The organism is Paenibacillus jiangxiensis (genome assembly GCF_046098255.1).
GTDB classification, from domain to species: Bacteria; Bacillota; Bacilli; order Paenibacillales; family Paenibacillaceae; genus Paenibacillus; species Paenibacillus jiagnxiensis.
This window is the reverse complement of the sequence record NZ_JBJURI010000001.1, coordinates 345460-403130: the sequence shown is the minus strand read 5'-3', so window position 1 is coordinate 403130 and position 57671 is coordinate 345460. Positions and strand designations below refer to the sequence as shown.

The following is a 57671-nucleotide window of genomic DNA, read 5'->3' as shown; positions in this document are numbered from 1 at the left end:
TGAAAAGGGGTTGATATTAAAAATAGTGACACAGGTCAGTTCATGACCTATAATTTACAGGTACGAAGTCGATGTAACAGATTTATAAATAAGTAATACAGTGTGCCGGCTTGTCGGAAGGAGGAGAGGCTTATCGTCTCACTGGAGCATGTCAGCAAAACCTACCGCTTGCCGAAAGGTCAGTTGGAAGCGGTGCAGGACGTTACTCTTCATATTCCGAAGGGAACAATTCACGGCATCATCGGCACCAGTGGAGCGGGCAAATCCACGCTGCTGCGGATGGTCAATCTTCTGGAGCGCCCGGATCGGGGCAAGGTCTTTGTCGGGGACCAGGAGCTGACGGCTCTATCTGTCCGGCAGTTGAGGGAGGTCCGGCGCTCGATCGGCATGATTTTTCAGCAGTATAACCTTGTGCTGAACCGCACCGTCAGCCGGAACATTTCCATGGCCATGGAGCTTGCCGGGGTGCCGAAGCGGGAGCGGCTTGCACGCATTGAGGAATGTCTGAAATTCGTAGGGCTGGAGGATAAGGCAGAGCAATATCCCTCCCGGCTGAGCGGCGGACAGAAGCAGCGGGTAGCGATTGCCAGAGCGCTGGCCAACGCTCCGAAGGTGCTGCTGTGCGACGAGCCGACTTCTGCGCTCGACCCGCAGACGACCGCGGACATTCTGGAGGTGCTGCGTCATATAAACCATACCTACGGTGTGACCATTCTCATCGTGACCCATGATATGAGCGTTGTGAAGAAGATATGCAGCCGGGTGTCTATCATGGAGCAGGGGCAAATTGTGCGGACGGTTTCGGTGGATGAACTGGAGGGAATGGGTGATGCTTGATCAGATGATGGCGGATGTCATCAAATATCAGTCCGAGATCTGGCAGGCCATCGGCGAAACCTTCGTCATGGTCGGCATTTCCATACTGGCTGCGCTGCTCGCCGGTCTTCCGCTGGGGACGGTTTTATTTTTGAGCAGAAAGGGACAACCCTACGCGAATCGCCTGCTGTTCACGGTTCTGGACACCTTCGTAAACATTGTCCGCTCGTTTCCGTTCCTGCTGCTGGTCGTGTTTTTGATTCCATTTACGCGCCTGATCGTCGGAACTGCGTTGGGCACACTGGCTGCGGCCGTTCCTTTGGCGGTTGTGGCGATTGCCTACTACGCGAGACTGGTGGAGCAATCCCTGCTGGACGTGTCGCGCGGGGTGATGGAAGCCGCCTCTTCCATGGGCGCGTCGACGATCCAGATGATCGTGAAATTCCTGTATGTGGAGGCGCGCTCCGGGCTCGTTCTGGGACTGACCACGGCGACGATCAGCTTTATCTCCTATTCCACGGTTATGGGGGTTGTCGGCGGAGGAGGCGTGGGGGACTTTGCCATCCGTTACGGCTATCAGCGCTTTGAGACAGAAATTATGGTATTTACGATTATTATCATGATTATTTTGGTGCAGTTCATCCAGTTTGCCGGCAGCGCGCTGTCCAGGCTATTGGATAAACGGTAACCGGGAGGCTTTTGCCTGAATAATAAAAAGATCAACAGACGGGGGTTATTTCATGCGAAATATGAAAAATACAATGCTGCTGATGCTGCTTGCGGCCATGATGCTGATTGCAGCAGGCTGCGGACAGCAGTCCGGCCAATCGGGGACTGCAGGGGAGAAGGCCGATCAGGCCGCGGGAGCCAAGGAAGAAACGACGCTGAAGGTAGCAACGCTGATTCCGCCGATGACTGATGTGCTTGAACTGGTGAAGCCGCTGCTCAAAGAGGACGGCATTAATCTGGAGATTGTAGTTCTGTCCGATAATGTACAGCCGAATACGGCGCTGGCCAGCGGTGAAGTGGACGCTAACTTCTTCCAGCACGTCCCTTACATGGAACAATATAATGAAGCAAACGATTCACATCTGGTAGGGATACAGCCGATCTATCACGCGATTTACGGCGGATATTCCAAGCGTTACAAGAAAGTCGAGGACCTGCCGGAAGGCGCGACCATTGCTATGGCAAATGACCCGTCCAACATCGGACGTTCGCTGGTCATGTTTGAGAAGAATGGTCTGATTAAACTGAAGGAAGGCGCAGGCATCAACGCCACCCAGGCGGATATCGTGGAGAATCCGAAGCACTTCAAGTTCAAGGAAGTCGATCTGCTGATGCTGGCCCGCACGCTGGATGACGTCGATCTGGTGGCCATGACTCCCGCTTATGCCGCACCGCTTGGCCTGACGCCGAAAAAGGATGCGCTGATCAAGGAGGACGTGGACTCCAAGTTTGCGATCACGCTGGTTGCCCGCGAGGATAACAAGGATTCTGAGGCAATCCGCAAGCTGGCGGAGCGCATGAGCGGTCCGGAAGTGAAGAAATTTTTTGAGGATAACTACCCTGATATTGCAATTCCGGCATTTTAAATTTATAGCGTGCATAACGTCCGTCGCGAAAGCTGAACCTGGCTTTCGCGGCGGATTTTTTTAGATGATGAAATGAATAACCCAACTTACACATACAATACAGTAAAATTAAGGGAAACCGGGACCAGGTACAAAAGCTCATTTTTAACCTGTTCACCGTAAAAGATACAAAGTTGTTACCTTTTCTTAAACATTTTGTTACAAGAATGTAAAGCGATTTCATTCTGGTCCTAATATCTTTTGTCACCCTCACTTTCCAGTATGTGGCTAGTGCATTCGGTTTCTTTATCGGCTAGTGTGTTAAGGGGTTCAGCCGGCCTGCCTTTTTGAGAGGGGGGCAGGCTGGCTGCTGCCAGGCAGCATATCCTTGCTCGGGTGTGCAAATACATATTGGGAAGGTGAACAACGAGTGAGAGTGAAACCGCTGGTATTTCGTTTGACTGTTATGGCAGTCATGATCGCCATGGTGATGGCACCGTTCAACACGATCTCTGCGGAAGGGGACGCCGCCGACAAGCCGTGGATGAATACGTCTCTGTCCGCGAAGGAGCGTACGGCCTTGCTGGTCAAAGCCATGACGCTGGAAGAGAAAATAGACTTCGTAACCGGTGATGTGAATGATAATTACGGTTTTTATAACAAAGCCATAGAGAGATTGGGCATCCCGGCCCTGAAAATGGCTGACGGGCCGGCTGGTATACGCGTTGCCAATCCGGACGTCCAGGATAAGCAGGCGACGGCTCTTCCTGCACCGATTGCTTTGGCCGCCTCATGGGATACGGAAGCAGCTTTACAATACGGTGACCTGCTCGGGAAAGAGGCCTATAATACAACCCATAATGTATTTTTGGGCCCTGGACTTGATATCGCGCGTCTGCCGTGGGGTTCGCGCAACTTTGAATCGCTTGGCGAGGATCCGCTGCTGCAGTCCAAGCTGGGGGCGGCTTATGTGAAGGGGGTTCAGAGCAATCCGGTTATTGCTACGGCCAAGCATTACCTGCTGAACAACCAGGAAACCGAGCGTTTTACGACCAATGTTAAAGCGGATGAACGCACAATTCAGGAGGTTTATCTGCGGCCGTTCGAATCGGCGGTACAAGCGGGTTTGGGTGCTGCCATGTGCTCGTTCAATAAAATCAATGGCGTGGCAGCCTGTGACAATGACGAGATGCTGAATGGTGTCCTGAAAGGACAAAAAGGCTTTGACGGTTTTATCATGAGCGATTACGGCGCCAACGTGAGTACCGCCACTTCCGCCAATGCGGGACTCGACTTGGAAACACCGGGTGTTCCGTATAATAAGTGGGGGGATAAGCTGTTGGCCGCTGTTAAGAAAGGTGAAGTCAGCGAGGAACGTGTTGACGACATGGTGAGCCGCATTTTGCTGCAAATGTTTGAAAAAGGTTTGTTCGATCACCCGGCCAAAAACAACCTGATTGATACTAAAGCGGACGGCGCGTTAGCTCGCAAAATTGCCGAAGACAGCATGGTGCTGCTCCAGAACAACAATGACATGCTGCCGCTGTCTGCGGACAAGCTGAAATCGATTGCCGTCATTGGTCCGGACGCTGATAATGGTTCGGCTGCCGGAGGCGGCAGTTCCAAAGTCAATCCAACATATTCGGTCAGTCCGCTCAAAGGCATTCGCGAGCGGGCAGGTAATGATGTGGATGTGAAATACGCGCCAGGCAGCGATCCGATCACGGCTGGTGATATCATTCCCGGACCGTCCGCAGTGCCTTCTTCTCTGCTCCATCCTGCTGTTCCTGCGAAGGAGGGCGCAAGTGTCGGATACGCCACTTACAATGAAGAGGAAAACGGCCTGCGCGGGGAATATTGGGACAACGCCGCGATGGAAGGAAGCCCTGGCTTTGTGCATACAGATAAACAGGTGAATATGAATCTGGGCTTTTATAATTTCGATTTCAATGCCAGGTCCCCAAAAGTGGACCCTGTTCCGACAAAGTTCAACTCCATGATGTCGGCACGCTGGACGGGGGTCATCGCCGCCTCTGAAACAGGGGAATACAAGCTGTCGATCTCAAGCATGGGTTCAGGCAAGCTGTACCTTGACGGAGAACTGTTCATTGACAACAAAGGAACCAAACTGGAAACCACGGAAAAGAGCATTACCCTGAAGAAAGGTGAACAGCATAGCGTACGTATTGAGTACCGCACCGATTCGCCGAGCTTCAATGACAGTGATTACGGCGGCATGATCCGCTTCGGCTGGGAGCCGCCGGCCAACATGCAGGACAAGCTCATTAAAGATGCTGTTGAACTGGCCCGCAAGTCCGATGTTGCGGTCATTGTAACCCGTACGTATGACAGTGAAGGTTATGTGGACCGCTCCGACCTGGAGCTCCCGAACAATCAGGACCGGCTGATTAAAGCCGTTGCTGCTGTGAATCCGAAGACCATTGTAGTTCAGATGAGCGGCAGGGCGGTCGAAATGGACGGCTGGCAGAACGACGTACCGGCCATTATCCAGGCATGGTATGCCGGCCAGGAACAGGGCAGCGCTCTTGCCCGCATCCTGTTCGGTGATGTGAATCCGTCAGGCAAGCTTCCTGTTACTTTCCCTGTCAATGAAAAAGCGACACCTGTGTCCAGCGAAGCCCAGTTCCCTGGCATTAATGGCAACGGGGATTACTCTGAAGGCATTGATGTCGGTTACCGCGGCTATGAGAAGGAAGGCATCAAGCCTGCTTTCGCCTTCGGTTACGGATTGTCTTATACAACGTTTAACTACAGCAATTTGAAAACCAAAGCGAATAAGGGCGGGAAAAAGGAAAGCACCGTGGAGGTGTCCCTGAACCTGCGCAATACCGGTAAAGTATCCGGCTCCGAGGTGGTACAGGTGTATACGGGCAAGCTGCCCGCACCGGTGGATACACCGTCCAAGCAGCTCGCGGGCTTCGCGAAGATCAAGCTTGACCCGGGCAAGCAGCAGCGTGTAACCATACAGCTGGATAACAAAGCTTTGTCGTACTGGGATGAAAAATCCGATCAATGGGTCATGCCGTCCGGCGAAGTGCCGATTTACGTAGGGAGCTCCTCCTCGGATATCCGTCTTGAAGGAAAGGTAACGATTCCGGAAGCCAAGAATGCCGGGAAGGGCAATAAGGATACGAAGTCCAAACAGGCAAAATAAGATCAACGGATAAAGGAATCTTTTATCAATCATACGGGTATAAAAATGAAGTCGGGGCGTCTGCCCCGGCTCTTTTTTCATAAGGAAAGGAGGCGGGGAGCATGCGGGATAACAGAGCGAAGATTTTCAAGCTTATGGTCAGAATCCTTCTTCCGCTGTTGGCGGTCATCGTCTGCGGTGTGCTCCTGTTTTGGGGAGTCGGTGGTTTTTACGGGGACCAGGACCAGCAGCCGTTGCCCATGGAAGAAGATGCAAGCGTATGGCTGACTACGCCGGATCGTGCGAATCTGCTGACACCGCAGACAGCGCAGCATTTTTCGGAGCATGGAGACAGCGGCAGCGATGTGCTGACGATCGATGTAAATCCGCAGATTGCCTATCAAACGATCGAGGGCTTTGGGGCGGCAATAACGGGCTCATCAGCTTATTTGATCAATCATAGGATGTCTGATGCGCAAAGGGATGCGCTTTTAAATGATCTGTTTACTTCCCAGGGGATTAATATCAATTATATCCGGCATACCATTGGAGCTTCCGATTACTCGGTGGATGCGAACGGGCAGCCTGCGAGCTATACCTATGATGATACGGATTCAGGCGAGCCGGATTATGACCTGAACCATTTTTCCGTCGCCAAGGATACCGATGTCATGGGGCTGCTGCAGAATATAATGAAGAAAAAGGAAGGTATCAAGTTGATCGGGACTCCCTGGACCGCTCCGGCCTGGATGAAGTATGGCGAAAAAACGCTGAACGGCTGGTATCTGAATTATACCGACCCGCACGTGTATTCTGCATATGCGGAGTATTTTGTCCGCTATATAAAAGCTTATGAACAGGCGGGAATCCCTGTCGAGGCAGTGACGATGCAGAATGAGCCCGAGTTCACGACCCCTGATTATCCAAGCATGAGCATGAGTGCGCCGGAGCAGGCAAAATTTATCCGGGAATACCTCGGGCCTGCCTTTAAAGCAAACGGGCTGAATACCAAAATTATAGGCTTTGATCATAATTGGGATATTGGCGAGAATTACGCGGGTACCTTGCTTTCCGATGAGGGGGCCAACAGCTATATTGACGGCACCGCCTACCACTGCTACGCGGGATCGCCTGATGTAATGTCGCGAATGCATGACGCTTACCCTGATAAGCATATTTATTTGACGGAATGCAGCGGAGGGGCCTGGAGCACGGATTTCGGAAGCAATTTGAGCTGGCAATTGTCCAATTTGATTATCGGGGGCACTCGCAACTGGGCGCAAAATGTACTGCTCTGGAATATGGCGCTTGACCCCGATGGCGGACCGACTAATGGCGGGTGCACGAACTGCCGCGGAGTCGTAACCATCGATCCGGCCACCGGAGCCGTGACAAAAAATGAAGAGTATTATGCCATTGGGCATGCGAGCAAATTTGTTCATCCGGGCGCGGTGCGCATTGATTCAACGCAGCAGGCTGGCAGCATCGAAAACGTCGCCTTTCGCAATCCGGATGGAACAGTAGTGCTGATTGCCGTCAACGTAACGGCGGACAAACGGGAATTTACCGTAAGGCAGGGCACAAAATCCTTTGCCTACACGCTGCCTTCACATGCGGCCGTTACATTCACCTGGCAGCCGCAGGTCTGAGCAGGGTCTGTTCCTTAAGTAGCTTTGAAATGCCAACAGACAGGCTCGAATGACGAAAATCACTATGGTAACGCACAGATGTGAGGGACAAATGGTCGAGAAAGGGGATGCACTGCAGCTCCTGTTCTCGACTTTTTTTATTATTCAACTTTCGCAGAGCCCAAATCCACTTAAACCTTTGTAGCTACTGGATTCTGAGGAATTCGAATCCCTTTGTATAACCAGTGCTTGACAGCCGATCGTGCAAGGAATGTGAACTCGCTGTCCGGGGGCTTTGCACGATTATCCCATTTGATCAGGTAAAGAAAAACAGAAAACCGAGGACCGAAAATATACTTTAGGCACGTTAAAGAAAATAACAAATCAATCAAATGAGGCACGAAAATGCCTGTTGTTACGCTATTCAGGACAATCGAATGGGTCTATTATTTTTTTGATCGTGCCTTATGAAGAAGCAGATCGGTTCGAGGTAATGAGACGATCTTAGGAGAAAGCAGAGCGTTTAGGTGATGTGAAACCGACCGAGAGAGAAGGAAGGAGCGGAGCAAGGCACCGAAAAAATAAAAAGCCCCTCGTCCTCGTTGCAGCTTGAACTCGAATGTTTCCGATTTCCTCGTTCATACTAACCTTTCCTCGTTCAAGCACTGCGATCAGGACGCAGCCGCAAGAAGCTGCACCGGTTGGCGCGCGACCAGCCGACGATAGGTAATCGCCGGAATCGCCACACTCATGTACAGTAACTTCTGTCGCATCGTTTCGCCTGCTCCAGACAGGTACAAGCGGCGGCGTCCGGTGTACTCGTTGAGGTACGCCTGCAGATGCTTTGTTCCTAAGGCTGCATACGTACTCTTCAGCGATTTCCACGCCTCTCTCACCACGTTCCGTAAGGGTCTATACAGCCGACAGGCTTGAGAAAACGACTGTACCGCCGATGCCCGGACATCTACCTGTTCGTTGATGAACGCAGCGAGTTCGAGACGATTCGCTCCATTCCCCTCTCCCCTCATCTGGGGGACCAGACGGATTTTGACCTGCTCCGGCTCGCCCGACTCCATGATCGTGCATCCGGCTACGATTGCCGAAGCATGCGGATGCGGAAACTGAGGGCGGGCCGGATTACGCCCATAGAGGTCGCTGTTTACCTTCACGTCTCCGCAGAGCAGCTCCCGGGCATCGAACTCTCCGATGGCATGGCGGATTTTTTGGAGCATGAGCCAGGCGGTTTTGTAGGTGACCTGGATCACCTGGCTCAGCCGCATCGCCGAGATGCCGTCGGGGAGCAGGAACAATTCCAGCGCCTGGAACCACTTGGTCAGGGGGAGATGAGTTCGTTCAAAAATCGTGCCAACCAAAGCCGACGTTTGATGTGCGCACTTTGCGCACTCGAACATGGGGATGCGCCGGGAAGTCAGACGACTGCAGCGGGTGTGAGCGCAACGCGGACAGACGAAGCCGTTCGGCCACTTCATCGCGATCAATGCCTCCATGCAGTCCCGCTCGTTGTGATAACGACTGCTAAAGGATTGAAGTTCTGTTTCCGCTTGGACTTCCATGTCTGCTAACCCCCGAATCAATAATATACGAACATAAGTTCTTTTTTATTATATCAAACATATGTTCCCGTTTCAAGCCGAACATCCCACATGAGCTGCCTCTTTTTTTCTTATCTGTTTTCTCGTTTCTCATTATTCCTTCCCCTGGCCCCCCCCAACACTCAACCCCCGCATTCTGATCAAAAGGGATAATCGTGCAAAGCTGTGTGGAGAAGCACCAGGCAACGGACACCAGACATCAGACACCACACACCACACCCTATAGACACCCAGTTCACTCTGGCTACCAGACTCCGAGGGCCAAATCCCCTTCTTGCAAGAGAGCTAGCAAAAGGCTGTCTTCTTTGATTCAGCGTCAACCCCAGCAGTAGATCTCCGTTTTCCCCCGTTATATCAAGACCTGTTTGCCGATTTCATGCTGCAAAATATACAGAATAATCCATTGAAATTTGGTGCCAGCAGCGGGTGATGGAAGGAATGCTTCGTTCGCGGAGCGCTTCATAACAGAATTTATTTCCCAAAAAATATATTGATTGCGTTTACTTGAAGGAGGGGCGAAAAAAATGTCGAAATTTAAGATTAAAACCTGTTCAAATTCCTTGAAAATTTCAATTAATCCCGATAGAATTAGTTGAAAATTAAACATCATAATATAATAGTTTGCATATATAAGGGGGAGGACGATTTGGGAGATTCATGGAGGCTCGGCATCGATATCGGAGGAACCTTTACCGATCTAACGATTATCAACAATGAAACCGGCCAGCTGACCAATATTAAAACACCTACCGTTCCCGCAGATCCTGCCCAGGGAATTGCGAACGGATTGGCATTGCTTCGTGAGAAGGGAATCGATCCGCAGGATATCGATTACTTCGTTCACGGCACAACCATAGGTCTTAACACCTTATTACAGCGTCGCGGTGAAACGGTAGCCCTTTTGGTTACTGAAGGATTCAGAGATTTGCTCAACCTGCAGCGCTTGCGCTTGCCGATCCCCTACGACTTCCGTTCCCGGCTGCCCGAACCGCTCATTCCGCGTGAACGCGTGTTCACCGTAAAAGAAAGAATGCGCCATGACGGTTCGGTGCACACGCCGCTGGATGTGGACAGCCTGGATGAGGCGATCAGGGGAGTGCTGGCCTCCGGAGCCAGGGGTGTAGTCGTGTGTTTCCTGCACAGCTATAAAAATCCGGTTCATGAACAGCAGGCGGTGGCCCGTATTGCGGAGCTTGCTCCCGAACTGGGTGTGAACGCATCCTCCGTGTTGTGGCCGCAGATGCGGGAATATGAACGGGCGGCCATGACCTCTGTGAACATGTATATTCAGCCGAACGTTCAGAAATATTTCGAAACCCTGCAGGAGCGCCTGAACGGAGAAGGAGTACGGACCCGGCCGTTTATTACGCAATCCAACGGAGGCATCATGGATATCGGCACGGCGGCTGAAGCGCCGGTAAGAACCCTGTTCTCCGGTCCGGCCGCCGGTGTAATCGGCGCCGTACAAGCTGCTCGTTCGGCAGGCATCGGCAATGTGATCACCTTCGATATGGGTGGCACGAGCGCCGACATTTCCATTATCGAAGGCGGGGAGCCGACATTCACGCAGACGAACCAGCTGGCCGGCATGCCGATCATGCTGCCGTCCGTATCGATGTATTCGGTTGGCGCCGGCGGAGGCTCTTACGCCTGGATCGATAACGGCGGGCTGCTGAAGGTCGGCCCCGAATCCGTCGGCTCTGCCCCGGGCCCGGCATGTTACGGGCGCGGCGATAAAGCGGCGCTGACGGATGCGTTCCTGCTGTGCGGTTATCTGAATCCGGAACGATTCGCGGCTGGCAATGTGCAGCTTTATCCGGAGCGGTCAGCACAGGCCATTCAGCCGATTGCGCAGCATCTCGGCCTGAATGAACGTGAAGCGGCGGACCGTATGATCCAGGTTGCGGCAGCGAACATGTATGCGGAGCTCAGTGCGGTCATGGAACAGCATGGCTTCGATCCGCGCGAATTCAGCCTGCTGGCCTTCGGCGGGGGCGGACCGGTGACGGCCAACTTCCTGGCGGAGGAAATCCAGGCGCAGAGTGTGCTGGTGCCGCCTAGTCCAGGCACATTATGCGCCCTGGGTGCGCTGACGGCCGATTTCGCCTACGACGCTGTACTTTCCCTGCAGCAGCGGTTCGATGATTATCCTTTCGAGCAGCTTGTTCGGGAATACGACCGTCTGGCGGATCAGGCGCGTACATGGCTGGAGCAGCAGCAGGTATCAGGGCTGAAAGGCAGCACGCTGTACTACTCTATAGATGCCCGCTATGCGGGACAAGCCTTTGAAATCGAGCTGCCTTTGGACCGCTCTATGCTGGAGGCGGGCAACGGAGAGCGGATTGTGGCAGCCTTCCATGATCTTCATCGCCGTCAGTACGGACACAGCGATGAAGCGGCGGTGCTTGAGCTGATCAACCTGCGTGTCCGGCTCGTCGGCCATACGCAAAAGCCGGGCGCGGTGTCCCTGCCTCAAGCTGACGGGGAATTCAAGCCTGTTGGACAGCGGACGATCGTGTACGGCGGCAAGGAATATGAAGCGGGAATTTACTCACGTTCGGCCATGAAGGCAGGCCATCTGGTCGAAGGTCCGGCAGTCGTTGAGCAGGACGATACGACGGTGCTCATCCTCAAGGGTTGGTACGGGGAAGCTGACGGGTCCGGCAATCTGATTTTGAAACGGAAAGAGGTGCTGGCATGAGGACAGATCCGGCTACACTGGAAATTATGCGCAGTTATTTTAATGCGATAGCCGCCGGCATGGGACATGTCATTGAGCGGACCTCGTTTACGACATTTGTTAAAGAATCGGCTGATTTTGCTACTGCCCTGGCGACGCCGGACGGAGAATTTTTTGTCTATCCGAAGACGGTTGGTGTAACGATTTTTCTCGGTTTGAGCGTGCAGCGAGCCGCGGAAGCCTGCGCGCCGCTGGAGCCGGGAGATATCATCATTACGAACGAGCCTTATTCCACGGACGGATTGGCTACACATTTGCCTGACGTGCATGTGTTCAAGCCGATTTTTGTAGATGGCGAGCTCATTTCATACGCTTGGGCTTTCGTGCACTGCAGCGATGTAGGGGGGCTTGTGCCTTCCAGCATTTCGCCAGAAGCGACGGATATCCATCAGGAGGGGCTGCGTATTCCGCCTGTCAAGCTGTATAAACGCGGTGAACCGAATACGGAGGTGCATACCTTCCTGAACGCCAACAGCCGCACACCACATCTGAATCTGGGCGATTTCAACGCCATGGTGGCGGCCGTCAATACGGCGGAGCAGCGTTTGCATGCCATGGTGAAGAAGTTCGGCGTGCAGGCGGTGAAGGACAGCATGCAGGACCTGATGGAGCAGGGGGACCTGCGCGCGCGCAAGGTGATCGATCAGATTCCGGACGGGACTTACAGCTTCGCGGATTATCTGGATGACGACATGGTTTCGGATACGCCCATTCGTCTGGCGGTTGACGTTACCGTCAAGGGCGGGGATATCACGCTTGATTTCTCGAACTCCGACCCGCAGGTGCGTACGGCGTTTAACCTGGTGACGAACGGGAAAAAGCACTCCTTCCTATTCCAGGGTCTGATCAACTATATCATCAGCTCCGATCCGTTCATTCCCGTAAACGGCGGCATTACGCGGCCGATTCATGTGATCGCGCCGCGCGGTACGTTGGTGAATCCGGTGTATCCGGCCGCGGTGGGCATACGCCACACCATTACAATGCGGCTGTATAACGCAGTGCTGGGCGCGCTGGCCCAGGCGATTCCGGAGCTGGTCCCGGCCGCCGGAGCTGGACAATCCGCGATTGTGGTGCTGTCCACGCCGGACGTATTGAGCGGAACACGCAATATGGCGGTTGTACAGCCTATGGGCGGCGGTGGCGGCGGTCAGAGCGATATGGACGGAGCGGACGGAATCGACCATTCCTCAGGTTTCCTCCGCAATACGCCGATCGAGAGTCTGGAGCAGCATATCGAGGTGCTGGTGCACCGCTATGAGCTGCTGGAGAATACGGCCGGCGCCGGACTGCACCGCGGCGGGCACGCCATCAGGCTGGACTTTGAAGTTCTGGAAGAAGGCTCGATCGTTACGGCGCGCGGCATGGAACGCCTGCGCTTCCATCCATGGGGCCTGGCTGGAGGCCAGGCAGGCTCGCTCGGACAGGTGCTGCTGAATCCGGACACACCGCAGGAGCGCAAGCTGCCGAAGATCAGCGTGCTTCACCCGCAGGTGGGCGATATCGTCAGCATCCTCTCGCCAGGCGGGGGAGGCTGGGGCGATCCGTTCCTGCGTGCTCCTGAAGAAGTGTGCGCGGAGGCGAACAGCGGACTGATCGGCGCGAAGCAGGCGGAGCGCCTGTACGGCGTGGCGCTCGAACGGGTGAACGGACGCTGGTCCGTTGACGAAGCGCGGACTGTCAGCCTGAGAGCAGGGCACGAGCCTGCGGCCAAGGAAGCCTGGGACTTTGGCTCCGCCCGTACCGCCTATGAGTCCGTATGGACTCCAGAGGCGAGCAATGCGCTGGCCCGGCTGCTTCAGCAGCTGCCGCCGATGCAAAGAGCGGCCCGCAAGCAGATAGTGCATGAGCAGGCAGCGTCGTTATATCCCGACAAGCGGCTCACTGCCGAAGAGGTCGGCCATATTTGGTCTGTTTTACAGCAAGTCCAACAATAATGACAAAAGGATGATTGCAACCATGAAAAAAACGAAGAAGTTTACAATTAGCGCATTATTGATAAGCCTTGCCCTTGTTGTATCGGCGTGCGGCGGCGGCAGCCAGCAGACCGGCAGCGGTGCCGAAAACGGCGGCGAGCTGCCGCAGACGAAAAAAGTCGTGATCGGCGTCTCCGGCGGTGACTGGGAAAAGAATATCCGTAAGGCAGCCTTGGACAAGTTCCAGCAGGAGACTGGCATTGAGGTGCAGGTGGTTACAGGCACGGACGCGGAATGGTTCCCGAAGCTGAAGGCCGGCAATGGCAAAAATTCGGCTTATGACGTGCTCGTTCTGCAGCCGGACACCATTCAGCGCGCCATGGCTTCGAATCTGCTCGAACCCCTGGACACCAAGCATGTGCCTAATGTAGCGGATCTGTATCCGTCTGTGCAGGAACGTTTTACCAAGGACGGACAAGCTTATGCAGCCGGCTTCAGCATGGGGCAGCTTGGCCTCGTTTATCGTAAAGATCTGGTTTCAACGCCTCCAACCAAATGGACGGATCTGTGGAATGCTGAATACAAAGGCAAGGTAGCGGTATCTTCGCCTTCCTACTCGGCAGGCCTGCAGTTCTTCTCTGGTCTTGTCCATGCGCCGGGCGGCAAAGAAAGCAATCCGGCGGATGTAGACAAGGCGTTTACGAAGCTCGCCGAGCTGAAGCAGAATACGGTGGCATTCCCGGACAACTCCGGCTCCATTCAGACACTGCTTGAACGCGGCGACGCGGCGGTTGTGCCATTCTGGGACGGACGCGCGTTTGCCATGCAAGATGCCGGACTTGATGTCGGATTTGTATATCCTGAAGACGGACCGGTAGCCGCTGTAGCAAGCTGGGTTATTCCGAAGGGCGGCCCGAACCTGGCCAATGCTTACAAGCTGGTGGATTACCTGTCCAGCCCAGACGCGCAAAAGTCGTTCTCCGATCTTTCCCTGTACGGAATGACCAACAAAAATGTGCAGTACAGCGATGCTTTGAAGGACAGAGTTCAAGTGGGCGAAGAAGCTTATAAAAAGCTGACCTGGGTAGATTACGACACGGCTACACCGAACCTGGCCGACTGGACCAACCGCTGGACGCAGGCATTGGGTGGGGCCAAGTGAGCAGGATTCATATCGATGACGTAAGCCGCCGGTTCGGCGATTTTACAGCATTGGAGCAGGTGCAGCTGACGATTGAGGAGGGAGAATTTTTCTCCCTCCTCGGGCCGAGCGGCTGCGGCAAAACAACACTGCTGAATATGATCGCCGGTTTTCTCGATCCGACCACCGGCCGTATTCTGATCGGTGATCAGGATGTCACGGGGCTGCCGCCATACCGGCGCGGCCTCGGCATTGTTTTTCAGGATTACGCGTTGTTCCCGCATTTAACCGTATTTGAAAATGTCGCATACGGGCTGCAGATCCGCAAGCAATCCAAACAGCAAATCAAGCGCCGTGTCGAAGAGACGCTCGCTTTGGTGCAGCTGTCCTCCATGGCGGACCGCAGGCCGCATCAGCTGAGCGGCGGGCAGCGCCAGCGTGTCGCCATTGCAAGAGCGCTGGCGATTGAGCCGGCCGTGCTGCTGCTGGACGAGCCGTTGAGCAATCTGGATGCAAAGCTGCGCAAGGACATGCAGACCGAGCTGAGATCGATCCAGCGCCGTGCTGGCGTGACGACCGTTATGGTCACGCATGACCAGGAGGAGGCCTTGAGCCTGTCCGACCGGATCGGCATTCTCGGTCAAGGACGATTGCAGCAGGTCGGTTCACCGCTTGAGGTATACCGTCAGCCTGCCAACCGTTTTGTGGCCGACTTTATCGGACAGGTTAACTTGTTCCGGACATCCGCCGAACCGGATGCGGTGGGCGGTACGGGCCGTCAGCGGTATATGACGGAGGATTACGAGACGTCCGCCGGCGTGCCGCTTGTGCTCGAAACGGCCTCGTCCGCTGCGGGCGGAACGGGAACGTTTATGCTGCGACCGGAACGGGTCCGGATTACGATGACGGCAGGTGCCGAAGGGCAGCCGAACCGTACGCCGGGGACGATCCGGACGATCAGCTATGCCGGTGACCACGTCCGGCTGCAAGTCAGTCTGCCCGGCAAGGGCGAACTGATCGTGCTTGCGCCGGACCCTGTCTTTCCCGTGCTGCCATCGCAGGGAGATGCCTGTGAGCTGTACTGGGAAGCAGAGGATGTCATTCCTCTGCCTGCGGAAGGGAGCTGACCTATGGCACGGACATCGGCTGTACGCCGCACGAACTCATTTTATTGGCTGCTGCTGACTCCTTCTCTGCTCTTTTTGACGGCATTTTTGGTCGTCCCGTTTATCATGCTGATCGTCCTCAGCTTCCGTGATGTGGACAGCCTGATGAACACGCTGCCCACGTACACCCTCTCGCATTATGTGGAGGTATTCACGTCGGGAGCGTATCTTGATGTAATCGCCAAAACGCTTGGCATAGCGCTGCTGACCACGGTCATTTGCATATTATTGGCTTATCCGGCCGCTTACCTGCTGGTAAGAACACAAAAGCCTGGTCTGCGCACGCTGTTTTATATTTTGCTGATCTCCCCGCTGCTGACCAGTGTGGTGATTCGGACATTTGCCTGGATCGTCATTCTGTCGCAGAACGGGCTGCTTAACGAAGTGCTGCTCTGGATGCATGTGATTGATAAGCCGATCACTGTGCTGTGGACCATGAATGCGGTCATAATCGCATATGTTCAGGTCATGCTGCCCTTTGCCGTGCTGCCCATCGCGACTTCAATGGGCGAGATTCAACCGAAGCTCCGGGACGCTTCCATGAGCCTGGGGGCGGGACGGGTACGTACCTTCTTCCGTGTTACCTTGCCCCTGACACTGCCGGGCATGCTGTCCGGCGCGGGGATCGTTTTTGCGCTTGCTGCGGGCAGCTACATTACGCCGCTGCTGGTCGGCGGACGGCTGCAGCCGCTGCTCTCCTTGTCCATTTATCAGCAGGCGGTACAGGTGTTCAATATGCCGTTTGCGGCTGCGCTGTCCGTCACGCTGCTGCTGCTGGTCGGCATCGTGGTGGCATTGATCGGCTGGATTTCGAAGAGATGGGAGGCGAGACTTCATGACTGACGTTACCGGACGTTCGGCAACGAATCCGCCTGCTGCACGCCCGCGCAGGCAGCGCAAGTGGTCGGCTTTGACCGTGCTGGTATGGACTGCCGGCATTCTGGTCTATCTCTTTCTGATCGCGCCAATTCTGGTCATTTTCCTGTCTGCGTTCAGCCCGACGGAATACCCGCAGTTTCCGCCAAGCTCGCTGTCGGTCCGCTGGTTCGCGGAGCTGTTCTCGAACAGCGACTGGGCTGACGCGCTGCGGGTCAGCCTCACCCTGTTGGTATTCGTGACCCCGCTGACGGTTATACTCGGCACGGCAGCGGCCTATGCGCTTGGCCGCCTGCAGTTCCGCGGACGTGAAGCCATTCAGTCCTTTATGCTGTCTCCGCTGATGATTCCGCAGGTGGTGCTGGGCATTGCGCTGCTTTACGAATTCACGGCACTTGGCTGGATGAATGAATTGAAGGCGCTGGTCATCGGCCATATGATCGTCGCGTTTCCGTATGTTGTGCGCACGGTCAGCGTCAGCGTCTCCAGCTTGGATCCGAAGCTGGAATCGGCTTCGATGAGCCTGGGGGCCGGAAGACTGAAAACGTTCTGGCGTGTGACGCTCCCGCTGATCAAGCCGGGCATTATCGCGGGTACGGTGTTCTCCATTGTGGAATCCTTTGGCGAGGTGTCGATCAGCCTGTTCGTATCCTCACCGGGAAATACAACCGTGCCTGTGCGTATTTTCAGCTATATCGATCAGACCTTTGATCCGTCCGTCAATGCCATTTCGGTTATTTTTATCGCAGTGGCGGTCATTGCCATGATCGTTATCGACCGCACGGTTGGATTGACCAAAGTAATGTAAATAAACATGCATCAGGGTGCCGTCCATAAGGAGGCACCTTGGTCTTATTCAGAAGGAGGAAAAATGATGGTACAGGAAGCATGGCTGGCTCAAGCGGATGCACTGAGAGAGCAGGTTGTGGAATGGCGCAGACATTTTCACCGCAATCCCGAGCTGTCCTTTCAAGAAGTGAACACATCCAATTATATTGCGCAGCAGCTTGCCGAGTTTAGCAATCTGGAGATTTCCCGCCCGACGCCGACCAGCGTCATGGCCCGGCTAATTGGGCCCCGTCCCGGACGCACGCTGGCGCTGCGGGCCGATATCGATGCGCTGCCGATTCATGAGGAGAATACATTTGAATTTGCTTCCACGGTGGAAGGAGTCATGCATGCCTGCGGTCATGACAGTCATGCGGCGATGCTGCTTGGTGCGGCATACATTCTGTCACAGCACCGGGAGGAGATTCATGGCGAGGTGCGGTTTATTTTCCAGCATGCCGAGGAACAGATTCCCGGCGGGGCGCAGGAGCTTGTGGATGCCGGAGTCATGGAAGGGGTCGACGCCATCTACGGGCTGCACCTGATTTCCTGGCTGGATACCGGCAAGATCGGTCTGCTGTCCGGGCCTGTGATGGCAGGGCACGACGGCTTTGTTATCACGGTAAACGGCTCCGGCGGCCATGCGGCATATCCCCACCAGGTTGTGGACGCGATTGCTGTCGCGGGACAGCTGATCGGCCATCTCCAGCATGTGGTTGCGAGACATACCGATCCGCTGAAAAATGCTGTCCTATCGATTACGCATATCCATGGCGGTGCAGGCTACAATTCTTTTCCGGAGCAGGTTAAAATGGGCGGCACCTACCGTTCGTTCGATCAGGCGGAGCGGGAGAAGATGCCGGGGCTGATTCGCCGTATTATTGACGGCGTGGCCGCCGCGCACGGTGCGACCTGTGAGCTGGATTACCGTTTCGGCTACCGGCCACTGTTCAATGATCCGCAATTGGTGGAGCTGGCACGTGCGGCTGCCGCGGAGCATTTTGGCCCCGAGGTAAACGAAGAGATGCTGCCAACGATGGGTGCGGAGGATTTCTCGGCATATCTGCAAAAAGCGCCGGGCGCGTTTATCTACATCGGCTCGCGAAACGTGGAGAAAGAAAGCCATTTTCCGCATCATAATCCCCGTTTTACGGTGGACGAGGATGGAATGGATACCGGCTTGAAGCTGCTTTTGCTGCTTGTAGGGAAGTGGCAGGAGCAGTAATAAACAAGCTTTAAATTATTGGTCGGCTTATGCCGGCCTTTTTGCTTCCCGAGTAACTCTAGCACAATTATATTTTAGTAGGATAGAGAGCTGGTTTATTGGGTATTTTAGGAATAGGCTGTACAATAGTGTAGAATGTAGACTACAAAGTGACATGCAGTTTGAACAAACAGGTTATAGAGGTAGTTCAAAAAGTCAGCTTTTGATCACGAAGGAAGTCAGGAAGCGGACTCGACATCGAATCTTGAATTCAGCCGGGCCTTCCGGTGCTCACGTACCCCACGTACGCTCCGCTCCTCAGTCCCTAGCTTCATCCAACCTTCTCGGTGCTGAAAACCTGACTTTTTGAACACGCACTTATAGATAAGGGGTATGTCCAATGCCTAATGTTTTTTTTCAGCCTGAGAAGTATCCGTTTATGTATAAGGAAGAGGTTATTGGCAGCTTTATGATCGATTGTGATCATGAAGGGCAATATATTTATTCATTAGATATGAACCGGGAAGACCACATTCCTTGGGCTTTTAAGGACAGGAACGGGAGGTTTATCCCGCCAGACGCCGGGCGCTTACATCATGCGGTCATAAAAACCTGGTTGGAAGAGAGAATATTTCCGCCTGAAAGACAAAATGCAGAAGACTTGTTAAAAGAGCTCGGTTTACCGGAATATGACACTGTAGCTGTGTTGAAAAAGACGCGTGGCGCCGTACCGGGAAACCCATACTGGATTAAATTTCATCCGGAGGACACGTACAGATCCGTTGTGCTGGATAAATGGGGGACTGGCTGATGCTCTATGTGGAGGATTTAATTGAGTTGAGCAGTTCGACTTCAAGCGCGGGAGTTTTAACAAAGTGGATGGATCCCAGGAATAATACGTATATAAAAACATCCGCTTTTAATAACGAGACTAAGACGTATCATGTTGAGGCTGTGATGGAGTGCCTTACCAGTGACATCGGCAGATTAATAGGTGTGTCTGTAGTTGATTACTGGCTGGATGAGTTGAAAATAGCGGATGCGAAGGTTTTGGTTTGTGTAAGCGAGGATTACAAAATAAAAACTCCTTACAGAGATAAAATCTCTGTAACCTCCTTTTTGGTAAGCAGAGGGATGGAGGGAGCAGTTCGCTCGGACCGATACAGAAATCTTGTAGCAGAGTTTCCCGAAATCAGGGAAAGCCTGGACAGATTAATAGTGTTTGATTACTTGATCGACAACTATGATCGGCATATGAGAAATGTTGAGCTTCTCAGTTTGGAAGATGGATCGGTACGTCTCGCCCCATTGTTTGACAATGGATCATCTTTGCTGGCTGATTGGGTGACCCAGCAGGATCTGGCCGATTTGGAGGAATCCGAAGAGTTGTTTGAGGAACATATTATCAATGCAGAAACTCAATCCAAGTGCTTTGCCCATGATTCCAGAGCAGAACTGATGTTAGTGGATAAGTCCGTTTTCAGGAGTATTAATCTTTCGATAACTGATGAAGAATGGGAGAAAGTTACGCGAAAATATGCCCAGTACCTAAGCCCTTTAAGGCTTAAAATGATATACAGGCTTTTAACAACCCGATATTCTAATCTATTACATTTTGCTTCAATATCATATAAGTAGAAAAATAGACCGCTGACTCCAACTCAGGAGAGAGCGGTCTATTCACATTATAGGGCTGACGGGACTCCTCAGGCTTAGCCTTGCTCCCGTTCCTTCAGAGCATCGGCTGCCAGCATCTGCAGCACCGTATTGTCCATCGGCGGGTTATGCAGTCCTGCCCGCACATCGCGGTAATAGCGCTCCAGCGGCAGTTTTTTGGACAAGCTGGTGCCCCCCACAATCCGCATTGCCAGGTCAACGACCTTCAACGCGCTGTGCGTCACGGTGTATTTGGCTAGGCCGAGTTCAGGGCGCATTTCTGGGCGCAGCGCCACATGACGGTCCCAGCGGTCTGCCGTTGCATAAAGGAGACAACGTGCCGTCCGCAATTCGGCTTCCATTTGCCCAATGGACTGCTGTACGAGCGGAAGTCCGGCAATCGGCCCCTGAATGGAGTTCGGCTTATAATTTGCGGCGAAATCCACCGCAAAATCACGCGCCGCCAAAGCAATGCCCATATAGCAGGCTGGGATATGCAGGAGCCAACCGGAGCCTTCATCCATTCCTTTGCCGGGAATGCGGGCATCGTCTGCCGCAAAAGCCTGGTCAAGCACGACATCATGGCTGCCGGTACCGCGCATGCCGAGCGTATCCCAGGTTTCTTCAATTTTTATACGGTCGCTGGCATGCACCAGAAATTCGCTCACGGAATCCTCTTCCGGGAGGTAGGCAGTCACAACAAACCGGTTGAGTATAGGGGAGAGCGTACTGAACGTTTTGCGGCCGGTGATCAGCCACCCGCCATCGGTGCGGACAGCGGTTGTCTCCGGTCTGCCGCCCCGGCTCGGACTGCCGGATGAAGCTTCACTGGCGAATACGTTCAGCATGGCACCCTCTTCTACAACAGCGCGGCAGAAGTCGGCAAACAGCGCCTCCGGCCATTTGCCCGACGTTCTCAGATACAGCATCTGCCCAAGATGCCAGCCTACGCCAAGCGCTGTGGAACCGTCTCCGTAGGCCAGTCTTTCCTGGACCTGCACCATCTCATACAGGGAGATTTCATCCCCTCCAAAAGCCTTCGGCACGGTAAGCATCAAATACCCGGCTTCCCGCAAATTGGCAAAATTTTCAAACGGGAAAGACCCCTCACGGTCATGATGGGCAGCTCGCTCGGCGAACAAGGCGGTCAGCTCATCGATTTTTGCCACCCTCTGCTGTTCGGTCTCGTTTCGTATATATTGATCAATATATCGGCTCATATTTGTGGCCCACTCCTTCAATGTGTCTGTGGAGGTATCCTGCAGCAACCTCTTATACTACGATTTTACCACAGCAGAGGGCTATTCCCTACAGTAAATCAAACTATTCCAGTCCAAGAAGACGGTTTTATACTGCTCGTTCATTGTTGGTCACGATTTTTTCCGGTATAATCAGCTGTATAGGTCATGAAGAACATGCCGCTTTCATACAGCATATCCCGGGCTGAAGTTCGGGGAAATGCTGTATGGGAGCGGTTTTTGTTTGTAAAGATTCGAAAAGGAGGAGCGGGGCGTGGCACGATTTGAGCAATACTATGAGGCCTGGTTAAGTAGCCAGCTTGAAATGGAGGTTAGCCTAGACGGAAGGAACGGCTTACTCAAGGTTTGGGACACGGAACGGTGGAGTTTCTGCGGAAAGTTTGGTTCCCTGCTGTAGGAAGCCTGGACCATTTATTCCCGGAATGGGAGGTCAGAGATTTTAGTAACGGATACCGGTATTTGGACTTGGCATATATGCCCGGGGATGCCAAAGGAGGAATTGAAATCCAGGGATACGGGCCGCATGCCAGGGACCTTGATGTCAGGAGGTTCAAGGACTTATGCCGTCGGCATTGCCTGCTTGCATTGGATGGTTGGACTTTTCTTCCGATTGCCTATCCTTCGATTGTGGAAGAAACGAAGCAGTGCCAGCAGTTGGTGCTCGCCTTTATTGGCAGGTTTGTCGCGACGGATGTACCTTCCTCTTTAACGTGGCTGGAGGCGGAAACTCTTCGATATGCCAGACGTCATCTTCGACCATTCACTCCTGGAGAGTTGACTGCGCATTTGAAAGTAACCAATCGGCATGCCAGGCGGATTTTACAGGGGCTAGTGGAAAAGAGACTGCTTGATAAGGCCAGTGGTTTGCAGCGTATTCGCACCTATCAGCTCCATCTGTAGCAAGGCTAAACGAATCCGGACCGGAAAGACTCTATTTAGTGAAAATGAGGCTAGTTTCCTAGCAATGCGGACTGAGATGCAGCTATTTGATCAAAATAGTACTCTAGGGCAGCAATTTGTGGAGAATAAAGGCTATACGGTCCGCAATAGTGGCGTTTTGGGGTGAAGGGCTGCAAATAGGGGCGCTCCAGTCCGTTATGCTCACGGCCAGCAGCGCCCCTTAGTTTCGCTTCTCTCAAGGATCGGTGCCACCAGCCGCTTCAAAAGTCTGCCGGGCATGTCTCTCACTAACTTCGAAAGCTACTCGCCCGGACGTCATCTTACCATCCGCCATGGATACCGGTCCGGCTCCTACCGAAGTACCGCTGCACATCTCTTACCGCCACTTATGCTAAAATAGACAAAACAAGTTTTTTCCCGAAAGGATTCAATGGATATGAGTTTTCAGTTGACCAAAAGGGTCATCAAGCAGCTGTGCGGCCGCTTCTCTTATGAGCGTGGAGAGGCTTATCAAAGCGCAGGCAAGGTGCGCTTCACAGCAAATCATTCAGATAGATCCTTCTATGAAGCTGATGTGCGTGGAACAAGCTTGTACCAGGTAACCGTGAATATGGAGCATGGCGCTGTGCTTGCGGTGTGTACTTGTCCCGCTTTTGAGTCATATGACAATTATTGCAAACATATCGCCGCTGTGCTGCTGGAAATTCATGACCATGAGCACGGCAGTAGCCCACCGATTCGTTCCTATGAGTCCGCGTTATTTCCAGAGAACCGGCAGGATCAGCCAGGCCGGATGCCAGAGCGTTACCCGAGCCGTGAAGCGAGACGCGGCAGCCCTTCGCTGGATAAACGGCTTACAGACAGCGTTCTGAATCTGTTCTCGGACAAGCCGCAGCCTCCAACGGGGATGCGCCCTCTGTTCGAAACGCGGGAACCGCTGCAGGCGGAGTTTATCTGCAGGCCGTTTCCTTACGCATACCGCAAGTACATGTTCGGCATCGAAATGAAGGTCGGCCCGAAACGGACGTACGTCGTACAGAGAATCAGGGAGTTTCTGCACGCTGTCGGCCGTCGGCAAAGCTACGTGTTCTCCAAACACTTTACGTACGATCCGAAACGGCACAGCTTCCCGGATGAGTATGATGCCGTCATCCGGCAGCTGCTGGACATTTATCAGCATGAGCAGTTGTACCGCGAGACAGCAAGCACTTATACCGGAAGTGCCAAAAGCGTCAGCGGTGACCGCATGCTGCTCGTGCCGCCTTCCGTCTGGCCGTCCATGCAGCAAGCGCTGTCGCGCATCCCTGACGTGCAATTCGAGCATGACGGAACGATGTATCAAGGGATTGAGATTTCCCTTGAGCCGCTGCCGCTTCAATTTGATTTCGACCAGTCGAACGAAGAGGGCTATCTGATGAATGTAGATGGCCTGAGCGATCTGCTGGTTATGGAGGATTACGGTCTTGCCGTTTACGAGGGCAGGCTCATACCGATGAAGCCGGAGCATGCGAGACGGCTGGCGGAGCTGAAGCGGATGCTGGAAACCCGCAGCAGGCATCACATCAGCATTGCGCCCGAGCAGATGGAGGCCTTTATGGATAAAGTGGTTCCCGGCCTCATGAAGCTTGGCACTGTCCATATTGCCGAGACCGTGACGGAGCAGGTGGTGCAGGAGCCGCTGAAAGCCAAGCTGTACCTGGACCGCGTCCGGGGCAAGCTGCTGGCCAGTCTTGAATTCTGCTACGGCGAAGTCGTCATCAATCCGCTGGAAACGGACAGCCGCAGATTGAACCCGGGCCGCATCCTGATGCGGGATACCGAGCAGGAGCGCCGGATTCTGGAGCTGATGGACAGCAGCTCTTTTGCCACGACAGACAGCGGTTATGTCATGGAGGATGAAGATGCGGAATTCGATTTCCTGCACCATACCGTGTTGCAGCTGGAGCGGCTGGTAGAGGTTTATGCAACGACCGCCGTCAAAGTCAGAATCGCTCCCAAGCCTGTAGCACCTAAAATTCGTGTTGATGTGGACGAGCGGACGAACTGGCTGGAATTCAAATTCGATATGGACGGTATCCCTGAATCGGAGATCCGCTCTGTTTTTCAGTCGCTGGAGGAGAAGCGGCGATATTACCGTTTGCCGAACGGCGCGCTGCTGCCGCTGGATGGGGAGGAGCTGCAGGGGATCGTCCGCTTCATGAATGAAGTGGGTATCCGCAGGAATGACCTGGAGGATAATGATATTCGTGTCCCGCTCCTGCGCGGACTGCATCTTATGGAGCAAAAAGACATCACAGCCCAGTTCCAACTCGGCAGCACACTGCGGCGGCTGCTGGAGGATATCCGCAATCCTGACAGGCTGGAGTTTCCCGTGCCGGAAAACCTCGCCGGGGTGCTGCGGGACTACCAGCGTGTCGGATACCGCTGGCTGAAGACGCTCGCCCACTATCGCTTTGGCGGGGTGCTGGCCGACGATATGGGGCTTGGCAAGACATTGCAGAGCATCACGTATATCGTCTCGGTCCTGCCGGAAATTCGGGAGCAGAAGCTTCCGGCCCTGGTCGTTGCCCCCGCTTCGCTCATCTACAACTGGGCAAGCGAGCTGCGGAAGTTCGCGCCGGATATACGGGCCGTGATCGCGGACGGCAGCCGTACGGCCCGCAGCAGCCTGGTGCGCGACGCCTACCGGGCGGATGTGATCATCACCTCCTATCCGCTGCTGCGTATGGATGTGGACCTGTATGCGGAACAGCCGTTCCATTCGCTCATTCTGGATGAAGCGCAATCGTTCAAGAACCATTCCACCCAGACAGCACATGCGGTGAAGGCTGTACAGGCAAGCCATCGTTTTGCCCTGACAGGCACACCGGTGGAGAACCATCTGGAAGAGCTGTGGTCGATTTATAACGTCGTGTTCCCCGAGCTTTTCCAAAGCCGCAAGGATTTCAATGATCTCACTCGCGAACAGATAGCGAAGCGGGTGCGGCCATTTCTGCTGCGCCGCCTGAAGACCGACGTATTAACAGAGCTGCCTGAGAAGATTGAAACGATGCAAACTTCCAGCCTGCTGCCGGATCAGAAGAAGCTGTACACGGCCTATCTGGCGAGGCTGCAGCAGGAGACGCTCAAGCATTTGAACGAAGAGGGCTTCCAGAAGAGCCGTATCAAGATCCTTGCCGGTCTTACGCGGCTGCGCCAGATCTGCTGCCACCCGGCGCTCTTCGTGGAAGATTACCGGGGAAGATCGGCCAAGTTTGAGCAGCTGCTGGACATCATTGAGGAGTGCCGCAGCGCGGGCAAACGGGCGCTGATCTTTTCCCAGTTCACTCAAATGCTCGGCTTGATCAGCAGGGAGCTTGGTTATCAAGGGGTATCCCATTTTTATCTGGATGGCCAGACACCAGCCGCTGAACGTGTCGAGCTGTGCAACAGGTTTAACGCGGGGGAACGCGATATGTTTCTGATCTCGCTGAAGGCGGGAGGTACCGGGTTGAATCTGACGGGCGCGGATACGGTTATTCTGTATGACCTGTGGTGGAATCCGGCTGTAGAACAGCAGGCCGCTGACCGCGCCCACCGGATGGGACAGAAAAACATCGTGCAGGTGATTCGCCTGGTCACACGGGGGACAGTGGAGGACAAGATGTATGAGCTGCAGCAGAGAAAGAAAAACCTGATCGAAGAAGTGATTCGTCCCGGCCAGGAGGAGCTGTCTTCAATGTCTGAGAAAGAAATCCGGGAAATTCTCATGATATAAATATGAAGGCGGGTGAGAAGCGATATGATTAAAAACCTGCTGGTATCGGGATACAGGGCCCATGAGCTGAACATTTACAGCCAGAAGCATGAAGGCATTGCCTATATCCAAAAAGCGCTGACCTCCAAGCTGATTCCGCTGGCCGAGGAAGGGCTGGAATGGGTGATTACACCTGGACAGTACGGCGTGGATTTGTGGGCATGCGAAGCGGTCATTGCATTGAAGGAGCAGTACCCTGATCTCAAATGCTCGATTTTAGCCGCACATGCCAATATGGATGAAAAGTGGAAGGATGACCGCAAGGAATATTTTCAGCGCATTCTGCGGGGCATCGATTATTTCGGGCTGGTCAGCAAGCTGCCGTATCAGGGCATCTGGCAGTTCAAGGCCAGGGATGCGCTGCTGTTTCGCAAGACTGACGGCATCCTGCTGATGTATGACGAAGACGCCGGTCAGGGCAGCCCCCGTTTTATGAAGGAAGAGGCCTTGAAGAAGCAGCAGGAGGAAGGCTATGTCTATATGAGCATCAGTTCAGAGGATATTCAAAGCATAGCTGATGAGGAGCGTTTATACATGGAATGAGGTGCGAATAGCAGCCTGATTTTAAATAATGCAAGAGAGACCTGTTTGAATTTTGGTGACAAAATCCGGACAGGTCTCTTTTTTTAGCGGGCAGCACTATTTCTATAATCGCAAGAGAACGTCATTCCCGGTACAACGATCAGCCAACTACTTACTGTCATCCTTCGTAACCAGCTTGATGGGCACCGGAATATTGCTTTCAACCTTCTTGCCCTGCAGAATCTCGGCGGCCGTTTGGACAGCCTTTTGGCCGATCAGGTCAAATTGTTGCGCGATGGTGGCGGACAGCTTGCCGTCCTTAACTGCTTGCAGCGCGTCCGCGCTGCCGTCAAAGCCGACCACGAGGATATCCCTGCCCGTAGCCGCGATCGCTTCCACGGCTCCCAGGGCCATCTCGTCGTTCTGGGCAAAAACGGCTTGAATATCCGGATTGCCCTGCAGCAAATTTTCCATCACGTTCAGGCCCTTCGTCCGGTCGAAATCCGCTGCCTGCTTGGCAACGACCTTCAATTTTGTATCCGCAACGGAGTGGAAGCCCTGGCCGCGTTCCCGCGCGGCGGACGTGCCCGGAATGCCTTCGAGCTCCGCAACGACCGCGCCTTCGCCAAGCTGATCCACCATGTATTCCGCGGCCATTTTGCCCCCGCCGACATTATCGGAAGCAATGAGGGAGGCAACCTCGCCTTTATCCGCGGCCCGATCGATGGTAATGACGGGTATGCCGACGCCGTTAGCGGTTTGTACAGCCGCCGAAATGGCCGATGAATCTGTAGGATTGATGAGCAGAGCATTGACCCCTTGCTGAATCAAATCCTCCACGTCATTGTTTTGCTTGGCCGGATCATTTTGCGCATCCACCACGATGACCTCAAAGCCCTGTCTGTCGGCTTCCTTCACAACCATATCTTTGAGGTAAACGAAAAACGGGTTGTTGAGCGTGGACATGGATAAGCCGATCTTGACATTGCTAAGATCACCTGATGCTTTCGCTTTTGCCCAGGTAGGGGGTTCAAGCGAGCATCCGGCCAGCAGGAACAGACTTAGCGCGAGCAGCAGAAAAATACTGTATTTTCTCATGTTATCCCCCTTAAGCGGCTTTTTTGCGGTCCATCAGGACGGCAATGACGATCACGATGCCTTTGACGACGAGCTGATAGAATGAAGAGACGCCAAGCAGATTCAGACCGTTGTTCAGCGCGCCGATAATGAGCGCTCCGATCAAGGTGCCAACAATCCGGCCCCGTCCTCCGGAAAGGCTGGTGCCGCCAAGCACAACGGCTGCAATGGCATCAAGCTCATATGAGGTCCCGGCAGTTGGCTGGGCGGAATCGAGTCTTGAGGTCAGAATGGCGCCGGCCAGACCGGCGAGCAGGCCTGCCAGTGAATACACCATGATCTTGACGCGGTGTACCTTGATTCCCGATATGATGGAAGCCCTTTCATTTCCGCCGATGGCATAAGTTTTGCGTCCGAAGGAGGTTTTATGCAGGACGACCCACAGCAGGGCAAAGGTGATCGCCATGGTGATCGCCGGCACGGGAATTCCAACGAAGTAACCGCGTCCGAACAACTGGAACATCAGACTGTCGCTGAGTCCCGTGATCGGGTTGCCTTCCGTGAAGACCATGGTCAGTCCGCGGAAAATGGTCATCGTGGCTAATGTGGCGATAAAAGGAGCCATTTTTCCTTTGGTGACCATCAGTCCGTTGACGGCTCCAAGGATAGCTCCGATAACACACCCGGCAACAATGGCGAGCAGGGGATGGAAGCCGGATACCAGCAAACTTGCCATCAGTGCGCTGGATAGTGCAAGTGTGGAGCCCACCGACAGATCGATGCCTCCGGTCAGAATCACAAAGGTCATACCGAATGCAATTAATGCGTTAATGGCCACCTGCCGCAGCAGATTCAAAATATTAAGCGGTTCCAAAAATGCGGGATTTAGTGCGGATACAACGATAATCAAAATAAGCAGACCGAGAAGGGGACCCGCCTTTTGCAGCATGGAGCCCACGCGGTTTTGGCGGCCGCCGACTTTAACCTCACCTGTAGATACCTGCATATTTATTGACCTCCCGTGGCATACGTCATAATTTTTTCCTGGGTTGCCTCATGTCCGGACACCTCTCCGGCAATCCGTCCTTCATGCACGACGAGAATCCGGTCGCTCATCCCGATGACCTCCGGCAGCTCCGAGGAAACCATAATGATAGCAACACCCTTCTCGGTAAGCTCGTTCATGAGCTGATAAATTTCCCGCTTCGCTCCTACGTCCACACCACGGGTAGGCTCGTCGAGAATCAGCACCTTCGGGCCGATGCCCACCCATTTGGCGATAACCACCTTTTGCTGATTGCCCCCCGACAGATTGCGCACCGGTGTCTCGGGGGACTCCGTTTTTACGGTCAGCCGCGAAATCAGCAGATCAACGTATTCCTTTTCCTTGCGCTCATTGATCAGGCCTTTGTCCTCAAAGCTGAACAGGCTGGGCAGCACCATATTCTCACGCACTGAAAAGTCGAGCACCAGTCCTTCATCCTTGCGGTCCTCGGTAATAAAACCGATGCCCAGTTTAACCGCTTCATATGGATGCTTAATGGCAACCTTCTTACCGTTCAGACGTATCTCTCCTTCTTCCAGGGGATCAAGGCCGTAAATGGCCCGCATCATTTCCGTGCGCCCGGAGCCCATTAGACCGGAAATGCCCAGGATCTCACCTGCCCGTACAGAGAAGCTGACCCGGTTAAAGACTCCACTTCCGGAAGCGTTCTTGACCTCGAACACAACTTCCCCGGGAGTGGTGTGCCGCTGCGGAAAACGGTCGGTCAGCTCGCGGCCCACCATCTTTTTAACAACATCATCAAAATGGGTAAGCGAAACTTCCCGGGTATCGACGGTGATACCGTCACGCATAATGGTGATCCGGTCGCAAATCTCAAATATTTCCTCCATGCGGTGAGAAATGTATACGATGGAAACGCCGGCTTTTTTAAGAGAGGCAATGACTTCGAACAGCTTGCGGATTTCCCGATCCGTAAGGGCGGCCGTCGGTTCGTCCATAATGATCACTTTGGCGTCAGTCATCAGCGCTTTGGCGATTTCAATCATTTGCTGCTGGCCGACGGAGCACGCTCCGGCAGGCTGATCAAGTGGAAGAGAAAGAGACAGCCTGCGCATCTGTTCATTTGCTAGCGCTTTCATCTCGCGGTTGTTTAAAAATCCCCAGCCTGTAGTAATCTCTTTCCCCAGGAACAGATTTTCCAGCACACTCAAGTCGGGCCAAATATTCAGCTCCTGATGAATAAATGCAATGCCGTACTGCTCCGCTGCGGAGGGACTGGAGAAATTCACTTCTTTGCCGTCAATGAAAATGATGCCTTCATCCTTGCTGTGCAGACCGGTAAGAATGTTCATCAATGTGGATTTGCCCGCCCCGTTTTCGCCCATCAGGGCGTGGACTTCTCCTTCAAGGAGTTCAAAGTCCACGCCCGACAGCACGCGGTTTGTTCCAAAGGTTTTGTGAATCCCCTTCATCCTGATATTCAAGCATGTTCCCCCTTATCTGTAATGGTCATTTACAGAAAAACGCGTCAACGCTTCGAAAAAAGATCAGATAAGCTGCGAATGGAATTGGGATGGCTGGGTGCCTGACTGTACCACAGAGTGTACGGCCCGCTGCCAGCCCTCATAGTTGCGGTCTCTCAGGGCTGAGTCCATGGTGGGGCTGTAGGAATCATACATGGTGAGATTGGAAGCAAGCCGGGACGGGTCGGACCAGAAGCCTGTGCCAATCCCCCCCAGATATACCGAGCCCATAGCCGACAGTTCGGCACAGGTGGAACGGGTCACAGGCGTTCCGAGGATATCCGCCTGGAACTGCATCAGCCATGAGTTGGCCGATGCACCACCGTCCGTGCGCAGCCCCCGGAGTGGGATACCGGATTGCTCCTGCATGAATTCGACCGCGTCGCGCACCTGGTAGACGGTGCTTTCCAAGGCAGCACGGATGATGTGGCCTTTGCCGGTCCCGCGGTTCATGCCGGTGATGGCTGCTCGCGCGTAAGGGTCCCAATAAGGAGCGCCCATGCCAACAAAGGCAGGGACCAGATAAACACCTTCATTATCCGGCGTCGCATCGACCAGCTGCTGCATTTCTTCAAAGGTGGAGAACAGTCCCAGATTGTCGCGCGTCCATTTGAGCGAGTCGCCTGTTGAGCGAATGACGGCTTCCAGCGCGTAGGTCACGGTACCGCCCGCTCCCCAGGCGATGGCCGTAACAAGCCCTTCGCCCCCGTCAACCGGCTGCTGTCCCACATTCATCAGCACTGAGGTGCCCGTGCCGTAAGTGGCTTTAGCTGTCCCGGTTTCAAAGCAGAGATGTCCATACAGGGCTCCCTGGGAATCGCCGATGATTCCGGAGACAGGCACCTGCTCCTTGAACAGGTCCGTATCCTCTGTGTATCCATACATATCATCCGAGGATTTGACTTGCGGCAGCAGAGAAGCAGGTACGCCGAACAGGCGGGCAAGCTCCTCATCCCATGACAGTGTATGGATGTTGAAGAGAGAAGTACGGCTGGCATTCGTATAATCCGTTGCGTGTGTCTTGCCGCCCGTGAGCTTCCAGACAAGCCAGCTGTCCATGGTGCCTGCCAGCAGCCTTCCTTCGGCAAGCAGATCAGCTGCTCCTTCCGCATGGTCCAGAATCCACCTGAACTTGGCGGCGGAGAAATAAGGGTCCAGCATGAGTCCGGTCTTCGCCCGGACCATCGGCTCATGCCCTTCCCTCTTCAAGCGGGAGCATGTTTCGGCCGTTCGCTGGCATTGCCATACGATGGCGTTATATATTGGCCGCCCTGTGGAGCGGTCCCAGATCAGTGCCGTTTCGCGCTGATTCGTAATCGTCAGCGCTGCCAGCGAAGCCGGTTCAACACCGGCCTGCTCAAGAACGGCCTGCGCCGTCTTTTTGACATTGTCATAGATTTCAAGAGGATCATGCTCGACCCAGCCGGGGCGCGGATAATACTGGCGGTGCTCCATGGAGCTGCGGGCCAGAACGGCACCATCATGATTGACAAGCAGAGCTTTCGTACCGGAAGTGCTCTGATCAATTGCCAATATAAACTTCGCATTGTCTTTCATTCCGACCCGCCCTTTACTTGTTGATCAGCTCAAGTGCGATCTGCTTGATATTCTCGCCGGTGATTCCATAATGCTGGAATACCTCGGCTGATTTGCCCGCAATGGCCGGCTCGTCCGGGATACCCAGCACCTTCATGGGCACAGGCTGGTTCTGCACGACAACCTCAGCGACGGCTGCACCCAGACCGCCGAATATGCTGTGCTCCTCGACAGTAATGATATGTCCGGTTTCACGCGCTGCAGCTATAATTGCAGTCTCATCCAGGGGCTTAATCGTATGCATGTTGAGCACACGGCAGGAGACCCCTTCCGAGGCTAACGCTTCGGCGGCATCCAGGGCGACCCGAACCGTTTCTCCGGCAGCGATGATGGTCAGGTCGGTGCCTTCCTTCATGGTGACGGCTTTGCCGATTTCGAACGGATAATCATCCGATTCGTACACGTCTTCCACCGGGTTGCGGCCAATCCGGACATATACGCCTCCGTTATAGTTCACGAGCGCTTCGGTCATTTTCTTGGTCTCATGACGGTCGGCGGGAAGTATAACGGCCAGCCCTGGAATTGCTCTGGCAACGGCGATGTCCTGTACGGAATGATGGGACATGCCCAGCGCTCCGTAGCTGACACCACCGCTGATCCCGATCAGCTTCACATTTGTTCCGGAGTAGGCGACATCCACCTTGATCTGCTCAATACTGCGCATGCTGAGGAAGCAGGCGGGAGAGGTGACAAACGGTTTTTTGCCGCTGTGCGCCAGTCCTGCCGACATGCCTACGATATTCTGCTCGGCAATTCCCACCTCGACGAACTGCTCGGGGAAAGTGTTGGCAAAAGGGGCCATCATGGCGGAGCCGCGCGAATCGCTGGCCAGCACCATAATGTCGCGGTCGTCTTTGGCCAGTTCAAGCAATGTCTCGCAGATCACCTGCCGGTTCGGAATTTTATTCATGATCTGTGCACCTGCCCTTCTTGACTTAATTGCTCTATAGTTGCGCTTAATTCCGCAAGGGCAAGCTCCAGCTGTTCATCATTGGGAACATGGTGATGCCAGGCCGGCACATTTTCAGCGAAGGATACCCCTTTGCCTTTGACGGTGTTGGCTACGATGAGTGTCGGTTTGCCCTCAACCTCAGGTACAGAGCGGAACGTGCGGACGAGCTGTTCCATGTCGTTGCCGTCAATGGAGATGACGTTCCAGCCAAAGGCGGCCCATTTGTCCTCCAGCGGCTCCAGCCCCATGACATCTTCCGTTGAACCGCTGATTTGCAGCCCGTTGCGGTCGATGATGCCGACGAGATTATCCAGCTTGTAGTGGGCTCCGGCCATGGCCGCTTCCCAGTTGGAGCCTTCCGCCTGCTCGCCGTCACCCATCAGGCAGAATACGCGGTAGGAGCGGCCGTCGCGTTTGGCCGCAAGAGCCATGCCTACGGAAATCGGGAGGCCGTGGCCGAGCGCGCCGGTATTCATTTCGATGCCGGGAACCTTGTTGTTCGGATGTCCGATCAAACGGGTTCCGAACTGGCTGTAAGTCTCAAGTTCCTCTTTCGGAAAGAAGCCCAGGTCGGCGAGAATGCACCATAGCGATTCTACGGAATGGCCTTTGCTGGCGATAAAACGGTCGCGGTCGGCCAATTTCGGGTTGGACGGGTCAATATTCATGACTTCGTAGTATAAGGCGGTCAAAATGTCCGTGTTGCTGAGCGACCCGCCGGTATGTCCCGTTTTGGCGCGGTGAATGATGGTCAGCAAATCCATGCGGATTTGGGCGGCTTTGATTTTCAATGCTTGAATATCCATAGTGTCCTCCTTGCAGTTTGTATGGCTGTCTGACTGCTATTGCCAGGCAGGATATGTTAGATGGAGCGTTCAGCAGCTTTTTTGCCAGTCAGGTCAGAGCCTCGCAACCAGCGCTGGATTTCCTGTTCCGTCGGGTCGACAGGGTCGGGAGTCAGCCCCGGAATATAATTGCAGGCTTCATAAAGAGCAGGAATAACGTTGGCATGAATGCCTACGGAATGGTGAACGTAAGGGCCTTTGACAAGCTTCTCTTCCCAAAGCGGCCAGTCATTGACTTCAACCCACACGTAGGAGCCACGGGTATATGGGCCTTCGATTCCCTTTGCGCGTCCAAGGAACATGGAGTATTCGCCATGGTCGCCGTCAAAACGGGCAATGGTCATACCGCCGCCTTTGATTTGGCCTTCATGCGTTCCCGGTGAATGGTCATCAAACAGGAAGTGCTTGCGCAGCTTCGGTTTTTGCTCGACGGAAAGAGAGACCGGAAAGTTCCCGCAGTGGAAGAGGAGCTCGCCATTTTCGTTTTCAGGATGGCGCACCGTAATATCTGCGAAAAAGGTCGGTGCTTCGTTCATGGCCGCAGCCTGCACCATGATGGATGTAATGGCGCCGTGAATGTCCGTTTCGCAGGTAACAGGGATCTGTTCATCGGTCAGAATTGCATTGGCAAGACAAGGCATGATGGACATGGCGTCCTGCAAGGAGGACCAGCATTGAATGGCGATGGCGGTACTGCCGGTTTCGCGGGCAAAGGACTTCATGGCCACCTTTAATGCGGCAATTCTTCTTACATCGTCTTCCGTAACTTCGCTGTAATCCAGCTTTTCTTTAATGTAGTCGATCGTTTCGAGCAGCTCGGGGCTGTTGCCGGAAGCGATCTTCTTGGATCTGAGCTGAATATCCACAAGAGTGATCGGATGAATCTCGATTCCGAATCTTTCGAGCAGTTCGCCTTCGTTGCAGATCATCGTCCAGAAAGAGGCGGGACGGGGACCAATCTGCAGAATGCGCAGGCTTTTAAATTGGCGTACAACGTTGGCCGCTGCGACAAAATTGGTAAAGCCTCTTTCAAACACCGCATCCTCGACCCGGCTGTTCGTCACATAAGTGAAAGGAACATTGAACCGGCGCAGCACCTTGCCCGTCGCGAACAGTCCGCACTGCGTGTCGCGCAGGCGCATGCCGTCTGCAAGCGGAGCTTCATCGCGCGGTCCCCACAGCAGCACAGGCTTGCCGAGCGCCTTGCCCACACGGGCCACAGTATCCTCCGTGCCAAAGTTGCAGTGCGGGAAAAAGACGGCGTCCACTTCTTCATCTTTGAAGCGTTTAATAATCAAGTCTGCATTGATGTGATCATCATAGAGCAGCCCTTCCTGGTTGAGGCCTTCCAGATCGACGATGTCGATGTCCATGCCAAAGCTTTCAATTTGCTGGCGGATGGCGACTTTGTACTTGAAAGCATCTTCGGCGCTGAATGTAAAACGGCGTGTCGGAGCATAACCCAATTTCAATTTTTTCATAAATCATGTCTCCTCTTGGATGAATAAAGTGAGATGACTAAACATGAAATGATTTGGTTTAGTTATTTTAACTAAACAAATGACTAGTTTATTATTTACGACGTCATCGTAACATCGATATAAAGCGGTGTCAATAACAAGTTTAGCTGATAAATCACGAAATTAACTAAATATAAACTAAATTAAATTTATTAATTTTTATAAACATTGCATTGGTATTAAGCGCGATGTAAACTTCATATATCCCATGACAAGGGATGGGAAACTAACTGATTTTCTAAAATAAAGTAATGCAACCAAAATCCAAGGGTTCAGAAGGTGGTCAGCATGAATACCCGTATGATTTCAATTCTGCAGCATTTGCTTGCTGCGGATGCGCCCGTCAAGAGTGAGCATCTGGCTAAATTAATACAGGTTACTTCACGGACCGTCCGCAATGATATCAGGGAGCTGGACGAATTTCTGGCCGGACGGGGAGCAACGATTGAGCCTGTAAGGTCCAGAGGATACGAATTGAAAATTCATGATGATCGTGCGTTCAAGGAGCTGCTGCAGCAGCTGTTTTCGTACCACGAGCCTGATGATCCGGGCTTGCCGGAATACCGCCAGCTTTATTTGATCAGACGGCTGCTGCTGGCAGGCGGTTATTTGAAGCTTGAAGATTTGGCGGATGAATTGTATGTCAGCAGGTCTACGGTGCAAAACGATTTTCGGGAGGTCAAAAAAACGCTGCAAGCTTACGGGGTACGTATCGATGCGCGTCCGAATTACGGCGTCCGTCTGGAAGGGAGCGAGGTACGGCTTCGTTTTTGCATGTCCGAATTTGTTGTCAACCGTTCAGGGGGCGGGCCCGGCAGTCGTGAGAGCGGGTTTGCATCCATCGTTACCCCGCAAGAAATGACTGTGATCCAGAGCATTATTTTGGAGCAGACGCAAAAGTTCAATGTTGTGTTATCCGATATCGCTTTCAGCAATTTGGTTACTCATATCGCCATCGCCTGCAGGCGCATCAGGGAAGGAAACCAGTTATGCAGTTTTTCGGATGAATTGCAGCATTTTCGCGGGATGGAAGAATACGAGGTTTCCCGGCGGATTGTGAGGCTTATTGAAAAAGAGCTCAAGCTTCCTTTTCCGGAAGCAGAGATTGCTTATATTGCCATGCATCTGGGCGGCACCAGGTGGTTTAACGAAATTTCCGCAGTCGGCAAGGAAGAAGCGGATGCGGCGAAGCTTATTGACCGGGAAATATATAAGCTGGGAAAAGAGATTATTGAAGAAATTGAGAAAGACTTGAAGCTTAATATAAAAGAGGATCAAGAGCTGTTGATAGGAATTTGTCTGCATCTGAAGCCTGCCCTCAATCGTCTCAAATACGGGATGAGTATCCGCAATCCGCTGCTGGATCAGGTGAAGGCCAATTATCCGCTGGCTTTTCAGGCGGGAGTCATTGCTGCCAAACTCATTGAGAGCAAAATGAACATGAGCATCCCCGAAGCCGAGATGGGGTATTTGGCGATTCACATCGGGGCAGCGATGGAGAGATCCCCCAGCATACAGCGGCCTAAACGCTGTCTGGTGGTTTGCACCTCGGGTGTAGGGAGCGCCCGCCTTCTCTATTACAAGCTGAAAAGCAAATTCGGTTCACAGCTGGAGATCGCCGGTACGACCGAGTACTACAAGCTTAAGCAGCTTTCTCTGGAAAATATCGATTTTCTGGTAAGCACGATCCCGATCAAAGAGCCGCTGCCTGTTCCCGTTGTGGTCGTTGAAACGCTTCTCGGCGGCGGTGATCTGCACAAGATCAGGAATCTGCTGACAGAAGAAGGGGATGTTACCCTCCGTTATGTGATGGAGGAGCTTGTGTTTTTAAAACAGAGCTTCAAATCCCGCGAAGAGGTCATTTCCTTTCTTGGCGCCAAAATTCATGATTTGGGACTGGTCCAATCGGCCGGGGGATTTGTGGGATTGGTACTGGAAAGGGAGCAAGCCGCCCCGACTTCATACGGGAATCTGGTTGCCATCCCGCATCCCATTACTCCGCAGAGCAGCCGTACCGTGTGGGCGATTTGCACGCTTGCCCAGCCTATCGACTGGGCGGGAAAGCCGGTGCAATTCGTTTGTCTGCTCAGCATCAGCAGAAACGGCACCGACTCTCCCACGGAGATGTATGATCAGTTAATCAGGATCGCGGACAGCCCGGATATGATCCGGCAGCTGCTGGAATGCGAGAATTTCAGCGATTTTTCCCGCATTATTGTAAGGCACAAGCTTCATTGATAGAAGGCATTTCCGCTTGCAGCGGAAAAGGAATGAATATATACCTTCGCATGGATGCGGTACACTGAGTCCGTAAATCGAAACAAACGAGGTGGCAGCATGGATGAATATCAGGAAATCATAATGGGCCTTATAACAAACTCTGGCTTCGCGAAAAGCAAGGCCATGGAAGCGATCGGCCATGCGCAAAAGGGACATGCGGAACAGGCTGCAGCTTGTTTGGAGGAAAGCAAAAACGAACTTGTGAAAGCGCATAAGCTGCAGACTCGTCTTATTCAACAGGAGGCGGGCGGATTGGAGCACAAGGTGACGCTTTTGATGGTTCACGCCCAGGATCATTTGATGTCGGCCATTACAATCAAGGACTTGGCGGCACATATGATAGAGCTTTACAGCAGAATCGGCCAATACGAACACCAAGACCAACAGACTGTCAATATCGGGGAGGAATCATGATGAAGCGAATTACACTGGTGTGTGCAGCGGGAATGTCTACGAGCATGCTGGTTCAGAAAATGCAAAAGGCCGCTCAAAAAGACAGCATGGATGTGGAAATCAGAGCGATGTCGGAAAGCAATTTTCCTGAATACGCCGACAAAACCGACATTCTGCTGATCGGTCCGCAGGTAGGATATCTGGAGGACGAATTCAGAGAAAAGTATGAGCCAAAAGGAATCAAGGTCAGTGTAATCAATATTACTGATTATGGCATGATGAACGGTGAAAAAGTGCTATCCGATGCCTTAAAGCTGTAAAGGCTGCTTAGGAGGAAAAATGGAAGCGCTATCTAAAATTTGGTTTTTATCTAACTCTGAATTAGGAGTTGACTGTGATGGCTGAATCGAAAAATATCACTAAAAAATTGCAGAAGTTTGCGGGGAAAATTCAGAAAAACCGTTATATGAGCGCGATTTCCAACGGTTTGATGTCCACGCTGCCTTTCCTGATCATCGGCGCGTTTTCGACGCTGTTCTCTGCGCTTGCCTGGGAGCCCTATCAAAATCTGATTGCTCCCATTAAAAGCATTATCGGTCTCGGGTCCACGATGACAACCGGCATTATCTCGCTTTATGCCGTCTTTTTCATCGCCTACAGACTGGCGCAATCATTTGACAAAGACCCGCTGATTCCGGCCGCAACGGCCCTGCTGTCATTTCTTGTACTGACGCCTGTCGAAACCTTCGATACGGTCCGGGCGATTCCGTTTCAATGGCTGGGTGCGCAAGGGCTGTTTGTGGCCATGTTCGTCGGGCTTCTTGCGGCAAGAATGTATATCTGGGTGGTTGACCGCAACTGGACCATTAAAATGCCGGATGGTGTGCCCCCAACTGTTGTTAAAACATTCATGGGGCTGATCCCCGCCGTACTGGTTGTTGTCGTGTTTGTGATCATTGCCGGTGTATTTATGCAGACCTCTTACGTCACAGTTCACCAATTGATTTACAGCTACCTGCAGGTGCCGCTGGAAGGATTGGGAGGCTCGCTTGGAGCGCTGATTATCGCATTGATCGTCATGCAGCTGCTCTGGATGTTCGGCATTCATGGAGCCATCGTGACCCTGGCTATCATGAAGCCGATCTGGATGAGCCTTGACCTTGCCAATCTTAATGCTTTCGAGGCCGGAAGCCCGCTTCCGAATATCATTGGTGTGGCCTTCTGGTCAATCTTCGCCAACTATGCGCCAATGCTTGCCTTCGCCCTGCTGCTGACTTTCCTGGCCAAGAGCAAGCAGCTTCGCACGATTGGCAAACTGGGCCTTCCGGGAACGTTTTTCTCCATTCATGAGCCAATGATATTCGGTATCCCGGTTGTCATGAATCCGATTCTGGCGGTTCCGTTTATCCTTGCCCCAGTCGTGTGCTGTATTATCGGCTATTTCGCAACGACCCTCGGACTTTTGCCTGCGCCTATCGGGATTTACCCTCCTTTTGGCACACCGATCTTCGCATTGGGTATCATTGAAGGCAGCTGGCGGCTTGCCTTTGCGCAGCTGCTGCTGATCCCGGTGTGTATGCTGATCTACTACCCGTTCTTCAGAGCACTTGACAGACAGGCGCTTGTTAAAGAGCGTGAGGCGGAGGAAGAAGCCCGGCATGAAGGCGGGACGGATACAGAGGCAAGCATGGTGACTTCGTAAAACGAGTAAATTAGCGGAAAACGGCGGGAGCAACCTGCCGTTTTTCTTTAGAAGGGTGGCTAACAGATGATTAAACTGGATATATCGGATAATAAGCGGTATTTCGTCCATGAGGGGAAACCTTTTTTCTATTTGGCGGATACGGTCTGGAGCGCATTTACGAATATCACGCTTGAAGAGTGGGCTTATTATTTGGATTACCGCAGAAGCCAGGGGTTCAATGTCTTGCAGATCAATTTGCTGCAGCAGTGGGATGCGAGCGGCAGTGATCTCGATATCAAGCCGTTTGCGGTCAACCAGGACGGCAGCTTCGACTTTCATGCCCTGAACGAGACTTATTTCGCCAGAGCGGAGCAGATGGTGCAAATGGCGGTGGATCGAGGGTTCGTGCCTGCTCTGGTGCTGCTTTGGTGCAATTATATTCCCGACACTTGGGCGGGACGGCTGCGTGAGGAGAAAAAAATGCCGCTTGAGGCGGTGGAGCCGTATGTGCGGTATGCTGCAGGCATCTTTTCCAAATTTCATCCGATTTATGTGATCAGCGGGGATACGGATTTCCCTTCCGAGCGGGCAAATGAGTATTATCGGACCGCGCTCAGTATTGTGAAGGAGATCAGCCCGGAGTGCCTCACTACCTTGCATATCCAGGGGCGGCTGGTTGAACTGCCTGAAGCTTTCATCCATCATCCGGATTTGGACTTCTATATGTACCAGTCCGGCCATAATTCCGAATTTCAGCATATGTCCTATGAGATGGCGCTTGATTTTTATAATAAACCCGTGACCAGGCCGGTGCTGAACGCGGAGCCGTGCTACGAGATGATGGGATTCAGCCGCAGGGTGTATGGACGGTATACCCGTTCTGATGTCCGCAAAGCGGTCTGGCAGAGTCTGCTATCTGGTGCGGGGGCGGGAATTACCTATGGGGCGCACGGAATATGGAGCTGGCATAAGAAAGGGAAGCGCTTCGGGGTGATGGGTGAAGGCTTCGACGCTCCTTACGACTGGGCGACGGCCTTAAAGTTCGAGGGAGCCTGGGATTATGGCTTTGCCAAATGGCTGTTTGAAATGTATGATCTGACCGGTCTGCAGCCATGGGATATTGTTGTAAATAATACCCGTGAGATTCGTGCAGCCGCGACCCCGGGGTACGAAAAAGCGGCCATATATGTTCCTGTGAACACGGTGTTAAAATTAAATGCAGATCTCACGGATTACGAAATTACTATTTTCGACCTGGAAAACAGACGTATTGCCAAGACCCCGGTATCGACGCAGGATAACATGACGGTCATGGATATGCATCCTTTTGAAGGAGATGTCCTGCTCATTGCAGTCCATAAATAGGCTACTTCATCAAAGGTTTTCAAATCCACAGCTAATTGCTGTATAGTACCACCGCTGGGATATGCGGTGGTTTTTCTCCTGCATTAACATCACATGGCTGCAAAAATGAACTAAACAGCACATTACATTTATACTTTTCAAACCCTGATAGTTTAATGATGAGCACAATATTAAGGAGGTATGGCATGTTTTTTAGTAGAATGAACTAAAAAACACTAAAATAACGATCTAAACATTGCAACTTGACGGCAAACAGTATAAACTTCTCTTAACTGTCCGTAACTTTGTAGGAATGGAGAATTTTCATATGAAAATGGAAGATATAGCTAGAATGGCTAACGTATCCAAGTCAGCCGTCTCTCTTGCCTTTAGCGGAAAACCGGGGATTTCAGCAGACACGCGCGAGCGTATTCTGCAAATTGCCCAGGAAGCAGGGTATATTCCCAAGAGCAGAGCATCGGCCAATGCAGCGGCCAGAAGCGATAAATCATTGCTTTTCCTGGTATGTACGAACTCCGGCATCGTACTCGACAAGTATTACCAGCAGCCTTTTTTCAAGGAGCTGATTCAATTTATTGAAGAAAGATGCAGACAAAGAGGGTATGTGCTTATTTTTTCAACGGTGGACATGGAATCCTTCTATAAAGAAATCCAGACGGTTGCCGAAGAAAAGCGCAGCGATGGTGTCATCGTGCTCGGCACCAATTTGACGCGTGAGCAAATCAGATTTATTCATGACAGCCTGCCCAATCTTCTGGTGCTGGACACTTGCTACGACACGCTGCCTGTGCAATTCGTCGAAATTAATAATGTGATGGGTGCCTATCAGGCGGGCTCCTATCTTTGCGATATCGGGCATACCTCCATCGGATACATGGCGTCTGATATCCGTATTCATAATTTTGAGGAGCGCAGACGAGGATTTATGGAGGCCTTGGCGGAACGGGGAATTACCGTTGCGGATGCGGATGTGATTTCTGTATCACCGACGATTCTGACTTCCCAGGAAAGTTTGAAAAAGCAGCTTAGCGCCTATCTTGACAGCGGTCGCCCACTGCCTACGGCCTGGTTCTGCGAATGTGACTATATCGCCATCAGCGCGATGAAAACGATGGCGGAGCTGGGGATCCGGGTGCCGCAGGACACCTCGGTCATCGGTTTCGATAATATATCCGAATCGGTCATTGTGACGCCCGAGCTAACAACCATTCACGTGGAAAAAGAAAGAATGGCCATGCTGGCGGTGGATCAGCTGATTGAATTTATAGAAAGTGGTGCGCAGGTCAAAGCCAAGTTTTCCGTCGACACACGTTTTGTGGAACGTAATTCCTGCTCCGCGCCCGCTTTGGCGATGCAGGCGGCAGACAATAAGTGATTTGTACGAACCGGCAAGTTTAAGACTTCTAAGGCATCTAAGACTTCAAGGGGTGAGGAAATGCGTAAATGGTCCAACATCCGGTTTCAGACCAAGCTCTTTGTCGTGTTCATTCTATTGAGCAGCATTCCGGCGCTGCTGATCGGGACGATGGCCTACCGTAAATCCTCCATGATGCTGCAGGCCAGAAACGAGCAGGATCTGAATGTGATCCTGGCCCAGCTCAATACATCCATTGAACGCCAGGTCAGGGATTTTGACCGGTTTACGATGATCCCGTATTATCTGCCTGACATTTTCAGCTTTTTAAATAAGCCTTATTTGGCCAAGGAGCAGTGGGGAACCGCGGAAATCCAGGCGCAGAGAACGATGGCCCGGCTCATGGGCGCCTATCCTTCCATAAACTCCTCGATCAAGGGGCTAATGATCTATGGTATGAACGGAACCGTCAACGGCTACCGAATCAGCGGGAACACGGTCATTAATCCCAAGGAAAAGGTGACGGATGAGGATTGGTACCGACAATCGCTTGCAGACCGGGGCGGTTTTGCTATTACGGGTGTGCGGGAGATCAGGCAGTTTAAAGACGGGACCTTCCCCGCCCTGATCGGCTCCCGGCTGCTGATGGACGAGAACTATCAACCGCTGGCTGTTATGGCCATCTTCATCAGTCCCGATTTTATCCCCAAATTTGTAGAGACGCTGGAGCTTCCAACCGTTAAGGTGACGGTCCTTGATCAGAACCGGAATATGATTTATGCATCCGATCCCGCCCTTGCGGCCAGACTGCTGTCCATCGGTGCCGGCGAGCAGCAGGGCAGCTGGGAGGTGGCCGCGTCTGCCACTCAGGGGCAGGAGGGCTACAGCGGCGTATTTCTTGAAAGCGGTTACTTGAAATGGAAGGTGTATCTGGGAGTCAATCGTGAGGAACTGCTGGCAGGCAGCCGTTCCATCAGCTATTTTACTTTCCTGGTGGCGGCGGTGGCGGTGATTTGTTCTGCCGCTATTTCCTGGCTGCTGGCCAGAAAGCTGTCAAGGCCGATCAACCGCTTGATCCGCTCCATGCGTCAGGTTGAGCAGGGCAATTTCAAAGCTCCCGCCCCCGTTGGCGAAGACAACGAAATGCGGCGCCTGGAAAGCAGCTATCACAGGATGGTCAGCCGTCTTGACAAGCTGGTGCAGTCCATTGAGGAGAAGGAACGGCAGAAGCGCAACGCCGAGCTCTACGCATTGCGGGCACGCATACAGCCCCATTTTCTGTATAACACGCTGAATTCCATTCGCATGCTGGCCATACTGCAGCAATCGTCCCATATTGCCAAATTGCTGCAAGCGTTAGCCAGGCTGCTGCAGGCGAATATGAAGCTGGACAGCGAACTGGTGACGCTGGATGAGGAGATCCGGCTGCTGCAGGATTATTCTGCTTTGATGGATTTGAGATACACCAGTGTTTTTACGGTGGATTGGGATACTCCACAGGAATGTTTACATGTGCCCATTCCGCCCATGCTGCTGCAGCCGCTGCTGGAAAACGCGATCTTTCATGGAGCCAAAGGGCTGGACAGAACCCTGCGCATTTCCGTCACAGCAAGACCGGATCTGGGGAGCGGAACGCTCGCCATTGAAATTGCGGATGACGGCACAGGCTTTGCCGGTAAAGAGCTTCCGCTGCGGGAAGAGAACGGGGAGCAGGAGGACGGGGCTGGAGAGGGGAGCACAGACCATATCGGATTGCGCAATGTGCATGAGCGAATTCTGCTCAGGTTTGGCGAGCCGTACGGACTGTCATTAGAGCGGAGTGAGGGTCTCACGAAAGCTATTGTTAACATACCGCTGAAATCGGCAGCATCAGAGACAAGGGGGAGCAGAGATGTGGAATCTGTTGGTCGTTGATGATGAGTCCATTGTGAGAATGGGACTGCGTTACATGCTGGATTGGGAAAGTCTCGGGATCTGCTGGAAGGCCGAGGCGGCTGACGGGGAAGAAGCACTGCGGATTGTGGAACAAGAGAGCATTCACTTTGTCATGACCGACATCCGCATGCCCGGTATGGACGGGATTGAGCTGGCGCAAAAAATCAGGCACAGGAAGCCGGAGGTCCAAATTATTTTCCTCAGCAGCTATGACACTTTTTCTTATGTAAGGGAAGCCCTTCGGCTGGGAGCTGCCGATTATCTGCATAAACCGACCATGGATGAAGACGAAATTGCGGACACGATGCAAAAGGTCATCTCCCGCCTTAAACTGACCTCACATGAGCCGCCGCAGCGTACGGAAGAAGAAAAAAACGGGCTCTGCTTATCGCTGCTGGATCCTTTTACGTTTCCGGCGGAGCCTTTGCAGCTTCTGCCCGAGCTGGCGGACGAACCCTATAAAGAAGGTTATGAATTAGCCATTATCCGTAAAAGATGCGACGCGTTTCAGGAGAATGAAGATGCGGAGCAGCTGCGCTTTCTTTCCATTTTGCACCTCGTGGGCAAGCTGGCGGCAAAGGACTGGGGAGGTTTGGTTTTTCACAGAAACTTTCGTGAAATCATTTGGATTGCGCCTGTCCGTCCCCATACCGGGAATGGCGATATGCCAAGTTATCTGAAGGGCATGCGGCAGAAGGTGCTTGAGCTGTTGAACGTGCGGCTGATCTTTGCTTGCGGTCCTTCCCCCTGCAGGGATATTACCAGCCTGCCTGACGCTTACATGTCCGCACTTTTGCGTTTTCCCCGCAACGAACAGAGCGACAGCTTTATTGTGCGCAGGGCCAAGGAATATGTGGACCGGCATTTGCTGGAGGATGTTACGCTGGCCAAGGTCGGGGAATCCATCCACGTCAGTCCGGGGTACCTGAGCAGAGTTTTTCTAAAGGAAATCGGTGAAAATTTCAGCGATTACATCATACGCAATAAAATGGAAATCGCCCAAAAAATGCTGCGCGAAACGGGCCGCAAGGTGTACGAGATCGCGGCTGATCTCGGGTACAGCAACCCCTATTACTTCAGCAAGCTGTTTAAGGACCGTACGGGACTCACTCCTCTTGAATACCGCAATCAATAAACAGGAAGGAGCCAGTATACATTATCGGGCTCAAGTCAAAAAAACGTATGATTTTGCAAAAATGATCTATTGCCGGGACCGATAGCATCCGCAGTATCTGCAATCACGTCAAAATCGCATATGAAAAAGCCGATTCGACCGCTACTTTCCCCAAGCCTTAATAATTAGAATAATGGTGCAGGAGCTTGAATGAACAGTAGAGAAAGGGGCGAATCAAGAGTGATGCAGGAACTAGAGAAAGCGCCGGAAAAAGCACCGGAAATTGAACGCTGGGGAAGATTTGAGCTTTCCCTTAACGGCCCGCAGGATGGTAACCCTTTTACGGATGTGTCGTTTGCAGCGTACTTCCGTCAGGGACACCGGATTGTTGAGGCAGATGGATTTTATGACGGGCAAGGCTGTCACCGTGTACGCTTTATGCCGGATACCTTGGGGAAATGGTCTTATGAGACGGTCAGTAATGTTCCTGAGTTAAATCGAGTACAGGGCACGTTTATATGTGTTGAACCTTCAGCAGAAAATCACGGACCCGTTGGCGTGGATCGTGAAGTCCATTTCACTTATGCCGACGGCAAAGCCTTCTTTCCCTTCGGAACGACGAGTTATGTATGGAACCACCAGGATGAAGAGCTGCAGGAGCTTACCCTGCGCAGCCTGGCGGAAGCGGGTGCTTTTAATAAAATACGGATGTGTGTTTTTCCGAAACACTATGATTACAATCTGAACGAACCGGCATTGTACCCGTTTGTGGGCTCTCTGGAAGAAGGGTGGGATTTCACGGCATTCGATCCTGCCTATTGGCAGCACCTTGAACGCCGGATTGAGGATCTGCAGCAGCTTGGCATCGAGGCCGACCTTATTCTTTTTCATCCTTATGACCGGTGGGGATTCGCGGAGATGAGCCCGGATACGGACGATTTTTATCTTCGTTATGCCATTGCCCGTCTCTCGGCGTATCGCAACATCTGGTGGTCGCTGGCCAATGAGTTCGATTTGATGAAGGCCAAAACGATGCGGGATTGGGACCGATTCTTCAAAATCATTCAGGAGCGCGATCCTTACGGTCACCTGCGCTCTATTCATAACTGGCACCATCCGGGCATCCATTATCGCAGCAACCTGCATTGGTATGACCATGGCAAACCCTGGGTTACACATGCGAGCATCCAGCATCATGATCTTTATTTTGTTGAGGAATGGCAGGAGACCTTCCGAAAGCCCATTGTTGTGGATGAATGCCGCTATGAAGGAAATCTGAACCACGGATGGGGCAACATCACGGCGGAACGGATGGTGGAATGCTTCTGGCAAGGCATGCTGAATGGTGGTTATGTCACACATGGGGAAACTTTTCTGCATGAAGACAATATCATCTGGTGGTCACACGGAGGAACCCTGCACGGGGAGAGCCCGTCCAGAATTCAGTTTCTTCGCCAAATCATCGAAGCCGGGCCGCAGCTGGACCGTCTGAAGACGGATTTTCACTGGGATATAGCTGCGGGCGGAGTGGATGGCGAATATTACCTCGCTTATTTTGGCTCAAGCCGTCCGGGATTCCGCATGCTGCCGCTGCCGGAGGGCATCACGTTTACCATTGAACTGATTGATACATGGAACATGACGATGACTCCGCTGCCGGGGACCTATGAAGGAAACTGTCGCGTGGACCTGCCGGGCAAGCCTTATCAGGCACTGCGCATTCAAGCTATCAACCAACAAACATAGGGGGACATACAAGATGAAAAAATGGGTTGCATTGCTGGCTAGTGTTCTGCTTGTGGTGACAAGTGCGGTGGGATGTTCTTCGGATGCGGGGCAGCAGAGCCAGGATAGTTCATCCTCCTCCGGAAGCCCCAAGGTCAGCATTTCCTTCTGGACACTGAATACGGGATGGGCATGGCTGCAGTCGGCGGTTGAAGATTTTGAAAAAGCTAACCCGGATATCGATGTGGAGCTTACCCAGTATGAGGTGGACCCGTTCAAGGAAAACCTCAAGGTGGCTGCAAGCTCGAAGACGCTGCCGGATATGTGGTTTACGTGGGGCGGCACACTGGGCTCCTTTTACCCGGAAAATGGCATGACCATGGATTTGACTCAGGTGGCAAAGGAGCACAAATGGTCGGAAAAATACAATCAAACCGCTATTGATATGTCCACGTATGACGGGAAAATTTCCGGGATTCCGCTGCACTTGAACGTACTGGGCATGTGGTACCCGAAAGAGCTGTATCAAAAACTTAGTTTGCAAGCGCCTTCAACATTTGCCGAATTTGAGTCCCAACTGCAAACGCTCAAGGATAATGGGGTTACCCCGCTGGCCTTCGGCAGTAAAGGCGGTTGGCATACGATGCGCCTGACCGAGCAGCTGCTGGAGCATTTTGCCGGTCCAGAGCTGCATGACAAGCTGAACAATCTGGAGGCATCATGGAACGATCCGGCAGTCGTTAAAACGTTTGAAAAAATTAAAGAATATACGGACAAAGGTTACTTCCCGATGGGTTATTCCTCATTAGATCCAAGCGAAGCAGAAATGCTGTTTTACCAGCAATCGGGGGCAATCATTAACGAAGGAACCTGGTTTGACGGCAACATTACCGAAAATGGCTTTGATCCGGCACAATTTGATGTCTTCAAATTCCCGACAGAACAAACGCCGGCCCGCGCATCCGTGTTCGTTGAAATGCTGCAGCTCAACGGCTCGTCCGACCCTGCGAAGCAGGAAGCGGCTCTCAAGCTTGGCGAGTATTTAACCAGCGTTGAAGTAGTCAATAAATATATTGATGATTATGGTTCACCAGCTACGCTGGGCTTCACCGTCTCCGACAAGACACCACATGTTCAGCCGCTGATTGACAGCGCAAAGGATGGCGGCTTCCTGATCACTGACCAGGCTCTTCCGCAGGAGGTTGTGCAGAAGCTGTTCGAAGCACAGGATAAAGTGGCGCTGAACGAGTGGACCCCGCAGCAGGCTGCTGAAAATATGGAGAACGCCGTATCTGCGTACAAAAGCAAACAGAAATGAGGAGGATGGCATGACAACCAGAATGCTTAAGCCGTGGCTGTTCCTGCTGCCTGCTTTAATCATTTACTTAACGGTTATATTTGTGCCGGCGGTGTATACCTTTTTTCTCAGTTTCTTCAGCTGGAATGGAGTTGCGCCTCATAAAGAGTTTGTAGGGCTGGGCAACTATGCTGAACTGTTCACGCAGGATACCGTATTCATGAGAGCGCTGAAAAACAATCTGTTCTGGATGATCGGTTCGCTGACACTGATCCTGGGGGCAGGCCTGGGGCTTGCGCTGCTGCTGAACAAAAAGCTGAAGGGGCGAATTTTTTTCCGCGGCGTATTCTACTTTCCGTACGTATTGTCAGGCATTGTTGTGGCCACCGGCTGGACCTGGCTCTACAACCCGACGCAGGGATTTGTGAATAAAATGCTGGCTTTGCTCGGACTGGAAAGCTGGCAGCACGCCTGGCTGGCAGAGCCGGATATCGCGCTGTATGCTGTATTCGTTGCAGCCATGTGGCAGGGTATCGGACAGCCCATGGTGCTTTTTTTGGCAGGATTGCAGAGCATCCCACAGGACCCGTATGAAGCAGCGTTGATCGATGGAGCGAAACCGTATCAGTCATTTCTGTATATCACGCTGCCGCTGCTGCGCGAAACGTTTGTGATTGTGATCGCTACAACGCTGATCGCTTCCATGAAAGTGTATGACATCATTTACGGCATGACAGGCGGCGGTCCGGCCGAAAGCACCCAGGTGCTCTCGTCATGGATGTATGCCCAGACCTTCAAGTTTGCAAATATCGGCATGGGTTCGGCCATCGCCTTCATTCTTGTATTGGTTTCCATGACTATCATCATTCCTTATGTGTATTACACAACCAAGAAATCCCATGTATAACGTGCAGAAAGAGAGTGATGCAGCATGGAGGAATTGAGAGTTCATCCGGCAGTAACGGTGCTGCGGTATGTATTGCTGATCGTTTTGGCGGCCATATTTTTGATCCCGGTCCTGTTTATCGCCTTCACAGCGCTGAAATCGAGGGCGGATCTGATGACAAGCCCGTTCTACGCGCTGCCTGAGAAATTTCAGTGGGATAACTTTCTGAAGGCGTGGGACCAGGGCAAAATGAGCATGTATATGAAAAATACGCTGTTCATCTGTCTCGTCAAGGTGCCCTTGGGCATTCTGATCGAAGCGCTCGCGGCGTTTGCCCTGACCAGGCTGAATTTTAAATGGAGCAATTCGATGTTCGCCTTTTTCCTGGTCGGCATGATGATCCCGATGCAGGCTACACTGGTGCCCTTGAATATATTTCTGAACAAAACGCATCTGGTCAGCACATATCCCGGCATCTTTCTTGTGTATGTCGGCTTTGGCATTCCGTTTGGCATTCTGATCCTGCGCGGTTTCTTCCGCACCATTCCGAAGGAACTCGACGAATCCGCCCTGATTGACGGCTGCGGGGATATGGGGAAATTTTTCAGGATTATATTGCCTTTGTCTATGCCTGCCATCGCCACGCTTGTCATCTTTGACTTTATGGCGACCTGGAACGAGTTTTTGCTGGCGCAGATTTTTATCACTAAGGATACGATGAAGACCATTACCACCGGGCTGCTTGCTTTCAAAGGAGAGCACTCGACCGATTATACGCTGCTGAACGCCGGTGTGCTGATCTCCATTATTCCTACATTGTGTGTCTATCTGCTGTTCCAGAAATACTTTGTTTCCGGCCTGGCCGGGTCGGTTAAGGGCTGATCCTAAGGTGTACTGGTCTACTTTAGCAGGACAAAATATCCGTTGCTGTTTAGTCGAAAGGAAGTGTCCCAGAAGATCTGTTGAGCCGGGGCACTTCGCTGGACGGGACACAAATGGCAGGGCAAAACACTGCTTCCTTCCTAAGACAGGGTTCAGGGATCGATGTGAAGGCTACCTGAGCCCATTTGGCAGGATCGGATTTTCTCGATATTGATAAGTCTGGCTGGATCATGCGACAAGCGAGCAGTTTCAAAGTAAGATTAAAACAGACTTGAACCCGGAAAGCTTGTCCTCTGGCAAATTCGCCATGAGGACCTTTTCCTGTATACAGGTCTTTTGCATTTAACCTGCTGTGAGCCATCGGACAAGATTTAATGCGAGAACCGGATGCTCTGATCCGAAGCTTCGTTTTTCTGTAAATTCATAGGGAAAGGGAACTATTAACAATGAAAAACATAGACAAAAAGTATGTATTGTCCGATACTTACTTATAAAAGGGTCTATGTTAAATATATCCTATCAAACTTTTGTTCATTTCTTACTGAAAGGACTACGCCATGAACTACACGGGTGAGTGTATCCTTAGCCTCAAACATCATCTTAACGGTCTTGCAGCACCTAACAATGAAAATACAAGCAATGTGGGGAACTTGCTTCAATCCGCTAAATCCGGCGGTGAAGACCAGCGGGATGGTGGACATCTACGGTGTGAAAAAGGCACCGTGCGTGCCCGTGCTGACCATGCCGTGGCTGAATGGAAAAAGCGATGTCCTGATTGAAGGCCAGCCAGTGTACACAGTAATGTCTGTACTGCGGGCATATCCGGATCGAAAATGACGGGCAGGACTGGATTAACGGCTGCGGCGGGAGTGCCACTAGTCGTGGAGAAAGGAGTCAGGAATTCATTTGAGTGTATCGCACAACGACAACGGGATCGGGTACGAAAGTCTGCGCCTCTATGGTCCCTTTCAGCCTCAGCATATCGAAAAGTTGAAGATTACGAGAGCAATCAACGAGCACGCTTATTTACATATCAGTGGGGTGCTGCCCGAGGAGCAGGGTGCCGCCTGTATCGGTCAAAGCATGGAGGACAAGCCCATTGTTCTGCGCCAACTCGATGAGCAGGGCCAATCGGTAAGAAGGCTCTTTCATGGCCTTGTCACACACATGTCGGTGCAGTGTATACGCGGGGTGTATACCTTCGAGCTGGAGGCCGCTTCGCATTCGTATCAGATGGATATTTTGCTGAAAAAGCGCTCCTTTCAGGATATTGACCGCACCTATGACGACTTGGTCACTGCGCTGGTCCGCAAGTACAGGTACGGTGATTTAATCGATAACGTTACGGACCATGCCAAGTTAGGGGCTTTTGTTTTACAATATCAGGAGACGGATTGGACGTTCCTGAAGCGTCTTGCCTCTCGCTTCGGGTCGGTGCTGGTGCCGGAGGTGACAGCTGCTTCGCCCAAGCTCTTTTTCGGGATGCCGGAAGGGAAACAGTTCAAGCTGGATCGGGAGGTTTCTTACCGGGCACGCAAAACCTTTTATGAACCAAGAGCAGGATCACAGGGAAAACGGGACGGCTCGTATATGATTTACTCCATGGAAAGCTTGCAGTACTTTGCGTTGGGTGACTTTGTTACTTTGCCGATCGGTGATGGCAAGGAGCTTGTTGTCATCCGGGCGATGACCCGGTTGCGGGATGGCCTGCTATACACCGAGTATGATCTGCAAGCGGAGCAGGATATCCGGTATGCCCGTTATGAGAATGAGCAGGTGACGGGGGTTACTTTGACGGGGAAAGTGCTCCAGGTACAGCAGGATGGCGTGCAGGTGAAGCTGGACATTGATCCTGAGCAGGACCCGGCTACCGCCTGCTGGTTTCCAGTAGCGACCCGCTATGTCGCGGAGGGGCACAGCGGCTGGTATGATATGCCGGAGATCGGGGATCAGGTGCAGTTGTACCTGCCAACGGCCCGTGAAGCAGAAGCTTATGTGACCGATTCGCTGCGGCAGCAGCGGTATGCGCAAGGGGAGCCGGGGGTGAAGGCATGGCGGCATGCGGGCGGCAGCGGCATGGAGATGGCGGCAGACAGCCTGACGCTATCCACTCCTGGCGAAATGTCCATTCTGCTGCATGAAAGCAGCGGTATTACCGTCAGCAGCCCGGGTGATATTGAGGTAAAAGGCGGCAGCATCAAACTGGATGCAGGGCAGACCTTGTCGCTCCAGGCCGGGACGGGGCTGTATTTAAAAGGCGGGGCCAGCAGCATGGTGCTCGACGGGGAGACGGATACGAACGCGCCGGTGATTTATCAGGAAGGCACGGTAAAAGCGCCTGTCTATGTGGCAGATCTTCCGCCTGTGCCGGAGCCGCCGCTCATGAGCATCCAAGCGTATGAAGCGGTACAAGCAGCGAAAGCGGAAAGCGCCGCTTCCGCTGCGGCCCGCCCGTCCGTCACTGCCAAAGTGACAACACCTGCCGAGAAGAAGCAAGCTGACTCCCTGCTGGGCACGGTGTCCAAGCTGCTCGGCTCCATCCCAGCGATGGGAGCGGTGGCGGGGGCTGCGATGGCAGCAGGACCTGGGGGGATAGCAGTGGGTGCGGTTCTGATGGCAACCGCGGCTATTCCTGTCCGCAGCACGGGAACCGCCAGCGGGGGTGGTGGTGGCAAGGGGGCAGGAACGCATCCATTAAAGCACCTGGCGGATTTGGCAATGCAGGGGCTAATCAGCCAGTACGAGCATGACCAGGCCAAGCAAGCCTATTACACCAAGTGGATTTTGGGAAAGGTGTTTACGAGTGCCCGTGATGTGACACATTCCCGCGGTCCAATAGATCTGGTTCAAAACCTGCTAACAGAATCAAAAGCGACAATTCATGCGTATCAGCAGGTTCCTCAAAGCGTGCGTGAACGGTGGATTCGACAAGCCGAGGAGCAAGAACTTGCGAGACTTCGAGCTAAGGATATGTCTGATCTTACCTTGGCAGAAGTGCTCAAAGTGAACCCGGAAAGATTGAAGCACATAGATAGAAATGCAGAAGGTTTTTATATCAGCCAGAACTATTATCTTGTATGGGAACGTGGTACTCGGGCGTTTGAAAGACCCGAGGCATATTTAGATGGTAATTACTTCCTCCTTAAAAAACTAGATGAACTACGCGAGCAAGGTAAGGATTTATCTAGACTAACGGTAGCAGAAATGGATCAAATGAGTTTAGAGGCTGCGAGTAAACTGCATAAAGCTAGTTCATTAATGTTACTTGCATCTGACCTTTCGGGCTCAAAAGGAATGAGAACTGGTTCTAGAGGAATGAGTAGTGGATTTTCGTATCGCTATTTTTCTACTGACGGGCAAAATAATCCTAAACCAAGGAACCCTCCGTCACCTAAGGGGACGCCAAAAGCTGTGTTTGAGAATGGTCGGGCGTCAATTGAAACATTTAAGTCAAATCCAAAAGTTTTCAGCGGTAAATCAGCAGAAGAAATTGCAAAGATGTTAGAAGATGCAGGATACGAAGTTACAGTTCAGGCTTCTAAAAAATCAAGATCAGGTGCAAAAATCATTAAAATTCAAAATACTGGAGGGGAGAAAAATATAACACAAGTGCAGGTTTCACCTGGTGGAGGAAGGCACGGGGATAGTCCGTACGTTAAAATAAGCACAAATGATCAGGGGATCATAAAAGTTGTCGATGGTTCTGAAAATGTGTATAAAACAGACGGTGCAGAAACTGCAACTATTATCTTTACCGGGAGGGATTAGAGTGATTGACAACAATTCACCAATTGTACCATGGGTGGGACTTGGAGGAGTTAAACTTTATACTCATATAAGCCATTTCTACGATGTAATTGATAAGATGGATGAAAAATCGTCGTTGTTAGTGAAGTTCTTTGTTAGATATGAAATTAAAGATTCTGTAGATTTGTGGTTCAATTTGATCAATGGGAAGCTCTTTAAGATAACGGCAACGAAAGGTTACAAAGGTTTATTATTTGACAAGATTTATATTGGGATGCATATTGATGAGGTGCTCCAAATAGAGCCAAGTTTTGAATACGATGATTTTGAAGAAGTCTATGTTAGCCCTAAAGGAGTATTTATTGAAACTGATCCCGTTGAACGTACAGTATTGTGGATATCTGTATATGTTAAAGAACTAGAAAGTGATGATTTTGAAAGAGGACATTGGTGATTGTTGCTCTTGGGTTTACATCTTAGTTGTAAGATCGTACAATACAATCAACAAACTAACACTAAACCATTCAAACACTTGATAAACTTTCAAAAAGCTCTTTCCCACTTGAACCATGAGTAGGAATGAGCTTTTTTTGCATGCCCAAAGTCAAAGGAGGATGAAACGAATGGCAAAAGAAGTACAGGCAGTAGTAGGGGGACAGGATTGATTGAACAGGCTCAAGCAGAGTATGAAACGATTAGAGAACAGGTCGCTGAGCATTACCAGCAAGCCAGAGAATTAAGAAACCAAGCAGATAAGTTGACAATCAGAACGAAAAAATATACAGATAATGATAAAAGTCCATCATTTACTTGATCAAGCAGAACGGCTGACCTCGTTAGCAGATCAGCTAGACGATCATGCAAGGATGGAAGCGATTCGGCAGATGAACGATTTAGAGATTGAGGCTTCTGTTTTGAAGGAGATGATTGCCTAAAACGAAAATATGTTGGCTCGACAACAAACAGAGCCTGAAAAAGTGAAATAAGAAGCTTCAGCAATGATATGTCGAGCAAAAAATGCAAAGAAAGTACATTTTAAAGCAAAAGAACGTGGACAAGAGTATTACACTCCTGAACTCGTCCGGAAAATGGAGTATTATAGGTGCTTAGTGACAAATTGACTTCAAGTTAAATCACGTGGGTGAGCGGTATGCTTTAATAGGGGAAGCCATAAAAATGGTTTCCCTACTTTATATTTAAGCATCTAAATTGGGATGGGCTATACTTTTAATCAACACGTTTACGGATTTCAAATAAATCGTTCGGGGTTACATTAAAATAAACACATAGCTTGGTAATTAAGGAAGCAGGTATACGTTTGTTTTCCATATCTTTGTTATGAATTAAATCCATAATAGTTGTTCTTCTGTGATCAATATCTTCAGAAAGCTTTAATGTAGACACATCATGTTTTTCAATTATTTCACCAAGCTTGCAATGTAAAACCCACTCATTATAATCCACCGAAAAAACCTCCAAATATCTTTTAAAGAATGATTGCACACTAAACGTTCAGTGTGATAAGATGAGTTATGTAATTGAACGTTAAACGAACAATGAATTATATCGCTCAAACAAAGGAAAGAGTACTTATTTCCTTAGCTTTGCTATTGCCATTTTAACAATTTCTTAAGGAGGAAGATACCTAATGTCCAAAAAAGCCAATGAGATAGCTATCATTGACATTATACGGATGAATCAAGTTTGGCAGTCAGAAGGGGAAGCCAGCGAAAAGAAATTGCATAATTACCACATAACTGATGCTCTAAATCGAAAATGGCAAACTATTGGCCTGAATGTCTCGGATGCTATTGAAGTGTTCGAGAATGGTAATGATGATAATTGGACTCATATTATTGAGTCGGCACCATATAATCCTGAACTTTCTACCAATGACCTAATCAATATGCTCAATATCTCTTCTGCAGCTTGGCGTATCCGAAACGATATGCAAATTATTCTGAACACGGTTGAGCGACGTAATGCATTCATTAATCGTATCGTGAACGTCAATGCTGAAAACATATTTCTCCTGCTCCATCTTATGAAAGATGAGTATCTTGAGCACGATCAACTTAAAAATGAACAATTTATGAAGTGGTACGCTGTTAACCCTGTTGAAGCTCTGTCTATGTACTTCTTGCAGTCTATTGATATTATCTCATACTGGGAATGGCGTGACGCTGGAGGTATGGCTGAGAGGGCTATAAAATACAAACGTGAAGAACCTTTAATGTCGTTTATTCAAGCTATTGAACGTGCTGAGGATGAATCCAGAGGTGGAGTTTCAGGCTTTTAATGAGTCACTTAAGACAACTATAATTCCTAAAGAAGGTGTCCCGGAAGGTTCATTGAGCTGGGGTACACAATTTTGCTTTTTAGCTTTTATCGGACAGAGACGCACTTATTTTGGCATTTTCCCTCCCGGTTTCCCCAAATTTTTCCGAATTAGACCCATGTGATCCGGCAGCCTGATCAAAAGCGGCTTCTTTTCACAAATAGGGCAGTATTGGTGGAGATCCGACCAGCGATACTCGCTCTTTTAAATCAAAAAGGTTATTTAATTTCGAGGCTGTTTGCTTTCGTTTGAAATACATTTATGGCACAGATCTTCGTATTTTTCTAGTCCAATTTCTTACCCATCACATTCTCAAAAATCTGATCCTTCGGGAAGCTGGCATTCAAATGCTTCCATCCATCCGCTGCGATAAACAACAAGCCAATGACAATTAGGATGTAAGGCCAAAGTGTCCAGCCGATATGCAATTCAACGAATTCATAGCTGCTTCTGGTGGCAATGGCGAGCATGCCGATCAGCAGATATTTGGTACAGAGCAGCAGCACACCCGAAAAGGCAACGAGACAGCCAAATACGAACTTTTTCATGATCAAATAACTCCTTTATTGTCCATTGATGATTTCTGTCAGAGCCCTTGTTATTAGCATTCCTTCCATCATACCGTATTTTTCCTGATTGCTCATCTGCCACCGACGGATAACCGCCGACCGATACAACCGACAGCTAACCGATAGAGCCTACGGATACAGCCTACGGATACAGCCTACCGATACAGCCTACCGATACAGCCAGCAGCTAACCGGTAAAGCCGACAGCCAATAGGTATAGAAATTCGGTATATAAATTTCCGAAAGGGGAACACTAGTTCTCAAAAAGGATACAACAAAAAAGGAGGCAGAAGTAAGTGAACTGGAATATCGAAGCTGTGGCGGCGTTTTTTACGGAGGTCGGTTTTCCGGCTGCTTTGTGCCTGATCCTGTTGAGATATGTACTGCTGACCATTGGCAGCCGATTGGACCGGCTGGATGCTTCGGTCAAACAGTTAACACGGGTTCTGAAGCATGTGGAGCAGGAACAGAAGCAAGGGAAGAGCAGCAGAACAAGAACTCGAAAAATGTAAGGGAAAATACGGCGGAAATGAGCATTGCCCCCGCATCCGGGTAAAGGTATGATAGGGATAGGTTCAAAGCTGCTCCGGTAACGGCGGCTGGCTACAACAGAAAAGGGGTGCGGTGCTCATGATGACACCAATCAGGGTCAAAGATGTAAATGACATCGAGAAGATCAACAAGATTGTATCCAATTATACGTATGACATCTGGATTCACAGTAAGAGCGGCATGGCCGACGCCAAATCGATCCTGGGCATGTATGTCCTTAAGCTGGATGAGCCTTTGACGCT

Annotated in this window: 46 protein-coding genes and 3 pseudogenes (2 of these 49 only partly in view); 37 read left to right on the top strand and 12 right to left on the bottom strand. The window is 51.9% G+C overall.

Annotation, left to right across the window (positions count from 1 at the left end):
• From ACI1P2_RS01735 to ACI1P2_RS01710, 6 genes are all read left to right on the top strand, one after another.
• Window positions 1-14: the final stretch of a glycoside hydrolase family 18 protein gene (locus ACI1P2_RS01735; RefSeq protein WP_355316244.1), read on the top strand. It extends 1273 nt beyond the left edge of the window; 14 of the gene's 1287 nt are visible here — the last part of the coding sequence; the start codon falls outside the window, past its left edge; it ends in the stop codon at window positions 12-14.
• A gap of 118 nt (window positions 15-132) precedes the next feature.
• The gene (locus ACI1P2_RS01730) at window positions 133-837 is read left to right on the top strand and encodes a methionine ABC transporter ATP-binding protein (RefSeq protein ID WP_355316316.1); all 705 of its coding nucleotides are present in this window, start codon (window positions 133-135) and stop codon (window positions 835-837) included.
• A complete protein-coding gene (locus tag ACI1P2_RS01725; RefSeq protein ID WP_408976101.1) occupies window positions 830-1504 on the top strand; it encodes a methionine ABC transporter permease in 675 nt (224 codons plus the stop codon). Before ACI1P2_RS01730 ends, ACI1P2_RS01725 begins: the two co-directional genes overlap by 8 nt.
• Before the next feature lie 61 nt (window positions 1505-1565).
• A complete protein-coding gene (locus tag ACI1P2_RS01720) occupies window positions 1566-2411 on the top strand; it encodes a MetQ/NlpA family ABC transporter substrate-binding protein (RefSeq protein WP_355316240.1) in 846 nt (281 codons plus the stop codon).
• 409 nt (window positions 2412-2820) lie between these two features.
• Window positions 2821-5565 carry a glycoside hydrolase family 3 C-terminal domain-containing protein gene (locus tag ACI1P2_RS01715; protein WP_355316238.1) on the top strand — a complete coding sequence of 915 codons (2745 nt, stop codon included), beginning with the start codon at window positions 2821-2823 and terminating at the stop codon, window positions 5563-5565.
• Between the two features lie 101 nt (window positions 5566-5666).
• On the top strand, window positions 5667-7193 hold the full coding sequence (locus ACI1P2_RS01710) for a glycoside hydrolase family 30 protein (RefSeq protein WP_355316236.1): 1527 nt from the start codon (window positions 5667-5669) through the stop codon (window positions 7191-7193).
• 650 nt (window positions 7194-7843) lie between these two features.
• Here the strand turns inward: ACI1P2_RS01710 and ACI1P2_RS01705 are convergent.
• Window positions 7844-8404, bottom strand: a complete 561-nt coding sequence (locus tag ACI1P2_RS01705) for a hypothetical protein (protein ID WP_355316314.1) — start codon at window positions 8402-8404, stop codon at window positions 7844-7846.
• 162 nt (window positions 8405-8566) lie between these two features.
• Window positions 8567-8746 (bottom strand): annotated as a pseudogene (locus tag ACI1P2_RS01700) (transposase); the annotation flags it as partial.
• Between the two features lie 685 nt (window positions 8747-9431).
• On the opposite strand from ACI1P2_RS01700, the gene ACI1P2_RS01695 reads away from it, so the two are divergent.
• From ACI1P2_RS01695 to ACI1P2_RS01655, 9 genes are all read left to right on the top strand, one after another.
• A complete protein-coding gene (locus ACI1P2_RS01695; protein WP_355316234.1) occupies window positions 9432-11486 on the top strand; it encodes a hydantoinase/oxoprolinase family protein in 2055 nt (684 codons plus the stop codon).
• The gene (locus tag ACI1P2_RS01690) at window positions 11483-13462 is read left to right on the top strand and encodes a hydantoinase B/oxoprolinase family protein (RefSeq protein WP_355316232.1); all 1980 of its coding nucleotides are present in this window, start codon (window positions 11483-11485) and stop codon (window positions 13460-13462) included. Before ACI1P2_RS01695 ends, ACI1P2_RS01690 begins: the two co-directional genes overlap by 4 nt.
• A 22-nt stretch (window positions 13463-13484) precedes the next feature.
• Entirely contained in the window at window positions 13485-14603 is a 1119-nt protein-coding gene (locus tag ACI1P2_RS01685; protein ID WP_355316230.1) for an ABC transporter substrate-binding protein, read from the top strand.
• Window positions 14600-15709 carry an ABC transporter ATP-binding protein gene (locus ACI1P2_RS01680; protein ID WP_355316228.1) on the top strand — a complete coding sequence of 370 codons (1110 nt, stop codon included), beginning with the start codon at window positions 14600-14602 and terminating at the stop codon, window positions 15707-15709. Before ACI1P2_RS01685 ends, ACI1P2_RS01680 begins: the two co-directional genes overlap by 4 nt.
• Window positions 15710-15712: 3 nt before the next feature.
• Window positions 15713-16591 (top strand): ABC transporter permease, encoded by an 879-nt coding sequence (locus tag ACI1P2_RS01675; protein WP_355316226.1) that lies wholly within the window; start codon window positions 15713-15715, stop codon window positions 16589-16591.
• Window positions 16584-17432: an ABC transporter permease gene (locus ACI1P2_RS01670; RefSeq protein ID WP_355316224.1), complete on the top strand. Its 849-nt coding sequence runs from the start codon at window positions 16584-16586 to the stop codon at window positions 17430-17432. Before ACI1P2_RS01675 ends, ACI1P2_RS01670 begins: the two co-directional genes overlap by 8 nt.
• A 66-nt stretch (window positions 17433-17498) precedes the next feature.
• The gene (locus ACI1P2_RS01665) at window positions 17499-18677 is read left to right on the top strand and encodes an amidohydrolase (RefSeq protein WP_355316223.1); all 1179 of its coding nucleotides are present in this window, start codon (window positions 17499-17501) and stop codon (window positions 18675-18677) included.
• A 418-nt stretch (window positions 18678-19095) separates the two neighbouring features.
• Window positions 19096-19467 carry a hypothetical protein gene (locus tag ACI1P2_RS01660; RefSeq protein WP_408976100.1) on the top strand — a complete coding sequence of 124 codons (372 nt, stop codon included), beginning with the start codon at window positions 19096-19098 and terminating at the stop codon, window positions 19465-19467.
• Window positions 19467-20294 (top strand): HipA domain-containing protein, encoded by an 828-nt coding sequence (locus tag ACI1P2_RS01655; RefSeq protein WP_355316219.1) that lies wholly within the window; start codon window positions 19467-19469, stop codon window positions 20292-20294. The genes ACI1P2_RS01660 and ACI1P2_RS01655 overlap by 1 nt, the downstream gene beginning before the upstream one ends.
• Window positions 20295-20368: 74 nt before the next feature.
• On the opposite strand, the gene ACI1P2_RS01650 is transcribed toward ACI1P2_RS01655, so the two are convergent.
• On the bottom strand, window positions 20369-21532 hold the full coding sequence (locus tag ACI1P2_RS01650) for an acyl-CoA dehydrogenase family protein (RefSeq protein ID WP_355316217.1): 1164 nt from the start codon (window positions 21530-21532) through the stop codon (window positions 20369-20371).
• 292 nt (window positions 21533-21824) lie between these two features.
• On the opposite strand from ACI1P2_RS01650, the pseudogene ACI1P2_RS01645 reads away from it, so the two are divergent.
• The 3 genes and pseudogenes from ACI1P2_RS01645 (at window position 21825) to ACI1P2_RS01635 (ending at window position 26810) form a co-directional block, all read left to right on the top strand.
• Window positions 21825-22471 (top strand): annotated as a pseudogene (locus ACI1P2_RS01645) (transcriptional regulator).
• A 436-nt stretch (window positions 22472-22907) separates the two neighbouring features.
• Window positions 22908-26228 (top strand): DEAD/DEAH box helicase, encoded by a 3321-nt coding sequence (locus tag ACI1P2_RS01640; RefSeq protein ID WP_355316215.1) that lies wholly within the window; start codon window positions 22908-22910, stop codon window positions 26226-26228.
• Between the two features lie 24 nt (window positions 26229-26252).
• Window positions 26253-26810, top strand: coding sequence for an SLOG family protein (locus ACI1P2_RS01635; RefSeq protein ID WP_355316213.1), 558 nt, complete (start codon window positions 26253-26255; stop codon window positions 26808-26810).
• Between the two features lie 147 nt (window positions 26811-26957).
• Here the strand turns inward: ACI1P2_RS01635 and rbsB are convergent, their stop codons facing one another.
• The 7 genes from rbsB to ACI1P2_RS01600 form a co-directional block, all read right to left on the bottom strand.
• On the bottom strand, window positions 26958-27887 hold the full coding sequence (gene rbsB, locus ACI1P2_RS01630; RefSeq protein WP_355316211.1) for a ribose ABC transporter substrate-binding protein RbsB: 930 nt from the start codon (window positions 27885-27887) through the stop codon (window positions 26958-26960).
• Between the two features lie 10 nt (window positions 27888-27897).
• On the bottom strand, window positions 27898-28815 hold the full coding sequence (gene rbsC, locus ACI1P2_RS01625) for a ribose ABC transporter permease RbsC (protein WP_355316312.1): 918 nt from the start codon (window positions 28813-28815) through the stop codon (window positions 27898-27900).
• Between the two features lie 59 nt (window positions 28816-28874).
• A complete protein-coding gene (locus ACI1P2_RS01620) occupies window positions 28875-30356 on the bottom strand; it encodes a sugar ABC transporter ATP-binding protein (RefSeq protein WP_355316210.1) in 1482 nt (493 codons plus the stop codon).
• 63 nt (window positions 30357-30419) lie between these two features.
• On the bottom strand, window positions 30420-31952 hold the full coding sequence (glpK, locus tag ACI1P2_RS01615; RefSeq protein WP_355316208.1) for a glycerol kinase GlpK: 1533 nt from the start codon (window positions 31950-31952) through the stop codon (window positions 30420-30422).
• A 13-nt stretch (window positions 31953-31965) separates the two neighbouring features.
• The gene (locus tag ACI1P2_RS01610; protein WP_355316206.1) at window positions 31966-32901 is read right to left on the bottom strand and encodes a transketolase family protein; all 936 of its coding nucleotides are present in this window, start codon (window positions 32899-32901) and stop codon (window positions 31966-31968) included.
• Window positions 32898-33749: a transketolase gene (locus tag ACI1P2_RS01605; protein ID WP_355316205.1), complete on the bottom strand. Its 852-nt coding sequence runs from the start codon at window positions 33747-33749 to the stop codon at window positions 32898-32900. The genes ACI1P2_RS01610 and ACI1P2_RS01605 overlap by 4 nt, the downstream gene beginning before the upstream one ends.
• A 56-nt stretch (window positions 33750-33805) precedes the next feature.
• Entirely contained in the window at window positions 33806-35269 is a 1464-nt protein-coding gene (locus ACI1P2_RS01600; protein ID WP_355316203.1) for an L-fucose/L-arabinose isomerase family protein, read from the bottom strand.
• A 327-nt stretch (window positions 35270-35596) separates the two neighbouring features.
• Between ACI1P2_RS01600 and ACI1P2_RS01595 the strand changes: the two genes are divergently transcribed.
• From ACI1P2_RS01595 to ACI1P2_RS01520, 16 genes and pseudogenes are all read left to right on the top strand, one after another.
• On the top strand, window positions 35597-37546 hold the full coding sequence (locus tag ACI1P2_RS01595; RefSeq protein WP_355316201.1) for a BglG family transcription antiterminator: 1950 nt from the start codon (window positions 35597-35599) through the stop codon (window positions 37544-37546).
• 99 nt (window positions 37547-37645) lie between these two features.
• Window positions 37646-38002, top strand: a complete 357-nt coding sequence (locus ACI1P2_RS01590; RefSeq protein WP_355316199.1) for a PTS lactose/cellobiose transporter subunit IIA — start codon at window positions 37646-37648, stop codon at window positions 38000-38002.
• Window positions 38002-38301, top strand: a complete 300-nt coding sequence (locus tag ACI1P2_RS01585) for a PTS sugar transporter subunit IIB (protein ID WP_355316197.1) — start codon at window positions 38002-38004, stop codon at window positions 38299-38301. Before ACI1P2_RS01590 ends, ACI1P2_RS01585 begins: the two co-directional genes overlap by 1 nt.
• Window positions 38302-38378: 77 nt before the next feature.
• Window positions 38379-39683 (top strand): PTS sugar transporter subunit IIC, encoded by a 1305-nt coding sequence (locus ACI1P2_RS01580; protein WP_355316195.1) that lies wholly within the window; start codon window positions 38379-38381, stop codon window positions 39681-39683.
• Window positions 39684-39749: 66 nt separating this feature from the next.
• On the top strand, window positions 39750-41030 hold the full coding sequence (locus tag ACI1P2_RS01575; RefSeq protein WP_355316193.1) for an apiosidase-like domain-containing protein: 1281 nt from the start codon (window positions 39750-39752) through the stop codon (window positions 41028-41030).
• A 307-nt stretch (window positions 41031-41337) separates the two neighbouring features.
• The gene (locus ACI1P2_RS01570; RefSeq protein WP_355316192.1) at window positions 41338-42405 is read left to right on the top strand and encodes a LacI family DNA-binding transcriptional regulator; all 1068 of its coding nucleotides are present in this window, start codon (window positions 41338-41340) and stop codon (window positions 42403-42405) included.
• Window positions 42406-42465: 60 nt separating this feature from the next.
• The gene (locus ACI1P2_RS01565) at window positions 42466-44298 is read left to right on the top strand and encodes a cache domain-containing sensor histidine kinase (RefSeq protein WP_355316190.1); all 1833 of its coding nucleotides are present in this window, start codon (window positions 42466-42468) and stop codon (window positions 44296-44298) included.
• Complete coding sequence (locus ACI1P2_RS01560; protein WP_355316189.1) at window positions 44276-45454, top strand: response regulator transcription factor; 1179 nt, start codon at window positions 44276-44278, stop codon at window positions 45452-45454. Before ACI1P2_RS01565 ends, ACI1P2_RS01560 begins: the two co-directional genes overlap by 23 nt.
• Before the next feature lie 222 nt (window positions 45455-45676).
• Window positions 45677-47179 (top strand): DUF5605 domain-containing protein, encoded by a 1503-nt coding sequence (locus ACI1P2_RS01555; RefSeq protein WP_355316310.1) that lies wholly within the window; start codon window positions 45677-45679, stop codon window positions 47177-47179.
• Window positions 47180-47192: 13 nt separating this feature from the next.
• Entirely contained in the window at window positions 47193-48476 is a 1284-nt protein-coding gene (locus tag ACI1P2_RS01550; RefSeq protein ID WP_355316188.1) for an ABC transporter substrate-binding protein, read from the top strand.
• Window positions 48477-48486: 10 nt separating this feature from the next.
• A complete protein-coding gene (locus ACI1P2_RS01545; RefSeq protein ID WP_355316186.1) occupies window positions 48487-49362 on the top strand; it encodes a carbohydrate ABC transporter permease in 876 nt (291 codons plus the stop codon).
• Window positions 49363-49386: 24 nt separating this feature from the next.
• Window positions 49387-50223, top strand: a complete 837-nt coding sequence (locus ACI1P2_RS01540) for a carbohydrate ABC transporter permease (RefSeq protein WP_355316184.1) — start codon at window positions 49387-49389, stop codon at window positions 50221-50223.
• A 642-nt stretch (window positions 50224-50865) separates the two neighbouring features.
• Window positions 50866-51133: pseudogene (locus ACI1P2_RS01535) on the top strand (PAAR-like protein); the annotation flags it as partial.
• Window positions 51130-53991, top strand: a complete 2862-nt coding sequence (locus tag ACI1P2_RS01530) for a contractile injection system protein, VgrG/Pvc8 family (RefSeq protein ID WP_355316182.1) — start codon at window positions 51130-51132, stop codon at window positions 53989-53991. The pseudogene ACI1P2_RS01535 and the gene ACI1P2_RS01530, both read left to right, overlap by 4 nt.
• A 1-nt stretch (window position 53992) precedes the next feature.
• Window positions 53993-54424: a hypothetical protein gene (locus ACI1P2_RS01525; protein ID WP_355316180.1), complete on the top strand. Its 432-nt coding sequence runs from the start codon at window positions 53993-53995 to the stop codon at window positions 54422-54424.
• A gap of 207 nt (window positions 54425-54631) precedes the next feature.
• The gene (locus ACI1P2_RS01520) at window positions 54632-54784 is read left to right on the top strand and encodes a hypothetical protein (RefSeq protein ID WP_355316178.1); all 153 of its coding nucleotides are present in this window, start codon (window positions 54632-54634) and stop codon (window positions 54782-54784) included.
• 413 nt (window positions 54785-55197) lie between these two features.
• Here ACI1P2_RS01520 and ACI1P2_RS01515 read toward each other — a convergent pair whose 3' ends face one another.
• Window positions 55198-55434, bottom strand: coding sequence for a helix-turn-helix domain-containing protein (locus ACI1P2_RS01515; RefSeq protein WP_355316176.1), 237 nt, complete (start codon window positions 55432-55434; stop codon window positions 55198-55200).
• 184 nt (window positions 55435-55618) lie between these two features.
• On the opposite strand from ACI1P2_RS01515, the gene ACI1P2_RS01510 reads away from it, so the two are divergent.
• Entirely contained in the window at window positions 55619-56269 is a 651-nt protein-coding gene (locus ACI1P2_RS01510) for a hypothetical protein (RefSeq protein WP_355316174.1), read from the top strand.
• Window positions 56270-56592: 323 nt separating this feature from the next.
• On the opposite strand, the gene ACI1P2_RS01505 is transcribed toward ACI1P2_RS01510, so the two are convergent.
• Window positions 56593-56856 carry a hypothetical protein gene (locus tag ACI1P2_RS01505; RefSeq protein ID WP_355316172.1) on the bottom strand — a complete coding sequence of 88 codons (264 nt, stop codon included), beginning with the start codon at window positions 56854-56856 and terminating at the stop codon, window positions 56593-56595.
• Between the two features lie 317 nt (window positions 56857-57173).
• Here ACI1P2_RS01505 and ACI1P2_RS01500 point away from each other — a divergent pair, with 317 nt between their 5' ends.
• Window positions 57174-57389 carry a hypothetical protein gene (locus tag ACI1P2_RS01500; RefSeq protein ID WP_355316170.1) on the top strand — a complete coding sequence of 72 codons (216 nt, stop codon included), beginning with the start codon at window positions 57174-57176 and terminating at the stop codon, window positions 57387-57389.
• Window positions 57390-57507: 118 nt separating this feature from the next.
• Window positions 57508-57671, top strand: the 5' portion of a protein-coding gene (locus tag ACI1P2_RS01495) for an HPr family phosphocarrier protein (protein ID WP_355316168.1). The gene runs 79 nt beyond the window's last position; only the first 164 of its 243 coding nucleotides appear in the window; its start codon is at window positions 57508-57510; its stop codon lies off the right edge, out of view.

Excerpts from the sequence above, each read along its gene's own strand:
- ACI1P2_RS01725 (WP_408976101.1), top strand. The coding sequence starts at position 830 with ATGCTTGATCAGATGATGGCGGATGTCATCAAATATCAGTCCGAGATC.
- ACI1P2_RS01720 (WP_355316240.1), top strand. The coding sequence starts at position 1,566 with ATGAAAAATACAATGCTGCTGATGCTGCTTGCGGCCATGATGCTGATT.
- ACI1P2_RS01710 (WP_355316236.1), top strand. The coding sequence starts at position 5,667 with ATGCGGGATAACAGAGCGAAGATTTTCAAGCTTATGGTCAGAATCCTT.
- ACI1P2_RS01705 (WP_355316314.1), bottom strand. The coding sequence starts at position 8,404 with ATGCTCCAAAAAATCCGCCATGCCATCGGAGAGTTCGATGCCCGGGAG.
- ACI1P2_RS01690 (WP_355316232.1), top strand. The coding sequence starts at position 11,483 with ATGAGGACAGATCCGGCTACACTGGAAATTATGCGCAGTTATTTTAAT.
- ACI1P2_RS01685 (WP_355316230.1), top strand. The coding sequence starts at position 13,485 with ATGAAAAAAACGAAGAAGTTTACAATTAGCGCATTATTGATAAGCCTT.
- ACI1P2_RS01675 (WP_355316226.1), top strand. The coding sequence starts at position 15,713 with ATGGCACGGACATCGGCTGTACGCCGCACGAACTCATTTTATTGGCTG.
- ACI1P2_RS01670 (WP_355316224.1), top strand. The coding sequence starts at position 16,584 with ATGACTGACGTTACCGGACGTTCGGCAACGAATCCGCCTGCTGCACGC.
- ACI1P2_RS01665 (WP_355316223.1), top strand. The coding sequence starts at position 17,499 with ATGGTACAGGAAGCATGGCTGGCTCAAGCGGATGCACTGAGAGAGCAG.
- ACI1P2_RS01660 (WP_408976100.1), top strand. The coding sequence starts at position 19,096 with ATGTATAAGGAAGAGGTTATTGGCAGCTTTATGATCGATTGTGATCAT.
- ACI1P2_RS01655 (WP_355316219.1), top strand. The coding sequence starts at position 19,467 with ATGCTCTATGTGGAGGATTTAATTGAGTTGAGCAGTTCGACTTCAAGC.
- ACI1P2_RS01650 (WP_355316217.1), bottom strand. The coding sequence starts at position 21,532 with ATGAGCCGATATATTGATCAATATATACGAAACGAGACCGAACAGCAG.
- ACI1P2_RS01640 (WP_355316215.1), top strand. The coding sequence starts at position 22,908 with ATGAGTTTTCAGTTGACCAAAAGGGTCATCAAGCAGCTGTGCGGCCGC.
- ACI1P2_RS01635 (WP_355316213.1), top strand. The coding sequence starts at position 26,253 with ATGATTAAAAACCTGCTGGTATCGGGATACAGGGCCCATGAGCTGAAC.
- rbsB (WP_355316211.1), bottom strand. The coding sequence starts at position 27,887 with ATGAGAAAATACAGTATTTTTCTGCTGCTCGCGCTAAGTCTGTTCCTG.
- rbsC (WP_355316312.1), bottom strand. The coding sequence starts at position 28,815 with ATGCTGCAAAAGGCGGGTCCCCTTCTCGGTCTGCTTATTTTGATTATC.
- glpK (WP_355316208.1), bottom strand. The coding sequence starts at position 31,952 with ATGAAAGACAATGCGAAGTTTATATTGGCAATTGATCAGAGCACTTCC.
- ACI1P2_RS01610 (WP_355316206.1), bottom strand. The coding sequence starts at position 32,901 with ATGAATAAAATTCCGAACCGGCAGGTGATCTGCGAGACATTGCTTGAA.
- ACI1P2_RS01605 (WP_355316205.1), bottom strand. The coding sequence starts at position 33,749 with ATGGATATTCAAGCATTGAAAATCAAAGCCGCCCAAATCCGCATGGAT.
- ACI1P2_RS01600 (WP_355316203.1), bottom strand. The coding sequence starts at position 35,269 with ATGAAAAAATTGAAATTGGGTTATGCTCCGACACGCCGTTTTACATTC.
- ACI1P2_RS01595 (WP_355316201.1), top strand. The coding sequence starts at position 35,597 with ATGAATACCCGTATGATTTCAATTCTGCAGCATTTGCTTGCTGCGGAT.
- ACI1P2_RS01590 (WP_355316199.1), top strand. The coding sequence starts at position 37,646 with ATGGATGAATATCAGGAAATCATAATGGGCCTTATAACAAACTCTGGC.
- ACI1P2_RS01585 (WP_355316197.1), top strand. The coding sequence starts at position 38,002 with ATGAAGCGAATTACACTGGTGTGTGCAGCGGGAATGTCTACGAGCATG.
- ACI1P2_RS01580 (WP_355316195.1), top strand. The coding sequence starts at position 38,379 with ATGGCTGAATCGAAAAATATCACTAAAAAATTGCAGAAGTTTGCGGGG.
- ACI1P2_RS01575 (WP_355316193.1), top strand. The coding sequence starts at position 39,750 with ATGATTAAACTGGATATATCGGATAATAAGCGGTATTTCGTCCATGAG.
- ACI1P2_RS01570 (WP_355316192.1), top strand. The coding sequence starts at position 41,338 with ATGAAAATGGAAGATATAGCTAGAATGGCTAACGTATCCAAGTCAGCC.
- ACI1P2_RS01565 (WP_355316190.1), top strand. The coding sequence starts at position 42,466 with ATGCGTAAATGGTCCAACATCCGGTTTCAGACCAAGCTCTTTGTCGTG.
- ACI1P2_RS01560 (WP_355316189.1), top strand. The coding sequence starts at position 44,276 with ATGTGGAATCTGTTGGTCGTTGATGATGAGTCCATTGTGAGAATGGGA.
- ACI1P2_RS01555 (WP_355316310.1), top strand. The coding sequence starts at position 45,677 with ATGCAGGAACTAGAGAAAGCGCCGGAAAAAGCACCGGAAATTGAACGC.
- ACI1P2_RS01550 (WP_355316188.1), top strand. The coding sequence starts at position 47,193 with ATGAAAAAATGGGTTGCATTGCTGGCTAGTGTTCTGCTTGTGGTGACA.
- ACI1P2_RS01545 (WP_355316186.1), top strand. The coding sequence starts at position 48,487 with ATGACAACCAGAATGCTTAAGCCGTGGCTGTTCCTGCTGCCTGCTTTA.
- ACI1P2_RS01540 (WP_355316184.1), top strand. The coding sequence starts at position 49,387 with ATGGAGGAATTGAGAGTTCATCCGGCAGTAACGGTGCTGCGGTATGTA.
- ACI1P2_RS01510 (WP_355316174.1), top strand. The coding sequence starts at position 55,619 with ATGTCCAAAAAAGCCAATGAGATAGCTATCATTGACATTATACGGATG.
- ACI1P2_RS01505 (WP_355316172.1), bottom strand. The coding sequence starts at position 56,856 with ATGAAAAAGTTCGTATTTGGCTGTCTCGTTGCCTTTTCGGGTGTGCTG.